This window comes from Kitasatospora sp. NPDC053057 (assembly GCF_044546945.1).
Taxonomy (GTDB): Bacteria; Actinomycetota; Actinomycetes; order Streptomycetales; family Streptomycetaceae; genus Kitasatospora.
Genome location: NZ_JBITZP010000001.1, coordinates 1 through 57,671 on the forward strand (window position 1 = coordinate 1; position 57,671 = coordinate 57,671).

The following is a 57,671-nucleotide window of genomic DNA, read 5'->3' on the forward strand; positions in this document are numbered from 1 at the left end:
CAGACGCCATCAAGCCAGTGCTCGCCGCAGCCACTACCAACGACGGCTCGCCGACCCCTCAACCGGATAGATCACGAAGTCGCACTGGAGTACTAGGACCTCGGCGTGCCGCCCCCAACGTTGCCGCCTCGGTCAGCACGAAGGCCAGCGGGCGGTACCCCCCGCGCTCGCCGGCGATGTGGACCTTACTGGTCTGCCCGCCTCTGGAACGCCCGAGCGGGGCGGTCTTCAGGCGGAGTGAGGCGGATGAAGACGAGACGTCGCCGCCGAAGAGGAGGTGGCCGAACGCGCTCGTCTCGCCGATATTCCGTTGGTGACGCTCCGTCGGATCGGTACGGTCGCGGGCATGGCAGTCCCGATCGTGTTCGACATGGAGACCGGCGACCCCGACGACGTCTTCACCCTGTGTGCCCTCGCGACCCATCCGTGGGCACGCCTGGTGGCCGTGACGGTCATGCCCGGATCGGATGAGCAGGTCGGCATCGTCCAGCACCTCCTCGGTCGCCTCGGGGTGAGCGCGCCGGTCGGCGCGTACCGGCCCGGTGCCGACGTGAAGCCGGTGTCGGGCTTCCACCGCCGATGGCTTGGGAACGTTCCGGCTCGCGAACCCGACGCCGAGGCCTGGCAGCTGCTGCGGGACGCCCTCGCCAGCGGGGACGCGACGCTGCTCACGGGGGGCCGCTGAAGAATCCCGGCATGCTCCTGGAACGGGAACCGGACGTGCGCATCGCCCGCTGGGTCGCACAGGGCGGTTTCGCCGGCGACTCCGTCGTCCCGCCCGAACACCGTCTCCCCAAGTTCGAGGGACGCGAGACCTGCCCGACGTTCAACTTCAACGGCGCTCCGGACGCCGCGTTGAAGCTGCTGGAATCGCCCCACGTCGGTGAGCGGGTGCTCGTCTCGAAGAACGTCTGCCACGGCGTCGTCTACGACGGCGCGATGCACGCGGCCCTGTCGGCGCGGCGGCTCACACCCGGGATGGCGCTCGTGCGGGAGGGCATGGGGGTCTACCTGGCCAAGCGCCGCGCCGGCAAGGCCTTCCACGACCCGCTCGCGGCGGCCGTGGCGCTCGACGAATCCGTCTGCGCGTTCCGCGAGGTCGAGGTGTACCGCGAGCGCGGCGCCTGGGGTGCGCGTCCGGCGGCCGGCACCCGGACGCGGATCTCGGTCTCGGTCGACCACGCGCGATTCCTGGACGTCCTCACGGCTACCGGGTGACATGGGGGTCAGGCTCGCACAGCCGGGCCGCCCGTTCCGTGCCGATGGCCCCGCGCATCATTGGGCTGGATGCGCGGGGCCGAACGGTGAATCAGAAGCCGGCCCAGAGGCCGTTGCCGGGGAGCATCTGGGTGCCGCCGCTGACGTGGCCGGTGCCGTCGCCGGGGTAGAACTTGAGGTTGTTGTTGGCGTCGATCCCGGCGATGCCGAGGTGGCCGGTGCCGGTGAAGTCGCCTGCCATGACGGCGTGGAAGCCCGCCCACAGGCCGGTGGTGCCGAGCATCGCCGTGCCGCCGCTGACGTGGCCGGCGCCGTCGCCGGGGTAGAACTTGAGGTTGTTGTTGGCGTCGATGCCGGCGATGCCGAGGTGGCCGGTGCCGGTGAAGTCGCCTGCGGTGATGGCCTTGAAGTTGGCCCACAGGCCGGTGGTGCCGAGCATCGGGATGCCGGTGCCGAGGTGGCCGGCGCCGTCGCCGGGGTAGAACATCATGTTGTTGTTGGCGTCGATGCCGGCGATGCCGATGTGGCCGTTGCCGGTGAAGTCGCCGGCGGTGATGGCCTTGAAGTTGGTCCACAGGCCGTTGGTGCCGGGCATCATGTTGGTGCCGCCGCTGAGGTGGCCGGCGCCGTCGCCGGTGTAGAGCATCATGTTGTTGTTGGCGTCGATGCCGGCGACGCCGGTGTGGCCGGTGCCGGTGAAGTCGCCGGCGGCGATGGCTTTGAAGTTGGCCCACAGGCCGGTGGTGCCGAGCATCGGGGTGCCGGGTCCGCTGACCGAGCCGGCGCCGTTGCCGGGGTAGAACTGCATGTTGCTGTTCGCGTCGACGCCGACCACGTCGAGCTTGCCGTCACCGTTGAAGTCACCGGCCGCCACCCGCGCCGGCCGCGGCGTCTCGTACGGGACGGGCGCGCCGCCGACCACCCAGCCGTTGGTGAAGGCCTGGTCGAGCGGGGTGTAGAAGGTCTGGGCCAGCTGGCTGTAGCCCGCGTCGTTGGGGTGCAGGCCGTCGGCGAACTGCGCGGAGGTCAGGGCGGGGGCGTCGACGAAGGTGAAGTGCTTGCCCGCCTGCACCTCGCTGGGGGCCCAGGCGCGCAGCTGGTCGTTGTAGCCGGTGATCAGGCTCTGCAGGGCCGGGTTCGCCGGGACGCCAGCGGTGGTCGGGATCAGGCCCTGCATGATGACCGTGACGCCGGGCTGGTCGGTGAAGATCCGGTCGATCAGGGCTTCGGCTCGCGTGGCCGCGGCCGCGTGGTCGTTGTCGTTGTTGTTGAGGTCGTTGATGCCGATGTGCAGGAGCACCGCGTCGGGATGGTTGGCCGTCAGGTAGCCGTCGATGTTGTTGAGGATGCCCTGGATCTCGTAGCCGCTGTGGCCCTCGTTCGCGTTGTCGGCCATGGTGCCGTTGAACTGGGTGCCGACGAAGTTCACGGAGTACCGGGTCTGCTGGTTGACCTGCTGCATCAGCGGGCCGCGGTAGCCGTTCCAGGTCGAGCTCTGGTAGCCGGCGGTGATCGAGTCGCCGAGGGGCAGGATCTTCAGCTGCGGCGGGGTACTGGTCGTCGAGACGGTTGCAGGGGTGGCGACCGCGGCGGACGCGACGGTGGGAGCGAGCGGCAGGGCCAGCAGGCCGGCGATGGCGAGAGTGGTCAGAGTGGTGCGGCGCTTCATGATGTGGTCCAAGGAGAGGAGGAGAATGAGATGGGGATCAGAAGCCGGCCCAGAGGCCGTTGCCGGGGAGCATCTGGGTGCCGCCGCTGACGTGGCCGGTGCCGTCGCCGGGGTAGAACTTGAGGTTGTTGTTGGCGTCGATCCCGGCGATGCCGAGGTGGCCGGTGCCGGTGAAGTCGCCTGCCATGACGGCGTGGAAGCCCGCCCACAGGCCGGTGGTGCCGAGCATCGCCGTGCCGCCGCTGACGTGGCCGGCGCCGTCGCCGGGGTAGAACTTGAGGTTGTTGTTGGCGTCGATCCCGGCGATGCCGAGGTGGCCGGTGCCGGTGAAGTCGCCTGCGGTGATGGCCTTGAAGTTGGCCCACAGGCCGGTGGTGCCGAGCATCGGGATGCCGGTGCCGAGGTGGCCGGCGCCGTCGCCGGGGTAGAACATCATGTTGTTGTTGGCGTCGATGCCGGCGATGCCGAGGTGGCCGGTGCCGGTGAAGTCGCCCGCGGTGATGGCCTTGAAGTTGGCCCACAGGCCGTTGGTGCCGGGCATCATGTTGATGCCGCCGCTGAGGTGGCCGGCGCCGTCGCCGGTGTAGAACATCATGTTGTTGTTGGCGTCGATGCCGGCGACGCCGGTGTGGCCGGTGCCGGTGAAGTCGCCGGCGGCGATGGCCTTGAAGTTGGCCCACAGGCCGGTGGTGCCGAGCATCGGGGTGCCGGGACCGCTGACCGAGCCAGCGCCGTTGCCCGGGTAGAACTGCATGTTGCTGTTGGCGTCGACGCCGACCACGTCCAGCTTGCCGTCGCCGTTGAAGTCACCCGCCGCCACCCGCGCCGGACGCGTCGTCGCCGGCGGGGTCGACGGGTAAGGGTTGGCGGTGTCAGCCGCGAGGTTGGCCTGGGGGCCGCAGATTGGCCAGGCGTTCTGGCCCTGGGACGCCAGGACCTTCTCGGCTATCAGGATCTGCTGCTGCTCGGTCGCCTGGTTCGCCTCGGGGGCGTAGGCCGTGCCGCCGTACGCGGCCCAGGTCGAGCTGGAGAACTGCAGGCCACCGTAGTAGCCGTTGCCGGTGTTGATGCTCCAGTTGCCGCTGCTCTCGCACTGGGCGACCTTCTCCCAGGTGGCGACCGAGGCGGCGTGGGCCGAGGGGGCGACGGCGCAGAGCAGCGTTCCGGAGAGCAGCGCGGCGAGTGCTGCGGTCTTACGAGCAGGCTTGAGGGTGGCGGGCCGGCGCACGGAGATCCTCCGAAGTTCAGTGCTGGTGACGGGAGTTACGCAAAGAAGAGCGGCCGCCAGGGTCAACCCGACTCTGGCGGCCGCAGGTTGACTAGAAGCCGGCCCAGAGGCCGTTGCCGGGGAGCATCTGGGTGCCGCCGCTGACGTGGCCGGCGCCGTCGCCGGGGTAGAACTTGAGGTTGTTGTTGGCGTCGATGCCGGCGATGCCGAGCTTGCCGGTGCCGGTGAAGTCGCCTGCCATGACGGCGTGGAAGTTCGCCCAGAGGCCGTTGGTGCCGAGCATCGCGATGGCCGCGCTGCTGACGTGGCCGGTGCCGTCGCCGGGGTAGAACTTGAGGTTGTTGTTGGCGTCGATGCCGGCGATGCCGAGGTGGCCGGTGCCGGTGAAGTCGCCTGCGGTGATGGCCTTGAAGTTGGCCCACAGGCCGGTGGTGCCGAGCATCGGGATGCCGGTGCCGAGGTGGCCGGCGCCGTCGCCGGGGTAGAACATCATGTTGTTGTTGGCGTCGATGCCGGCGATGCCGATGTGGCCGTTGCCGGTGAAGTCGCCGGCGGTGATGGCCTTGAAGTTGGCCCACAGGCCGTTGGTGCCGGGCATCATGTTGGTGCCGCCGCTGAGGTGGCCGGCGCCGTCGCCGGTGTAGAGCATCATGTTGTTGTTGGCGTCGATTCCCGCGACGGCGGTCTTGCCGGTGCCGAGGAAGTCGCCGGCGGCGATCGCCTTGAAGTTGGCCCACAGGCCGGTGGTTCCCAGCATCGGGGTGCCGGGACCGCTGACCGAGCCAGCGCCGTTGCCCGGGTAGAACTGCATGTTGCTGTTGGCGTCGACGCCGACCACGTCCAGCTTGCCGTCGCCGTTGAAGTCACCCGCCGCCACCCGCGCCGGACGCGTCGTCGCCGACGCGTCGTCGACGATGTTGTTGTAGCGGTAGGCACCGTAGTAGCTGGTCGGCCAACCCTCCAGGCTGGAGCTGTTGATGTTGGCCGAGGTCGGGCCGTGCGTCGGGTCGTTGGGGTTGCTCTCGGCGTAGTAGGTGAAGTCACCGTTGGACTGGTTGGTCCAGTTGGCGAACAGGAAGGTGTGCTCGGCGGTGTAGTCGAGGATGTCGCCGGACTTGAGGTTGGAGAAGTTCTCCTGCGTGGAGACGCTCGGCAGGGTCGAGGTGACCAGGCTTGAGTTCAGGTGCCAGGCCATCGACACGTACCCGGAACAGTCCTCGCGGTAGGTGGCGCCCTGCGGGTCCGGGGCGTAGCCGCCCTGGTTGTACGGGACGTGGTTGTCGACCCAGTACTGGGCGCGGGCCAGTACCTCGCTGCGGGTGATCTGGCCGCCCATGCTGGAGGTGGCCTGTGCCTGTGGGGCCGCGGTGAACAGGGAGGCGGCGGCAGCTGCGGCGACCACGGTGGCGGCGGTGCGGAGGGAGCGGCGGGAGGAGCGGGACATGGGGAAGCACTTCCTCGGGTGTGAGTTGGCGTACTGCCTGTACGGAGGGGGGTGGGGTGAGCGCTGGATCAGTTGCCGGCAGCGGTCGTCAACTGTGCGTCGATGAGCGCCAGTTGCTTCTGGTCGTCATCGGGCGTCTGGGGGGTGGCACCGGTGGTGGTGGCCGGCACCGCGTACTGGAGGACCGTCAGCACGCTGCCGCGCTGGACGACGTAGATGTGGTTGGTCTGGCGGCCGGCGGCGGAGATCGGAGCCACTCCGGTCCACTGGCGGGCGTAGGCGCTGCCGTCCGCGGTGGTCGCGGTCCGGGTCACCTGCGCGTCCGGGGTGATCTTCGAAGCGGTCTGCCGGGCCGCGGACGTGGCCTGGCAGCCGTCCATCGCGGTGAGCACCGCGTGGTAGGAGTCCTGGGCGGCGGCAGCGTCGGCGAAGGTGAAGGTGTCCTGGATGGCAGGGGTGTGGAAGGAGCTGACGTAGCCCTGTTGCTGCCAGGTCGCGGCACCGTTCACGTCGGCGCACTCGTTGAGCTGGATCTGGTGGCGGACGGGCTGGGTGTGCGGCGGGGCGATCGGCTTCCACTGCGCCGCCGCGCTGTCGGGCAGTTGGGCGGCGGGCAGCGGGGCCGGCGGTGCGGCCTTGGTGTTCGACGCGGTACCGGAACCCGCCGGGCTGCCGCTGGGAGCGGTCGCCGCGGGCTTGGGCGACGCGCTGTCGGGCAGTTGGGTCGGCGGTGCGGCCACGGCGTTCGATGCGGCGCCGGAACCCGCCGGGCTGCCGCTGGGTGCGGGTGCCGCGTCGGCCGATGCCGAGGCCGGCGGCGAACCGGCGGCGGTCGGCGATGCGGTGACGGTGGGTGAGCCGGCCGCCGGCGCGCCGACCGGGTCGAGCGGGGCGGAGTGTGCGCCGGTGGTCAGGACCACCGTCACCAGTGCACCGGCGGTGAGGGTGGACAGGGCGGCGGCGGTGCGGAGAACCGTCGGATTCTTGAGCTTCACGGTGAACTTCCCCTTGTTTCGGGCATGGTCGACCCGTCGTCCGGGTGATCGATGAGGGAGCTCGGCGCTCGGCGCCGACCGCGCGGCCGGGGGACGGCTGCCCTGCAGGAGCAGCGGTCGGGTAGGGCCGCGGACGGGAGTGGGAGGCGTCCGCCTCGGGGTCAGTGGCCCCAGATCATGTCGCCCGGGGTCATCGCGCCGGCGGTGACGGTGCCCTGCGGGGTGGTGGCGTTGGCAGCCACGGGGAGCAGGAGGGCGGCGAGGGCGAGCGCGGCGACCGCGGCGGCCTTGGCGATGCGAATCATGGTCATGACCCCGTTCTGGTTGGGTGGGAGGTGACGAGCGATCCGGTATCGCGTCCCGCGGTGACGCTTCGTCCGGTTGTGCCCGCCGGGCGGTGTTCCCTGCTGGCGAGTACTAGCTTCGTCGCGATCCGGGGCCGGTGGAAGGGAGATCAGCTGGACCGAACCGGCCCCGGCCCGTTCAGTCCACCGAGGCCGGAAGCGGACAGCAGCCGCTCGTAGAAGGGGGCGATGAACGGGACCTCGGCACTGACCGGTTGCCAGCCGGCCAGCGCGGGCACCTCGGCCACCCAACGACGGGCGAGCCGGGCCGCGCGCTCCTCGGCCGCGCACAGGGAGTCGGCCATCAGATAGAGGCCGAGCGTCGGATGGGGTTGCGCCTCGGCATGCACGGAGATGTGCTCGATGCCGTCAGCGGGCAGGGCGTAGGCACGCAGCAGCGTGCCGATGCTGTCGGGGAGCCGTCCGCCGGGGGCCGGCGGCCGGAGCCGGACGTGGATGAGATACATGCGTCCGACCGTCTCAAACCCAGGCATCCACGGCATAGATGGTCAAGCCGGCCTGTTCCGGCCTGGGCCCAAACAGGCCACGGATCGCCCCTGGCACACGAAAAGATGCCTGTGGGATGATCACGTACAGGTGTTCGGGGTGATCTACCTGATGCTCACGGGGAGTCGGGGATGCTGTCGATGCTGGGTCTGGACGCCACGTCGGAGGCGGTATATCGCGCGATGCTGGCCCATCCTCAGGACGGGACCGCGGCATTGACGCAGCGGCTGAGTCTCAGCGACGAGTCGGTCCGGCAGGCGCTGGACACGCTCAGTGAGCTGGCGCTGCTGCGACCGGCGCACGGGCGGCAGGGTGAGTTGCGTGCCGTCTCTCCTGACGTAGGCATGGAGATCCTGATAGCCCGCCAGCAGGCCGAGCTCGCCGCCCAGCAGCTGCGGGTGGAGGCCTCTCGTGCCGCCGCCGCCGAACTCATCGCCGAGTTCGCCGAGTCGCGGCCCATGGACGGCGTCGAGACCGGCGTCGAGCGACTGGTCGGTATGGACCAGATCCGCGACCGGCTGGCCTCGCTGACCCGGCAGGTGCGGCACGAGGTGATGACCTTCGCCCCGGGGGGCGCACACAGCCCCGAGGACATCGCGGCGGCCAAACCGCTCAACCTCCAACTCCGTGAGCGTGGCGTCCAGTTGCGAACGGTTTACCTGGACAGCATCCGCAACTCCCCTGCCACCGTGGAGTACGTCAACTGGCTCACCCGGCAGGGCGGTCAGGTCCGCACCACGCCGACGCTGCCCACCCGCATGATCATCGCCGACCGGACCAGCGCCGTGATCCCGGTCCGCACCGACGACACCGGCGTCGGCGCCGTGGTGCTCACCGGCGAGGGCACCCTGACCGCCCTGTGCGCCCTGTTCGAAAGCGTGTGGGGCAGCGCCAGCCCGCTGGGCGAGGAGGCCCCGAAGAGCGCCGGTGGGCTCAGCGCCCACGAGGCGACGGCCATCCGGCTGCTCGCGGACGGACTGACGGACGAGGCCGTGGCCAAGCGGCTCGGGGTCTCGCACCGCACCGCGCGGCGGCTCGCCACCGAGCTGATGGAACGCCTCGGCGCCCGCAGCCGGTTCGAGGCGGGCGTGCGAGCCGTCCAGCAGGGGTGGCTGCCCCATAGCGGGTGAGTGGTCCCGCCGGCCCTGGCGGCTCGGGTTGTGATGTCCTCTCAGACAGCTCACTGCCCCGTCGATGAGGGTGGATCAGTGCTCCTGGTGTGGTGTCAGGTGCCTGTGGTGGCGCGATCCAGCGGCGTCCGCTCTTCACGCTGCCCCGAGGGCGGCCTCACCGGCCGAGGGTGCTGGTGGCGTAGGTGCGGAAGGCCTCCAGCAGGCGGTTGCGGTCGCCGGGCCAGAGGTCCCCGCCTTCGTCTGCTGACCCGTGCCTGACCCTGTCAGGGGCAGGCACGACCAACTCGGTCCGCTCGATACTGAACGGCATGACCGCTCAATCCCACGGCGCTTCGGCGCTCGGCGAGTTCCTGTCGAGCCGGCGCGCCCAACTCACCCCCGCCGCTGTCGGACTGCGCGACTACGGCGACCCGCGCCGGGTACCGGGGCTGCGCCGGGAGGAGGTCGCCCAGCTGGCCGGTGTCAGCGTCGCCTACTACACCAGGCTGGAACGGGGAGCCTCGTTGAACGCGTCGGCACAGGTGCTCGACGCGCTGGCCACCGCCCTGGCCCTGGACGATGCCGAGCGACGCCATCTGCACAGCCTGTCCGGTGCCGGGCGGCAGCGGACACCTCGGCGCCGACGGCCCGCCGAGCGGGTCACGGAGCCGATGCGCCAGCTGATGGACGTCTTCGGGGACGCCCCGGCAATCATGCTCGGCCGGCGGTCGGACGTCCTGGCCTGGAACCGCAGTGGGCATGCGCTCTTCGCGGGGCACCTCGACCCTGACAGTCCGAACCGGCCGGCATCGCGCCCCAACACGGCCAAGCTCGTCTTCCTCGACGCGCACACCCGCGAGCTCTACGGGGCGGACTGGCCCAGGAAGGCCAGAGACGTCGTCGGGAAGTTGCGGACGGCCATCGGCGAGGATCCGGACGATCCCGGTCTGGCCTCACTGATCGGCGAACTGTCCATGAACAGCCAGCAGTTCGCCGCCCTTTGGGGCGAACACCGGGTCCGGTCCTGGGATCTGGCCGAGTACCGGATGCACCATCCCCTGGTCGGGGCCATGGAGGTCCTCCAGCACTCGCTGCCGGTGCCGCGCTCGGCCGGCATCCGGCTCGTCGTGGTCACGGCCACGCCGGGATCGGATGCGGGGGCCGCCCTGCAGTTGCTGGCCCGAACTTCCTGCGCGGAACCATTTGTCGCTCCTGACCCCCTTGCGCCCCTCCTGAACTCCGCCGACTTCGTCGCGCGAAGCAGCACCGCGGTGCCGACCGGCGCTGCGATCCCCACCGAATGAAAGAGACGAACGTGTCCACGAACACGCTCTACACCACCCAGGCGATCTCGACGGGCGACGGCCGCAACGGCCACGTCCGCACGCCCGACGGCGTACTGGAAGCCGACCTGACGGTTCCCAAGGAGATGGGCGGCCCCGGCGGCGAGAAGACCAACCCGGAGCAGCTGTTCGCCGCCGGGTACGCGGCCTGTTTCCACAACGGGCTCCGGCTGATCGCGGCCGGTCGGAAGACCCCCGTGCCGGGGGCGACGGTCACCGCCGAGGTCAGCCTGCTGGCCATCGACGACGGGCGCTTCACCCTGGCGGTCGGTCTCACCGCGCACCTGCCCGGTCTCGACCAGGCCACGGCCGACCAGCTCATACAGGACACGCACCAGGTCTGCCCCTACTCGAACTCCACCCGCGGCAACATCGAGGTCACCCTGAGGGCCACCGTCTGACCCGATCACACAACCCAGCGGGGCCCGGCGACCAGCGGTCGCCGGGCCCCGCTGGGTTGATACGTGCTGGGCGGAAGGAATCACCTCAGTGGTGGCCTCGCACCGCTGCGAGGCACTGGTCGCCCTGGACCGCAGGAACCCGCCTCCCAGCGTCATCGCAGGACGCATGAACCGGGTGATGGCTTTCCTCAGCCGCCGCCTGGCCACCCGACGGCAGGTCATCCGGGTCATCGGCCGACTCACCGCCGAAGGGGCATGACGACGGGCGGGAAAGCGTCGTCCCGGGCACAGGAGGCATCGAGGACGCGGCGGATGGTCTTGGCGACGCGCGCGGCGGCCGTGACCGTGCGCGAGCAGGGTCACGTCGTCCTCATGGCTGACAGTCTCAGGGCGCTACCCGCTCCAGCCGGTAGGCGTGGTCGATGTTCTCCTCGACCCACGAGCGGAGCTGGTTGAGCGGGATCGCGGCGCTCTGGCCGAGCGGGGTGAGGGAGTACTCGACGTGGAGGGGGACGGCGGGGTAGACGGTGCGGTCGAGGATGCCGAAGTCCTCCAGGCGGCGCAGGGTCTGGGTCAGCACCTTGGGGCTGACGCCCTGGAGCTTGCGCTGGAGTTCGCCGAAGCGCTGGGGGCCGTCTTCGAGGGCGCCGATGGCGAGCGCGGACCACTTGTTGGCGAGCAGGTCGAGCAGGGTGCGGCAGGGGCACTGGGCGGCGTAGACGTCGTGGTGCGAGTGCTGGCCGCTGGGGCAGGTGGTCGTCATGCGTGGGCTCCTCACCAGGTCACTTCCCGATGGGAAGTACTAGACCTTGAAGGTAACCATACCCACGGGGATAGCGTCGCCGACGTCGAGGGAGGGCCGGCAACCGGCCTTCCGCAGGAAGCTGTTTCAGGAGATGACGCATGTCCGCAGACATGATGCGCGCGGTGGTCCAGGACGCGTTCGGCGGCCCGGAGGTGCTGCGGGTCGAGCAGGTGGCGCGGCCGGTGCCGCTGCCGACCGAGGTGCTGGTGCGGGTGCACGCGGCCGGGATCAACCCGGTGGACTGGAAGACCCGCGGCGGCACCGGCATGGCCGGTCTGCTGGGTGAGCCGCCGTTCACCCTCGGCTGGGACGTGTCCGGTGTGGTGGAGGAGGTCGGCTTCGGCGTGACCACGCTGAAGGCCGGCGACGAGGTCTACGGCATGCCGTGGTTCCCCCGCGTCGCCAACGCGTATGCCGAGTTCGTGACCGCGCCGGCCCGCCAGTGGGCCCGCAAGCCCGCCACCCTCGACCACGTACACGCCGCCGCCGTGCCGCTGGCGGCGCTGACCGCCTGGCAGGCCGTCGTCGACACCGCCCAGGTCCAGCCGGGGCAGCGCGTCCTGATCACCGCCGCCGCCGGCGGGGTGGGCCACTTCGCGGTCCAGTTCGCCCGCCACCTGGGCGCCCACGTGATCGCCACCGCCAGCGCCGCCCGCCACCCCTGGCTGCGGGAACTCGGCGCCGACGAAAGCATCGACTACACCACCACCCGCTTCGAAGACACCGTCAAGGACGTCGACGTCGTCATCGACCTGGTCGGCGACGCCCACGACAGCACCAGCACCCGCTCACTGAAGGTGCTGCGCCCGGGCGGCCTGCTGGTCGCGATCCCGGCCGGCGTGTCCCCGGAGCTGGCGCAGGCGGCGGAGGCGGCCGGGGTGCGGGTCACTCCGTTCCTGGTCGAGCCGGACGGCGCGGCGCTGACGGCGATCGCCGGGCTGATCGACGCGGGCGAGGTCGCCGTCGAGGTGGAGGAGACCTTCCCGCTGGAGCGGGCCGGCGCGGCCCACGCCCGCGGCGAGGCCGGCCGCACCCGCGGCAAGCTCGTCCTGACCGTCGTCAACTGAGCATCTCTGCAACCGAGTTGGAGTAGCAGCATGTACTACGAGATCCGCCGCTACCAGGCGCAGCCCGGGCGTCGCGAGGAGTGGGTGCGGTACATGGAGGACGTGGTCATCCCGTTCCAGGCCTCGCTGGGCATGGACGTGACCGCCTCCTTCGTCGACGCCGAGGACGAGGACGGCTATGTGTGGATCCGCCGGTTCGAGGACGAGGTCCAGAGCGAGGCCCTGTACGCGGCGGTCTACCAGCACGACCGCTGGAAGAGCGAAATCGGGCCGGTGGTGTACGGCCTGCTGATCCCCGAGAAGTCCGTCGTCACCCGTGTCACCCCCACCCCCGCCTCACCGCTGCGGTGACCGGGCGATCGCAGCGCTACAGCACAGCGACACAGGAGAGTGTTCATGACCACTGACGTGCTTCAGAAGTCGGGCCCGACCGGCTCGATCACCCAGGCAGCCGCCGGCGCGCTCATCGCGGCAGTGCACGCGGCCGCCGCCCGGATCGGCTTCGCGGCGGCCGTCGCCGTCACCGACCAGGGCGGGCACCTGCTGGCCTTCGACCGCGCCGACGGCGCGCCCTTCCTCACCGCCGAGGTCGCGCTCGACAAGGCCTGGACCGCGGCCTCCTTCCACACCCCGACCCACGTGTGGAACGACTACCTGGCCAATCCGCGCGTCGCGCCGCTGGCCGGCCACCCGCGCCTGATGGCGGTCGGCGGCGGCTACCCGATCACCGACGACGGCAGGTGCGTCGGTGGACTCGGGATCTCCGGCGGCAGCTACGAGCAGGACCAGCAGGCCGCCGAGGAAGCCCTGACCGCCCTCGGGTTCGAGCTGCCCGAGGGCTGACTGCCCATCGGGCACCCTCGTCGGGGAGATGGCCGCCTCCCGCTGACCGTGACGGTCAGCCGGAGGTGGCCGCCTGGGCGGTGAGGACCCGCAGGATCCGCATCGCCTCGCGGTGATCCTCGGGCGACAGGTTCATGGCGTCACCGATGGCACCGGGAGATCACCGTGCGCCCAGGACGGTCCGGTCGGTGACCTCACAGGCCGTCAGGCACAGGGCAGTTGGGCAGTGGCGCTTCGTCTTCCGGGTGGAGGACGGCACCGTGATCACCAAGTCGCGCACCTGGGGCGAGTTCGATCTCACCCCGGTCTCCCGTGGCTCAAGTTGTGTGATCGGATGATGGGTATGCCTTGGCGGCTGGTGGACGTGTCGTCCGCGAAGTGGGCCCGGTACCCGGTACCCGCTCGCCTGCGGCGGAGCGGTTCTTCGGCAGCCGGCGTGTCAGGTGACGTGGAGTGTGAGTGCCGCGGTGTGGAGTTGGCCGGCGGTCTGGAACTGCAGGTAGGCCCGCCAGTTGCCGGGTTCGCCGAGCAGGGCGTAGAAGGTCAGCGTCGGCCCGCCGTGGTCGGCGTTGGCCGGGGTGACGGGGTGGAGGTGGGCCAGTGCCTGGTCGCCTTCGTGGACGATGCTGAGGTGGGCGTAGCTGTCGAGGTACGGCTGGAGGTCGGTGACCGGCTGGCCGTCCTTGCTGATGGTGACGGTGAGTGGGGCGGGTGTCCCGGCGGTCAGCCGGCCTTGGACGGCGACGGTGTAGCCGTCGGTCGTGGTGCTGTCGGTCGCGGCGGGCAGCGGCACGGCGGTGGCCTGGCCGGGCACTGTCACGGTGCGGCTGAGGACGAATTCATTGCCCTTGCGGGGGCCGGTGTTCGGTGTGAACGAGGCGTACAGGCGCCAGTTGCCCGGTTCGAGGGCGGCGAGGTCGGCGGTCCAGGTGCCGTCGGGGGCCATGGTGGGGTGGAGGTGCTGATAGCCGGTGAGGTCGGAGCGGATCGCGTAGAAGTGCAGTTGCTTGGTCTGGACTTCGGTGAAGTCGGTGACCGGGCGTCCGTCCGGGCCGGTGACGGTGAACGGATAGGCCACCGCTTGGCCGACGGGGAGGCTGGTGGCTCCGGAGTCGAGACGGTAGCCGTCGCGTTCGGTGGCGAGCCCATCTCCGGCCGCCATCCCCGCCATCCCCGGCATCCCCGCCATCCCCGGCATGCCGGGCATGGTCGACGGTGCCGTGCTGGGCATGGCCATCGTGCCGTGGTCCATGCCGGGCATGCCGGAGTGTTCCGCGTGCGTGGACGGCCCCCGCGCGGCCAGCGTGAGCAGGGCGATCGAGCTGGCCGCCAGGGCGAGGGAGCAGACGTGGAGGATGCGGTGTGCCGGCCAGCGGCTGGTCGGTGAGGGGTTCGCCTGTTCCGTGGACGCCGATTTCCCGTGCTCGGTGCCAGTGTTCATCCTTGCCCGCTCCCCTCTCGTCCGGCCGGTCGGGCCGCGCTACTGAGGAGATCCGAGTGGCCGGTGGCGATAACGGAAAGTCGCGGGCAGGGCGGTGTTTCTCCGCGCGGGCGCCGCATCCCCTCGGCGTTCTTCGCGGAAGTCGACGTGCTGCCGGGCGACGGGGTCGTACTTGCGCAGGACCAGCCGGTCGACCATAGCAAATGAAATCCATTTTCATCTAGGTTAGGATGGGGGGTGTCCCTCCGGGCCGCCGTGCCCGGGGCGGGCTCTCGCCATGTCCTCGCACCTGCCCAATGGAGCAGCCCATGTCCGCTCACTGCCAACTGACCGGCCGCAAGCCGTCCTTCGGCAACGCGATCTCGCACTCGCACCGCCGTACCAGCCGCCGGTTCGACCCCAACATCCAGCGCAAGCGCTACTGGCTGCCCAGTGAAGGCCGGTATGTGCGCCTCACGTTGAGCGCCAAGGGCTTGAAGACTGTCGACGTGATCGGCATCGAGGCCGCCGTCGCCCGCATCCGCGCCCGGGGGGAGAAGGTCTGATGGCCAAGCAGAGCAAGATCGCCAAGAACGAGCAGCGGCGCGCGACCGTCGTCCGGTACGCCGAGCGGCGGGCCGAACTCAAGCGGATCATCGCCCACCCGGGCACCGCCCCCGCCGAGCGCGCCGCCGCCCAGGCCGAACTCGCCCGCCAGCCGCGCGACGCCAGCGCCACCCGCATCCGCAACCGTGACAGCGTGGACGGGCGTCCCCGTGGCTACCTGCGCGCCTTCGGCCTGTCCCGGATCAACCTGCGCACCCTTGCCCACGCCGGACAGCTGCCCGGCGTGCGGAAGTCGAGCTGGTGAGCACGGTGCCCGAACACGTCAGGCTCCCCGTCGTGGTGGTGGCCGGCCTGCACCGTGCCGAACGCCGCCGCGCCGTCCAGGAACTGCTGGACGGCTGCGTCAACGGCGTCGTCCTCCACCACGACCTGCGCGACGCCTCACGCGGCACTGTTCACCGCGAACTCCGCGACGCCACCGGGACCATCGCCACGGCGGACGTCCCGCTGACCAACGACTGCGCCTGCTGCGCGCTGCGCGAGGATCTGCTGCCCGAGCTGCTGCGCCTGGCCGAGGAAGGGCAGCACGGGCTGGCCGTCGTCGAGCTGTGGGGCGGCAGTGACCCGCACCCGGTGGTCGAGGTGATCGCGGGCGGTGAGGTGGACGGACAGCCGATGGAGGATTTCGTCGAACTCGCGGGTGCGGTGGTCGCGGTGGACCCGGACCGGCTGCTGGGCGAGCTCTCCGTCCCGGATGACCTGGCCGAGCACGGCGAGCACACCTCTCCCGACGACACCCGCACCCGCGCCGAGGCCCTCGCCCACCAGATCGAGTACGCCGCCACGGTCGCCGTGGCCCGTGGGGGCGCGGCGGGACTGGCGATGCTGCGTCAGCTGCACCCGACCGCCCGGCGGGTCCTGCTCGGCACCGGCGAGGTGCTGCGTGCCGCACTCGGCGGTTTCGACGTGGCCGCCGCCCGGGACCGGGTCAACCCCGCCCTCGCGCTGCTGCCGCAGGAGGACGACGAGGCGGGCGTGGCCACCCTGGTGTGGGAGCGCCGTCGCCCGTTGCACCCGGTCCGGCTGCATGAGGCGCTGGAGCAGCTCGTCCCGGCGGCGCAGCGCAGCCGCGGCCGGTTCTGGCTGGCCAACCGGCCGGAGCTGATGCTGGCCTGGGATGCCGCCGGAGCCAGCCTCGCGGTGGAGGAGTGTGGGCCCTGGCTGGCCGCGCTGCCAGACGCCTCGTGGGAGCTGTATCCGCCCGCCCGCCGGGCCGCCGCGGCCCTGGACTGGCACCCGGTCCACGGCGACCGCGTCCAGCAACTCGCCTTCATCGCGGAGGGCTTGGACGTCGACGGGATCACCGAACTGCTCGATTCCTGCCTGCTCACCGACGCCGAACTGATGGCGGGGGAGGCCGGCTGGAAGGCCCTGCCCGACGCCTTCGAGGACCTGCTCGAACCCGTCTCCTGACCAGAGAGAGGAACCGATGGCCAAGCGCCCCACCGGCGGACGTCCGGCGCGTCCGCGCCCCAACCCGCTGATCGAGGCGGGCATCACGTACGTCGACTACAAGGACACCGACCTGCTGCGCAAGTTCATCTCCGACCGCGGCAAGATCCGCAGCCGCCGCGTCACCCGCCTCACCGTGCAGCAGCAGCGGGCGATGGCCCGGGCGATCAAGAACGCCCGCGAGATGGCCCTGCTGCCCTACGCCTCCACCACCCGATAGGAGAGACCGACATGGCCGTACCCAAGCGGAAGACGTCCCGCAGCAACACCCGGCACCGCCGTTCGCAGTGGAAGGCCGCGGCGCCGCAGCTCGTCCCGATCGCCATCGAGGGGCGTGAGCACTTGGTGCCGCGCAATCTGGTCAAGGCCTATGAGCGAGGGCTGCTGAAGCCGTGAGCGCAGGGAGGAGCCGCGGCGCGGGGTGCCGCGGCTCCTTGTACTCGAAGCGCTACGGTCCCACGACGGCGGACCAGTTGGGCGCGTTGGTCGGGGTGAGGGAGCGGAGGCGGTTCAGGACGGTTGGGTCCTGGGCGTCGAGCCAGTCGGCGAGTTGGCGGAAGGAGACGCAGCGGACGCCGTCGCGGTGGCAGAGGGCGTTCATCGTCGTCTCGGCGGTCTGGAGCTCGGGTGCGTGCCGGGGGTCGAGGTCGGTGTCGATGACGAGCGGCGCGCGGCTGCCGTGGTAGACGCGGTCGAAGGCGTTCAGGTAGGTCTGCGGAGTCTGGTCGGTGGAGAGCACCTCGTGCGCGCCGGAGGCGTCGGGGATCCGCTGGAGCGGGAAGTCCCAGATGCCGTCGGTCTGCGTCGGCCATCGCTGGGTGTCGCCCGGCGAGCTGGCGTCGTAGCGCCAGCCGGCGTCCTTCTCCGCGGGGAGCAGGTTCTGCCGGCCTTCCAAGCACGGGGCGCGGCCACCGGCCAGCTCGGTCTGGTAGTCGAAGGGCAGCGGGGGGAGATCGGTGAAGCCGGTCCCGGTCTTCCAGAAGTTGACCATCGAGTAGCCCTGGCCGATCTCGCTCTGCCAGTCGGCGGTCGACCAGTCCCGGCCGCCCTTCGGTCCGCAGAACTGGCCGATGAAGCCGTCGGCGATCTCGTCGCCGTCCAGCCATGCCCGGCCGAGCTGTTGGAGGGTCGCGCGGACCTGGGCGTCGGTGGGGAAGGGGACGGCGGCGGTGCCGGCCTCGTGCTGCGGGGGCTGGTACTGCCAGCGCTTCGTGGCGGGGAGCAGGTCGATGCCGCGCAGGAAGAAGGTCGCCTCGGCGCCGTTCGCCTTGGCCGCGGTGCGGGCGCGGGAGAACAGGTGGTTGTCGTCCTCGGTGGGGGCGTCGAAGGAGAAGACCACGAACTGCGGCGGCACCTCACCGGGCTTGAGCCGGGCCACCGGGGGCTGGGCCGGCTGCGGGCCGGCGTCGGAGGTCGAACCGTCACCGAGCACGGTCACGGAGGAGCCGTCCGCGTCGGGGGGAGGAGTGGACGCGGCGTCGGGGACTGCGGGCGTGCTCCGGTGGTCCGGGACGGCCGGCATGAAGGCGAGCGCGGCGACCACGCCCAGCGCGAACACGGCGACCGCACGGCGGCGGCTTCCCCTACGTTCTCCGGTTGCGACTGACGGGTGCTCACTCATACGGGTCGCCCGGTTCGGTGATCCGGCGGACCTGGTCCGCCGCGAGGGCAGGCACCGCGCTGTCCTGGCCGGGCCGACCGTCCGGCTGCCATCGGCCGGTGACCTCGACCCAGGCGCCCTTGGGCGGTGCGGCGGCGCCGCGGATCTCGACCTTGCTGGTCTGTGCGTCGGCGGCGCAGCAGGTGATGGTCAGCCGGCTGAGGTACCAGCCTCCCGCGTCGGGTCCGGGGGTGGCGAAGCCGGTGAGCCGGACCTGCCGGTCCTTGAGCGAGCCGCTGGTGTCCCAGACGGCGCGGGTGTCGAAGTCGGCGAGCCGCATGGTGATCGGGTCGCCGGCGCCGGTCGCGGGCAGCGGCGCGAAGCCGCCCGCGGTCCCGGCGGGCCTGACGGCGGTGCTGTTCGAGTGCTGCGCGGTGTAGGCGCCGAGCGCTTGGGGCTGGAGGAGATAGATCGCGAGGACGGGCAGGAGCAGGAGCCAGGCGGTGCGAGGCGTGCCGTGACCGTGCCCGTGGTGGGCGTCGGGTGCGTCGGCGTCGTGCTCGGGGCGCAGCAACTCCCGGGCGGCGACGGCCGCACCGATCAGGCCCACTGCGACGAGCAGCACACCGCCGGCGATCAGGTACGGCCGCAGGCCCTTGCGGACGTAGCGCAGGTACAGCTCGCTGAAGAGCGAGATGTGCAGCACCGCCGCGCCGACCAGGATGTGCAGCAGCGCCCGGACTTCGCGCCTCACAGCAGCCACCAGCCGGTCAGGGCCGAGGCTGTCACGGCGACGGTGAACGTGGCGGCGCAGAAGCGCCAGGCGAAGGCCCGTCCGAAGGTGCCGGCCTGGAGGGCGATCAGCTTGGCGTCCACCATCGGGCCGACGACCATGAACGCCAGTCGGGCGGTGGGGGAGAAGCCGCTCAGCCCCGCCGCGACGAAGGCGTCCGCCTCCGAGCAGACCGCGAGCAGGACGGCCAGCAGGGCCAGCACCAGGACCTCGACGCCCGGCAGCCCGGCCAGGCCCTTGAGCAGGTCGCGCGGCACGGCGACGTTGAGGGTGGCCGCCGTCATCCCGCCGATCACCAGGAAGCCGCCGGCGTGCAGGAAGTCGTGTTCCAGTGAGGTCCGGAAGGCCGCCCAGCCGGTCGGGCCGTTCGACGGGACCTTGGGCCGCAGCCACTCCGGTCGGCCGAAGCGCGACCAGAGCAGCCCCATGACGACGGCGGTGGCGAGGGAGGCGATGAAGCGCGCGACCACCAGCTCGGGCTGACCCCGGAAGGCGACGGCGGTGGCCACCAGGACCACCGGGTTGACGGCCGGTGAGGAGAGCAGGAACGTCAGCGCGGCGGCCGGAGCCACTCCGCGTGCGATCAGTCGCCCGGCCACCGGTACGGAGGCGCACTCGCAGCCGGGCAGCACCACCCCGGCCGCGCCGGCGATCGGGACGGCGAGCAACGGGTTCCGCGGCAGCGCCCGCTCCAGCAGCCGGGCCGGGACGAACGCGGCGATCGCGGCCGACAGCACCACGCCGAGCAGCAGGAACGGGAGCGCCTGCACGCAGACGGCGACGAAGACCGCTCCCCAGGCCTCCAGCCACGCCGGTCCCGCCCAACTGCCCAGGAACTGGCGACCGGCCAGCACGGCCAGCATCCCGGCGACCAGTACTTCGAGGGAACCGAACCGGCGGCGGGCGCGGCCGGTGGGTTCCGCGACCGGGTGCGGCCGGGCCTCGACGGCGGTCTCGTCAGCCATGGGCGGCCGGACGCTCCTTCACTCGGGACGGTGGGGCGCGGCCGTTTCCCAGCGCGCGGCCGGGGCGAGTCTAGGCGGTCGTCGGCAGCGGAGCGCCACGACCCCGGGCCAGGTCCCGACCATGGCAGAGCAGAGGGGGGAACCCCGGCCGGTGGGCGGCCGGGGTTCCTCGTTTCTCGTCGCAATGAGCGGGTCAGTGCTGCAGGGTGAGGAGGCCCGGGCGCCAGGGGAGTTGGTCGTAGGGGCCGGTGGCGTTGGGGGACTTGCCCTGGTAGAGGAGCTGGAGGTTGCAGGGGTCGATGGTCATGGTCTGGTCGGGGTTGTTGCGGACCAGGTCGCCGTGGCTGATGTCGTTGGTCCAGTTGGCGCCGCTGTTGGCCTTGCCGGCGAAGGGGTGGTCCTCGGTGGCGGCCTGCGGGGTCCAGGTGCCGTTGAGGCTGGTGGCGGTGAAGGAGCGGAAGTAGCGCTGCTCGTTCGCGCCGCGGGCCTCGACGATCATGAGGTACTGGTTCTGGCCCTTGACCTTGTAGACCTGCGGGGCCTCGAACAGGTTCTTCACCGTGTCGCTCATGACCGTGGTGTACGAGGAGCCGAAGTTGCCCGGGAAGTTCCCGATCGGCATGCTCGCCCGGTAGATGCTGCCGTTGTCACCGGCGAAGAACAGGTACATGTTCTGGTCGTCGGCGATCAGGGTCTGGTCGATCGGGGCGGCGCCCGGGATGCCGCCGGTGAACAGCGGCTGCGGCGCGGACCAGCCGTTGGGGTTGGTCGGGTCGCTCGACGTGCGGTAGATGAACGGCCACTGACCCCACTGGTACGCCAGCACCCAGATGTTCTTGGGCGCGAAGTAGAACAGCGTGGGCGCCACCGCCTTCTCGTTCATCCCGATCTGGCCGGCCGACGCCATGTCCGACCAGTCCGAGAAGGGACTGAACATCATCGAGCCGTACGACGACCCCGACACGTTCGACGCGTAGACCAGGTGCTTGCCGTTGTACACCACGTCGGTGAAGTCCTTCACCGCGCCCCACCCGTTCGCCGGCTGCGCCAACGCGCCCGTGGAGGACCACCGGTACGTCGACGGAAGGGCGCACGTGCCGCTCGGGGCGGGCGCTGCCGGAGTCGGCGCCGGGTTGGACGACCCGGACGGCCTGAGGTTCCAGTGCTGGTTGGGGGCGCCCCAGGAGTCCCAGATCTGGACGGGGGTGCCGTTGTCGGTCCGGTTGCCCGGAGTCTCCAGGGCCCGGCCGCTGGCGACGTTGATGAGGGTGTAGGACCCGTCGCTGTTCCGGGTGGCCTTCCAGTGCTGGTTGGCGCCGCCGTTGGAGTCCCAGACCCACGGCTTCGTGCCGTTGGCCGTCTGGCCGGCCGGCTCGTCCAGGACCCGGCCGCTGGCGATGTTGGTGAAGGTGTAGGAGCCGTCGTTGTTCTTGGCCGCCCGCCACTGCTGGTTGGTGGCGCCGCTGGCGTCCCACACCTGGAGCGGGGTGCCGTTGCCGTTCTGTCCCGCGTACTCGTCGAGGACGCGTCCGGCGGCCACGCCGGAGAGCGTGTAGACGGTGCCGGGGGTGATGCCCCCGCCCGGCGCGCCGCCACCGCTGCCGACCAGAGCGGTGAGCACCGCGTTGTAGGCGGGCTTCTTGTTGCCGCTGCTGTCGAACAGCAGCGGGTTCTCACCGGTGCGCCACGAGTCGCTGTCGCGGATGCCCCACACCGTGATGCCGGTGCAGCGGGCGACGTTGAGGCAGTCCTGGACGGCGTTGGTGTACGCGGTGGGGGAGGCCTGGGCGATGTCGAGTTCGGTGATCTGGACGTCCACGCCGAGCGCGGCGAAGTTGGACAGGGTCGTCTGGAAGCTGGCCGGCGGGCCGCCGTTGCCGAAGTGGCTCTGGAAGCCGACGCAGTCGATGGGCACGCCGCGGGACTTGAAGTCCTTGACCATGCTGTAGACGCCCTGGGTCTTGGCGTCGGACCAGTTCTCGATGTTGTAGTCGTTGTAGCAGAGCTTGGCCGAGGGGTCGGCGGTGCGGGCGGTGCGGAAGGCCTCCTCGATGAAGCCGTTGCCCAGTACGTCCTGGAACACGGAGCTGCGGTGCTGGCCGCTGCCGCCGTCGGCGAACGCCTCGTTGACCACGTCCCAGGCGTAGATCTTGCCCTTGTAGTGGGTCATCTCCTGGGTGATGTGGTTGTCCATCACGCTGCGCAGGGTGCCGGCGTCGGTGGTGGACTTGACCCAGGCGGGCAGTTGGGAGTGCCAGACGAGGGTGTGGCCGCGCATGCGCTGCCCGTGGGCGGAGGCGTGGCCGACGATCGAGTCGGCGGGGCCGAAGTTGAACGACCCGCGGGAGGGTTCGGTGGTGTCCCACTTCATCTCGTTCTCCGGGGTGATCATGTTGAATTCCCGGTCGAGAATGGTGGAGTACGTCGAGTCGCCGAGCCTGCCCGAGGACACCGCGGTACCGAAGTAGCGGCCGCTGCCGACCGCCGCGTCGCCGACCGTGGTCGGTGTGTTGCCGGTCGGCGTGTGTGCGGCCATGGCGACCAGCGGGATGGCGGCACCCACCGCGGCGATGGCCCCGGCGATGGCGATCACGCGGCGGGTTGCGGGACGGCGGCGATGAGAGCGGTTCTGATCTGGCAACGGCATGTCCTTCTGACGCGGTGGGCCTTGGTCTCGGCCCGGCTACCCGTCAGTTGCCGCCATGCACGGAAAGGTTGCCGACACCGGTGGGAAATTCTCCCGGGTTCCCGTCGCTACCCGAGTGGCCGTCCGCCGGCTGCACGGCACCGTGGTCGTGCAGTGCATGGCGGACGCGCCCGGCCCCCGCGCCACCTGGTGCAGGGCGAACCCGCGCAGTTCGCGCTGACCCGTGCGGTCGGCTCGGCGATGGTGGCCTGCGGCCGGGGGGTCATCCGGTGGTCAGAGCGGTCCACTGCTGGTTGGCGCCCCCGGTGTAATCCCCCAGCTGGACCTGTGTGCCGTCGGTGGCGGAGAAGCCCGGGTCGTCGAGGAAACGTCCGGAGGCGGGATTGCGGTAGCCGCCGCCGGAGGGCTGCCAGACCTGGTTGGCGTTGCCGGTGCAGCTCCAGACCTGGACGGACGTTCCGTCAGCGTCACGCCCGCGCTCGCGCTGAACATCCCATGGAAACGAAAAACGTGAGAGTCGGTGCGACGGGTCGAAACCCGCGACGCTCACCCAATTCTGGTGTTCTGAAGCCATCTTGGCTGATTGCGTCGTCTCCGCGTCCGCCCTCATCCATCCCATGTCTTGCCGAGAGCAGCTCTCCGCGTCGGACACCTTGACAGCCGTCATGGCGCTGTCAGAATCGACTGCACCTCATTGTGATCGCTCACATTTAACGCGCCATCCGGGCTTCCGGTGTCGCGGACCGGAACATCCACCACGCTCAACGACGAAGGGCCCGACCAATGGCGATCAGTAGGCGCGTGTTCCTGTCGAGTGCCGCCGGTGTCGTCGTAGCCGCGACTGCGGAGCTCACGCTCAGTACGGTGACGGCGCTCGCAGCTCCGTCTTCGTACTCGCCCACGTGGGCGTCCGTGGACCAGCACCCGCCGGCGCCGGAGTGGTTCCAGGACGCCAAGTTCGGGATCTACTTCCACTGGGGTGCGTTCAGCGTGCCGGCGTTCGGCAGCGAGTGGTACCCGCGGAACATGTACGTCGCCGGGAGCGCCGAGAACAGCCATCACACCGCCACCTACGGGGACCCGTCGGTGTGGCCGTACAACAACTTCCTCGACGGGGCGCGCGACAAGGCCGGCAACTGGGTGCAGTTCGCTCCCCGACTCGCCTCCCAGGGCGGGAACTTCGACCCGGACGCCTGGGCCCAGCTGTTCGTGGACGCGGGCGCCAGGTTCGCGGGGCCGGTGGCGGAGCACCACGACGGCTTCTCGATGTGGAACAGCTCGGTCAACGAGTGGAACTCGGTGCGGCGAGGGCCGAAGCTGAACCTCCTGCAGATCTTCCGCGACGCGATCCGGGGCAAGGGCCTGAAGCTGCTGGTGGCGATGCACCACGCCTACAACTTCAACGGCTACTACGACCACGTGCCCGCGCAGCCGACCACCGGCCTGAAGAAGCTCTTCGGCCAGCTCGACACCGCCACGGAGAACCAACTCTGGTACGACAAGCTCAAGGAGGTCCTGGACCTGGCCCAGCCCGACATCCTCTGGGAGGACTTCGACCTCTCCAAGGTGGACGAGGCCCAGCGGCTGAACTTCCTGTCGTACTACTACAACCAGGCCCTGAGCTGGGGCCGGGAGGTCGTGGCCACGTACAAGGACGGCTACGACAACAAGGGCGAGGTCTTCGACTACGAACGCGGCGGCCCGGCCGACATCTCCGACCCGTACTGGCTGACCGATGACAGCATCAGCAGCTCCAGTTGGTGCTACACGGTCGGCATCGGCTACTACTCCACCACGCAGATGCTCCACGCGCTGATCGACCGGGTCAGCAAGAACGGCAACATGCTGCTCAACATCGCCCCCATGGCGGACGGGACGATCCCGCAGGCCCAGAAGGACGTCCTGCTGGGCATCGGCGACCACCTCAAGCGGTTCGGCGAGTCGCTGTACGACACCCGCGCCTGGACCGTCTACGGGGAGGGGCCGACCAAGATGGGCGGCGGCTCCTTCACCACCCCCGTGGCCGGTACGAACAAGGACTTCCGGTTCACCCGCGACAAGGCCGGCACCGTCCTATACGCCACGGTCCTGGGCTGGCCCGGGAGTTCCACGACCATCGCCACCCTGGCGAGCGACCGCATCGACCTCAGTTCGCTGACGTCGGTCCAGCTGCTGGATTCGACCGCGGGCACGTACATCGGCTTACCCGCGCCGACCCAGGGCGTCGACGGCCTGCACCTCGCCCTGCCGTCGTCCTCGGCGCCGTTCGGTGCCCTCGCCTACGTGCTGAAGTTCACCTTCGCCGGGCCGATTCCCGCCCTCCGGCCCGGTGGCAGCGGCGTGGTCACCGCGTACAGCGACATCTCGTACGCGGGCACCGCGGCCGGGCTCGTGCTGGGCGGTTACACGGCCGCGCAACTGCAGAGCGCCGGCCTGGCGCCGCGGACCATCTCCTCGTTGCGAGTACCGGCCGGCTACCAGGTGATCGGCTACTCCGGCGACAACTACTCCGGGACCGCGTGGACCTTCAGCGCGGACAACGCCGACCTGCGCGACACCGGCAACAACGACGCCATCACCTCGCTGAGGGTGATCTTCAATCCGGCCGCGTACTTCCGGATCGGCAACGTCACCGACGGTCTGGCCCTCGACAGCGGCGGCAACGTCGCCTACGGCAGCAACCTCAAGCAGTGGACCTGGGACGGCAGCCCCAATCTCCAGTGGCAGGCCGTCGACCTCGGCGACGGCTACTACCGGCTGGTCAACCGCGCCAACGGCATGGTCGCCGACGGCTGGGGCGCCACCGCCAGCGGGGCACCCGCCCAACAGGCCACCTGGAACGGCGGCACCAACCAGCAGTGGCAGATCACCGACCGTGGCAACGGTCGGTACAGCATCGCCAACCGCACGACGGGACTGGTCCTGGACGGCGGCGGCCAGGTCGGCTCCGGTTCGGTCACCAAGCAGTGGACCTGGGACGGCAGCCCCAACCTGCAGTGGACCTTCACCGCCCAGTAGCCCGCCGAGCCGGGCGGTTCATGACGCGCCGCAGACCGAAGCCGCCCCTTCCCGAAGGGGCGGCTTCGGTCTGCGGCTCACCCGGTCACTGGATCGTCCAGGCAGCCCACTGTTGATGTTCCTGATCCGGCGGGGCGGGGTCGTGGTCGGGAAGCCAGTGGACGGTGCCGGTGCCGAGGGTGAGGGTGGCGCGGACGCACATCGGGCCGCCGGCCCGGCGGGAGAGCAGAACGAGTCCGTCGACGCGGGCGGTGGTGCTGCCGAGGCGGGCGGCGAGGTCGGGGGCGAGGTGCCGGGGGTCGCGGGTGCGGCCGAGGGAGAGGTGCGGGGTGAAGCGGTCGCCGCGGGTCCGGCAGTGCGGGAAGCGGGCGGAGAGGGCGCGGTGCAGGCGTACCCAGGGGCCGGTACCGGTGGCAGCGGGGTCGAGCCAGACGGTGGAGTCGTGCCGGTGGCGGAAGCTGTGGACGCCCGACAGTCGCGCCGCGAACGGCCGGATCTCGGCGGCCGCCTCGGCGAGCAGGGGTGCGGCGGCCGGGAACGCGTCCTCCGGGACGAAGCCGAAGAGCACGTTGACGTGCGGCGGCCAGCGGCGGATCTGCCGGTCGTGGACCTCGCGGACCGCCTGGATCGCGGGCCACAGTTCGGCGGGCGGGAGCCAGGCCACGGCGGTACGGGCCGTCGGCGGGAGATCGAGCACGTCGGCGCCGGTGGCGGTGGGACGGACGTCGGACGACGGGTAGCTGTCCACCTCTCCATCGTGCCCGCCCGGACGCGGCGGGCGCGATCGAGCTCGGCCAGCCGCAGGACCTGCTGGCGAGCGACCGCATCCGCAGGCCGCCCGTGGTCAGTTCACCGCCTGCGCGAGCCACGTCCGGATCGCTTCCGCCGTCGTCGCCACGTGCTCGTCGAGCATCGAGTAGTGGTCTCCCGGGACGTCGCCGGGGCGCAGGTGCAGGGTGGGGCCGGCCGTCTCCTGCGGCCGGTCCAGGAAGATGCGCACGTACGCGCCCATCGCCGCGAGCGCGGGCTCGTCCAGCCTGACCGCGGTACGGGCCGCCAGCCCGGTGAGCCGTTCCTCGTCCCTGACGGGGTGGGTGTCCAGCAGCACCACGGCCTCGGCGCCGACCCGCTCCGCGACGGCCTGTGCGACCAGGCCGCCGGTGGAGCGGCCCAGCAGCACCACCGGCCGACCGAGCCGCCTGATCGAGGCGGCGTGCGTCCGGACGAGTGCCTCCACGTCCTCCGGCACCGCGTCGCCCTCGTACCCCGGGTGCGGGAGCAGCCACAGGCCCGGCAGGTGCCGGGCCAGCAGGCGGTACTCCCCGGGAGGTGAGGTGAAGGCGGGGAAGCAGACGATCGCCGGGCCCTCGCCGTCGCTGAGCCTCTTCGGGGCCACCGACGGGAGCGTCGCCGCCGACGGCAGCGCCCACGAGGCGGAGACGAGCAGGTGCATGGCCTCCTGGTGGCGGCCCAGCCCGCACAGCTTCTGGTACAGGAAGGCGAGCGTTCCCGGGGCCGGCGGCGGGCGCAGCTGCTCGGCGATCGCCCTCGGCGTGGGGGAGTCGAACACCACGGTGGCGGGGAGGCGCAGGCCGGTGCGTGCCTCCAGCCTGTTGCGCAGCTCGATCGAGGTCAGCGAGTCGAAGCCGAGGTCGAGGACCGGGGTGTCCGGTTCCACCTCCGGGTAGCTCAGTACGGCGGCGATCTCGGTGCACACCAGTTCCAGCAGGTTCGTCGGCCGGGTCGGGTCCGGTGCGCGCCGTGGTTCCGGCCGGGGAGCGCGGTCGAAGGCGATCGGCACCAGGACCGGCTCGTCGGTGCCCAGCGCCGACTCCAGGAGCGCCACGCCCTCCGCCGGGGTGAGCGGCACCAGGCCGGGACCGGCACTCCGGTCGGCCATCATCCCGACCGTCCACGGGCCCCAGGCCAGGGAGAGCGCGGGGAGCCCCGCCCGCCGCCGGTGGCGGGCGAGTTCGTCCAGGTAGCTGTTGGCCGCCGCGTAGTTGGCCTGCCCGGCGTGGCCGAGCACGCCGGCCGCCGAGGAGAACAGCACGAAGGCGTCGAGGTCCCGGTGCGCGGTCAGCTCGTGGAGGTGCCAGGCGGCTTCGGCCTTGGGGCGCCACACGGTCGCCAGGCGTTCCGGCGTCATCGAGGCGAGTATTCCGTCGTCGAGGACCCCGGCGGTGTGCACGACGGCCCGCAGGTCCTCGATCGAGTCGACCAGTGCGGCCAGCGCCGCCCGGTCGGTGACGTCCAGACGGGTCTCACCGCTGCGGCTGGCGACGACGACGCGCACACCCTTGTCCCGCAGATGGTCGGCGACCGCCCGGCCCAGCGCGCCGCCGCCGGTGACCAGGACGGTCCCGCGCCAGGCGAAGGCGCCGCCGCCGGCCACGGGGACCAGCTCCGCGCGCTCGGCGACGGTCCGCGGCCCCTCGTCGCCGAGTTCGGCCAGGGTGAACCTGCCGGGGTGCTCCGTCTGCGCGACCCGGACCAGGCCGGCCACCGCCGCTCCGGCGAGGTCGCCCGGCCGCACCAGGACGGTCAGGTGCTCGTGATCGGCCTGCAACTCCCGCAGCGCGAGTGCCAGGGCGGCGGGCGCGTCCCCGGCCGGCACCTCCAGCAGCTTCCCCCGCGGGGGTCCCGGAACCCGCTGCCACCGCGGGCGGAACAGGGTGCCCCGGCCGGTTCCGGTCGTACGCGCGGTGAGCGACTCGACGTACGCCACCGGTCGGCCCGTCCGGTCGGTCACGTCGATCCGCCCCGCCCGGATGCGCACGCGCAGGGCCGTGGCGCCCCGGGCCAGCAGGTGCACGCCGCGCAGGACGAACGGCACCCCGCCGGTGAGCAGCCGGGCCGGGTGCAGGGCCGCGTCGAACAGGGCGGGGTGCAGGGCGAACCGTCCGGCGTCGGGGAACTCCCCGCGCACCTCGCCGAAGAGTTCGTCGCCGCGCCGCCACATCCGGCTCAGCCCGCGGAACGCCGGACCGTAGTCGGCGTGCTCGACGTCGAGTTCCTCGGCGCCCGGCGGGGGCCACTCGCCGATCTCCACCTGCGGGGCCGGCCCGGAGCCGAGTCGGCCGCTCGCGCAGCGGACCCCGTTCGCGTAGACCTCGAACGGCCGTGCGCCGTCGGGCTCCCCGGGGCGGACGACGACCTCCGCCCGCCGGGTCCGGGGCAGGGGCATCGCGGTGTGCAGGACCAGTTCCTCGACGCTGCTGCACCCGGCCCGCTCCCCGGCGTACAGCACCAGTTCCAGGATCGCCGTGGCGGGCACCAGCGCGGTTGCGTCGACGACGTGGTCGAGCAGCCAGGCGGGGCTGAGGTCGGCGACGCACACCACCTCGCCCGAGCCGGGCACGACGACGGTCGACTCGATCAGCGGATGCTCGGCGCCCCGGTCGAGCCAGTAGCGCCGACGCCGGAAGCCGCGGGTGCCCCGCAGCCGGGCCGCCGCCCGCTCGGGGTCGGTGGTGGGGACGACACCTTCGACGAGGGCGCCCAGGGTGTTGCCCGGGCCGAGTTCGACCAGGGTGGCGCCGTCGACCGCGGCCACGTGGTCGGCGAAGCGGACCGTCTCGCGCAGGTGTCGCACCCAGTGGTCCGGATCGTCCGGGCGGGCGCCGATGACCGGGATCGCCGGCGGACGGTACGTCAGGCTCTGCGCCACCTGGGTGAACTCCTCCAGCACGGGGTCCATCAGCGGGGAGTGGAAGGCGTGGCTGACGGTGAGCCGGGTGGCGTGCTCGAAACCGGCGGCGATGGCGAGGACTTCCTCCTCCGGCCCGGAGACGACGACCGAGTCCGGGCCGTTGACGGCCGCGATCGCGGTGCGGGGGGTGAGCCGGACCTCGCTCTCGGCGGCCCGGAGGGCGACCATGGCCCCGCCCGGCGGCAGCCGCCGCATGAGCCGGCCGCGGGCGGTGACGAGCCGCGCGGCGTCGGGCAGCGACAGGACGCCCGCGACGTGGGCAGCCGCGATCTGCCCGACGGAGTGCCCGATCAGCGCGTCCGGGCGGTACCCCCAGGACTCCAACAGGCGGAACATGGCGACCTCGTAGGCGAACAGGGCCGCCTGGGCGAAGTCGGTGCGGTGCACCAGCTCGGTGTCGACCGCCTCCCGCACCGCCGGGTCCAGGTGGGCGCAGGCCTCCTCGAAGGCCGCGGCGAACACCGGGTGCCGGGCGGCCAACTCCCGCCCCATCCCGGGCCGTTGCGCCCCCTGCCCCGGGAAGAGGTACGCCGTCCGCAGCTGCTCGTACTCCTCGACGATCACGTGCGCGTTGGTCCCGGAGATCCCGAACGCGGACACCGCGCCACGGCGCGGACGCTCCCGCGCCGGCCAGGGCGTCGGCTCGGTGACCAGGCGGACCCGGCCGGCCGTCCAGTCGACCTCGCGGGAGGGCTCCTCGATGTGCAGGGTGGCGGGCACCGTGCGGTGTCGCATCGCCATCACGGTCTTGATCACCCCGGCGACCCCGGCGGCCGCCTGGGTGTGCCCGAGGTTGGACTTGACGGTGCCGACCAGGACCGGAGCCGGCCGGTCCTGGCCGTAGGTGGCGAGCAACGCGGCCGCCTCGACCGGGTCGCCCAGGGCGGTGCCGGTGCCGTGGGCCTCGACCACGTCCACGTCGGCGCCGGTCAGTCCGGCGTCGGCCAGCGCCTGCTGGATCACCGCGGCCTGGGCGGGGCCGCTGGGCGCCGTGAGGCCGTTGGAGGCCCCGTCCTGGTTGACCGCCGAGCCGCGCAGCAGGGCCAGGATCGGGTGGCCGTTGCGCACCGCGTCCTCGACCCGCTCCAGGAGCAGCAGTCCCACCCCCTCCGACCAGACGGTGCCGTCGGCGGCCGCGGAGAACGGCTTCACCCGTCCGTCGGGGGCGAGGCCGCGCTGTCGGCTGAACGCGACGAAGCTGTCCGGGCTCGCCATGACCGTGGCACCTCCGGCCAGGGCCAGGTCGCACTGCCCGCTGCGCAACGAGTCCGCCGCGAGGTGCATGGTCACCAGCGAGGAGGAACAGGCGGTGTCCAGGGTGAGGGCCGGCCCGTGCAGGCCCAGGCCGTAGGCGATCCGCCCGGAGGCCACGCTGCCCGCCGAACCCAGGGCGATCTGGGGCAGGAGCTCGTGGTCGGTGCCCCGGAACCGGCCGGCGTAGTCGTTGTACATCAGGCCCACGAACACACCGGTGTTGCTGCCGCGCAGCGACTCGGGGGCGATGCCCGCCCGTTCGACCGCCTCCCAGGCCGTCTCCAGCAGCAGCCGGTGCTGGGGGTCGGTGGCCAGCGCCTCCCGCGGTGACATGCGGAAGAACGCCGCGTCGAAGTCGGCCGCGTCGGCGAGGAAGCCCCCGCGCGTCACGTAGCTGGTGCCGACGTGGTCGGGGTCGGGGTGGAACAGCTCGTCGAGGGGCCAGCCCCGGTCCGTGGGGAAGTCCGTGATGGTGTCCTGGCCGGCGGCGACCACCCGCCACAGGTCCTCGGGGCCGGCGATCCCACCGGGGTAGCGACAGGCCATGCCGACGATCGCGACCGGCTCGGTGGCCCTGCGGGCGGGCGTCGGCCCGCCGTCGGCCCCGCCGGTCAGATGGTCCGCCATCGCGCGGGGCGTGGGGTGGTCGAACACCAGGGACGGGCGCAGCGCGACCCCGAGTTCTGTGCCCAGCCGGTCCCGCAGCCGTACGGTGCCCAGCGAGTCCAGACCGGCCTCGGCGAACGGCTGGTCCGGCTCCGGTGCCCGGCCGGTGATCCCCTCGGTCTCCCGGCGGACCAGGTCCAGCACGTACTGGAACCGCAGCCGCCGCCGGGCCGGCTTGCCCGAGGAAGTCTGCGGGATCCGGCTGACCGGGCGGATCGCCTCCGGTACCCGGTGCGGTGGCAGCTGCCGACGGCAGAAGGCCAGGACCGCCGCCGGATCCGCCTCGCCGACGACGTAGCCGACCGGCACCTCACCGAGCACCGCGTCGGCTTCCCCCGCCACGGCCGCGTCCCGGACGTCCGGGCAGCGGGCCAGCACCCGCTCGATCTCGGCGGGGTGGATGTTCTCCCCTCCCCGGATGATGATCTCGCTCACCCGCCCCGTCACCATCAGCCGGCCGTTCTCCTCCCGGCCGAGGTCCCCGGTGGCCTGCCAGCCGACGGCGCCGGGCAGCCGCAGCTGGATCTCACCGTCGACGAACCGGGTTTCGATCCCGGGCAGCACGACGCCGTCGACGGCGACCTTCCCGGAGGCCTCCGTGCTGCCGTAGCCGTCGTGCAGCTCGCGGCCGGACACCCGGCGGAACCGGTCCCGCAACTGCTCCGGCAGCGGGGCGCCGGCCGACAGGCAACTGGGCGGCAGCGGGGCCCCGGCGTCCAGGAGCTGGGTGAAGACCGTCGGCACGCCGCCCAGTGCCGTGAACGGCGTCCGGCGGAGCAGCTCGGCTGCCGCCTCCGGCGTGAAGCGGTCCATCACGTAGGCGCTCGCGCCCAGGGCCACCACGCCCACCACGCACATCGAGTGCCCGAAGGCATGGAACAGCGGCAGCGGCCACAGCAGGTGGTCCTCGGCGGACATGCCCAGCAGTCCCCGGTAGGCGTGGTCGGCCGACCGGAGCCAGGCCGCCTGCGTCGACAGCACGCCCTTCGGGTCCCCGCTGGTCCCCGAGGTGTAGTGCAGCCAGGCGGGCTCGTCCGGTTCGAGGTCGTCCCGGGGCGGCGTACGGGTGGGGGTGAGCAGGTCGTCCACGGTCACCACCCGGACACCGGACACCTGTCGGGCCCGCGCCAGGTCGGCGCGGTCGGTGATCACCAGGTCGGCGCCGGCGTCGGCCAGGCGGAACCGGAGGTCGTCGTCGCCGATCCGCGGGTCGAGCGGAACGCCGACCGCGGCGGCACGGGCGACGCCGAGGGTCGCGGTGATCGCGGGCACCCCGCCGGCCAGGTACAGCGCAACCCGGCTGCCGCGCTCGACCCGGAGGTTGCCGGCCACCAGGGCCGTGCGGCGGGCGAGGTCGCCGTAGCTCAGCGCACCGCGGGCGTCGACGAAGGCGGTCTTGTCCGGGTGCTCCGATGCGTGACGGAGGATCAGCTCGTGCATCTGGCACCCCTGCATTCCGCGGCGTGGTGAACGGGTTGTCGCAACGGTCACTCGCGGCGTGATCATTCGTCAAATCCGGTGGGGGCAGGTGGAAAATCCCGACCAGGGAGCCGAGGTGTGACGGAGCGTGAAGCGCTCGGACCACAGCGGCTCTATGGGCGCCGGAGAGCCGGGGCCGAGTTCTGGTCCCCCGAAGCCGCCCGCGCGGGGTTCACGGACATGCGCGCATGCGGAAACCGCATCCTGTCAACAGTGAATCGCGAAACGATGCCGGCTTCAGCCCGCGGTGTACGTCGCGACGTCACTTCCACACCGATTGTTCGCGGGCCGGACTTTCATGCGCTATCGGCGTCAGCCGATTCCCGCGTACGAGTGCTTCCCGGTGACGAAGATGTTGATGCCGTAGTAGTTGAAGAGCATGCAGGCGAATGCGACCAGGGCCACGTAGGCGGCCTTGCGGCCACGCCAGCCGGCGGTCGCCCGGGCGTGCAGGTAGGCCGCGTACGCGACCCAGGTCACGAAGGACCAGGTCTCCTTCGGGTCCCACTCCCAGTACTTGCCCCAGGCCGCCTCGGCCCAGATGGCACCCGCGATGACGGTGAACGTGTACAGCGGGAACACGATGGCGTTCACCCGGTACGAGAAGCGGTCGAGCGTCGTCGCCGCGGGAAGCCGCTCCCAGACCGAGGCGGGGATGCGCAGCGGGCCCGTCGTGAGGCCGAGGGCACGCTGCCTCTCGTACACGTCCTTGCCGAGGTACATCAGGGTCGCGGCGAACGCCGTGTAGAAGGCGCCCACGCAGGCCGTCGCGGCGGTGACGTGAATGCCCAGCCAGTACGAGTGCAGAGCGGGCACCAACTGGTCGGCCCCGGTGTAGAGCACCGTCACCGCGAGGCCGAGCGTGAGCACGGCACCGACGGTGACGGGCACGCCCAGCCAGCGCACCTGGACCTTGGCCGCCAGCAGGCCCAGGTAGACCAGGACCATGGCGAGCGCGAAGGCGCAGGAGAACTCGTACATGTTGCCCCAGGGCCAGCGCATCGCCGAGAGCCCCCGGGTGGTGACCCCTCCGACGTGGAGCAGCGCCCCGAGCGTGGTGAGCGAAATCGCGATCCGCCCCGCCAGGTCCGCCTTCGGGCTGCTCCCCGCGGCGCCGGGCCCGTCGGGCTGGGGCTCCGCGCCTCGGGCCGAGGTCACCACGGTGGCCCCCTCGCCCGCCACCACGGTGCGGGTGAGCGTGGTGGTCCGGCCGTCCCCCGACGCGACGGTGACCGTGGCCTGCCGGATGCTCTTCCCGGCATGGGCGGCCACCGTCTCGGCCAGGCTCGTCTGCTCGATGGAGCGCCGGGCCACCGTGCCACGGCTTCCGAACGTCCATTCGAAGAGATGGGCGAACATCGCCAGGACGTACACCGACATGGCCGAGTAGATGAGCTTGTTGGACATGCCAGCCAGTTGGAGGTCGACGACCGAGGCGAGCTTCACCACGAACTCCTTCGAAGTCAGGCTTCGAGCGGACACTGACCAGCCACACTCTACGGCGAGTGATCCGCAGCCGACTCCGCGGGCCCTGCCGCCGACTGGCCGTCACATGGACTGACGACGCCGACCCCCACCTCCGCGCCGGAGGGTCCGGGCGTACTTCTACGATGGAAAGGCCTGGGTGCATACCCAGGCCGACGAGTGATCGGCGCGGTAGCCGGGCAGCGCTGAGCCCCCGCGCGGCCTGATGAGGTCCCAGGCGGGGCCCGGTGGCGTCAGGCGGCCGCCGTGAGGAGGGCGTCCGTGTGGGTGACGGTGACGCCGAGGCGGTGGAAGGCGTCGAGAGCGGCGGTGTGGCCGGAGGTGGAGAGGGCGGTGACGGCGTCCTCGACGACGGTGGTGGGGTAGCCGAGGGTCACGGCGGTGCGGACGGTTTCGCCGACTCCGTACTCGGTGGCGATGCCGGCGATGACGAGGCCCGTGGCGCCGAGGCGGTCGAGGCGGTCGGCGAGGTCGGTGCCGGCGAAGGCGTCGATGCCGTACTTCGTGACGACCTCGTTGCCGGGGCGGGCAGCGACCTCGGGGGCGAAGCGGTTGAAGGGGGAGTCGGGGCCGCCGTCGCTGCCGTCCACGCGGGCGTAGCGGACCAGGACCACGGGCAGGCCGGCGGTCTCGAAGGCGGTTTTCAGCCGGGCGGCGGAGCGGACCACGGCGGGGCCGGTCAGCGGGGCGGCCGGGCGGCTGACGATCCACTGCTGGAGGTCCACCAGCACCAGGACGGTGCCGGGGGTGAGGGCGGCGGGAGTGTGGGACATCGGGTTCCTCGTGGTCAACGGTGGCTGGTCGCTCGGTCACTGGGCGGCGACGAGCGGGGCGCTCCAGGTGAAGCCGGCTCCGGCGCTCAGCAGGGTGGCGGTGCGGCCGAGCCGGGGGAGCAGCAGGTGGCTGAGGGGTTCTTGGATGTGTCCGGAACCTGAGACGGCTGACGTGCGGTCGACGTACGGCCGGAGACGGACGTGGGGGCGGGCGGGCACGGGGGTGGAAATGAGAAAGGCAGCCCCCTCGGCGCCCCGGGTGGTGATCAGGCGTCCAGGGGGCGGCCTTCCGCCCGCTCTCGTGCTGGTGTCGCGCTGGTCAGTCGGTCTTGCGCAGCGCCGCCGCCGAGCGCTCCAGCAGCTCGCGCAGCTGGGCCTGCTCGGTGTCGTCGAAGGCGTCGGCGAGCCGCTGCTCGACGCCGCGGGCCAGTGTGTCGGCCTTCTTCGCCAGTGCGCGGCCGGTCCGGGTGAGCTTGGCCACGAGGACCTTCTGATGCACGCTCGAGGTCTCACGGGTGATGAGGCCCTTGTTCTCGAGGTTGGTCAGGATCGTCGTCATGGTCTGCGGCGTGACCATGCACTCCCGGGCCAGCTGGGCCCCGGACATCCCGGACGACTGCTGGAGCACGAGGAGGGTCACGTACTGCGGCACCGTCAGGTCGACGGTGCGCAACACCCGGCTCTTCTCGCCGATCAGCGCCTGCTCCGCCCGCTTGATGGCATGGCCCAAACGGTCGTGGAAGTCGAGCGGCGCTGAGGTCTGTCGGTTGGAACTGTTTTCGGTCACGGTGATCGCATCCCTGACTGCCCCCCTGCGGATTATTCGGACTTTAAGGTACATCAGTGGGCTGATCAGTCGCTAGGTACGAACTGTTTCGAGCCAACCGGCTCCCTCGCCCTGTGCGGCGAGTGTCCGCCCCTGCTCGGCCACTGGCGCGGGAAGACGTGCGAATGGGCCGAGGAGACCTGCCGCCGGACCAGCCCGCGCCGTTCTGCTCGATGTGGATCCGGCGGGTGCTGCCGGGGATCGGCACTACGTGCTCGCCCTGGGCCGGCGTCCAGGTCAGGGGTATCCGATGTCGATGGTGTCGATGAGATTGATGAGAAGCAAGAGCTCTGTTTGATATAAGTGTTCTTACTCATGGCAGGGGACGCTATGGGTTCGGCGCGGCGGGCGTCAAGGCGGTCCGGTGACCGCACGCGCCGAGCGCGAGGGCTGGAGCCGGCTGCTCGGCCTCGGCGCGTCGCGGCTCCGACGACCGACCATCCCGCCCTCGCTCCCGCCCGGGTACCCCGGCCCGTTCGGGGCGCGCCCGCCGGCCCTGGACCTGCTGGCCCCGCTCGGCCGCCACGTGGTCTACGGCAACGCCTCACAGCAGGACCACACCTACGAGGCCAACCAGATGTGGTACGCGGCCAAGACGGTGGCCGGCTACAACATCGGCGGCCTGGCCGACCAGCAGCCGGACCTGGTCCACGGCCACCTGGTGGAGGCCGCCCGTCAGCTCGCCACCGGCGCCGTCCGGATCGATACCACCGAACTCGCCCTGGAGGACGCCGTGAAGGCCCACGAGATCCTGGAGCGCCGTGACTCCACCGGCAAGTTCGTCCTGCGCGTCAAGGCCTGACGCCTCCCAGCGCAACGTTTGACGCTCCGTCACCTTCGGGCGTGACGAGTGCCGTTGCCGCACCGGTGTCGATATGACCGGGATCACAGCCGATCGCTGTGCCATCCGACTGGGTTGCTTCGTACTTACTCATGAGTTGGTTGACGTGATCGGGATGAACATGATGACCTTGGTCTGCACCACGAACCGAGCAAGTCCCGGGTAGTACGACCAGGGACGATCAGCGAACCAGCACCGCAGCAAGCGCGATTCGACTTGAGCCAAACGGGGGGCACCAGTGACGCATGACCGCCAGGAGACTTCGACCGGCGTGGTGGTGCCGGATCATGTCTACGGATTCCCCGGCGTGGGATTCGGCGGCTATGCGGCGGGCATTCTCTCCCGGCAGTTCCCGGGCGCGTCGGTCAAGGTGAGTTTCCGGCGGCCGGTGCCGCTCGGTTCCCCGGTGGAGCTGCGTGCGACCGAGGCTGGCGGCTACGAACTCGCCGACAGTGGCGGCACGTTGCTCTTTGTCGAGGTGTGCGAGCCGGTCGCGCCGCCGCCCTCCGTGCCGTCCTGGGACGACGTGGTGGCGGCCGAGAAGGAGCACCCCCTCACCGACTCCCCGTTCTATCGCGGGGACTGCTACGGCTGCGGCGGCGACCGGGCACCCGGGCTTGGGCTGCGGCAGACCTTCGCGCTGCTGCCCGAGCAGTCGCTGGTGGCCGCCACCTGGACGCCGGACCGGGAACTCACCCAGGGCGGCGGCGAGTTGGCCGCCGAGGACATCTGGGGCGCACTCGACTGCCCGGGCGGCTGGGCCTGCCGGCTGTTCAACGACGCCCCGCACGAGACCGTGACCGCCTACCTGGCGACCACCGTCGCCAAGGCGGTCGTGCCGGGGGAGGACCACATCACCTTCGGCTGGGCCACCTCCGTATCGGGCCGCAAGCACCTGGTGGGCAGCGCGATCGCCACCCGGGACGGCGAACTGTGCGCGTACTCCACGGCGTTGTGGCTCACCCTGCCGCAGGCGGCCTGACCGCGTAGGGCCGGCACCGGAACGGAGCCGTGCGGCCGCACCGGGCCGTACGGCGAACTCCGGTGCCCGGCGGGGGTGGTGGGGTGATCAACCGCGCCCGCCCCGCGATCCCCGACATTCCCGACGACGCTCCCCGAGGGGTGCGAACGCCTGCGCCGGCCCGTCGCCGGCGCCGTTCGGCGCGCGACGACGCGCCACCCAACCCGGACGACCGGCCCACCGAGGGCCCGGCCGCGCCGCGTGCTGTCCGGGCGCCCGACGGCCGTACCCGCGACCGCACCCACCGACGACCAGCTGATCCGTGCCCCCGGGCACGAGACCGAGGGGAAGACCTTTTCCGTGCCCAGTGATGTGGTGTCCGAGTTCTTCCGGGCCGCCCGTGCCAGAGCGGACGCGAGCGCCGTCATCGACAACGGCCGGCCCGTCTCCTACGCCGAACTGGCCGCCGAAGTCACCGCCTGGGCGCGGGCGTTGGCCGATGACCCGGGAACCGGCGCGGTCGCCGTACCCGCCGTCCACTCCGTGCGCACCATCGCGGCGGCGCTGGGAGTGATGGCCGCGGGCCGCGCCTACCTCCCGGTCGACCCGGCGTTCCCCGACCAGCGGCAGGCCATGATGCTGGCGGGCGCGGGCTGCGACACCGTCCTGCGGACCGCCGCCGGCACGCTCGGCGCGACGGACGGCCGGACCGTCCTGGAACCACCGGTAGCCGGCGGCGACCCGGACTGGACCACGGCGCCGGACCAGGAGGCCGTCGCCTACATCCTGTTCACCTCGGGCTCGACCGGTGCGCCCAAGCCCGTCGAGGTGCCGCACCGGGCGATCGGCGCCGTCACCGCCTCGCTTCGGGAGCTGTTCGACGTCACCCCGGAGAGCCGGGTGCTCCAGTTCGCCTCGCTGAACTGGGACACCTGCTTCGAGGAGATCCTGCCCACCCTCACCGGGGCCGCCACCCTGGTCATCGACGGGGACGCCCACGGCGGCTCCTTCCCGCGGATGCTGCGGATGCTGGAGCGCGAGGCCGTGACGACGGTCGACCTGCCGACCGCCTACTGGCACGAGCTGGTCCGGCACCTGGAGGAGGACGGCGGCACCCTGCCGCCCTCGCTGCACACCGTGATCATCGGCGGCGAGCCGGTCGACCCCGGGCGACTGGCCGCCTGGCGCGCCGCGGACACCGCGGGCGTCCGGCTGGTCAACACCTACGGCTGCACCGAGACGGCGCTGATCACCCACGCAGTGGACCTGTACGGCCCCCGGACCTCCGCGGACATCGCCGCCCGCACCGGCGCTCCCATCGGCCGCCCGCTGCCGCACGTGCGCCAGCTGTTCGAACCCTGGCAGGACGGTGCCGAGGACGGCCCCGAGGACAGCGGCATCGCGGAACTCCTCGTCGCCGGCCCCTCCATCGCCGCCGGCTACCGCGGCAGCCCCGAGCTCACCGCGGCCCGCTTCGTGGAGCGCCGGATCGGCGAGGAGACCGTCCGCTGCTTCCGCACCGGCGACCTGGTGCGCGAGCTGCCGGAGGGCAACCTCGGCATCCAGGGCCGGGCCGACCGCCAGCTGAAGGTGCGGGGCGTCCGGCTGGACCCCTCCGAGATCGAGCACGAGCTGACCGCGCACCCCGAGGTCGCCGCCTCCGCGGTGTGCGGCACCGAGGCCGCCGGGCGCACCATCCTCGCCGCGCACATCGTGCCCGGCACCGGGGCCGACCCGGCGAGCCTGCCCGACCGGGTGCTGGCCGACCTGCGGAGGCGGCTGCCCGCGCACCTCATCCCCACCCGGCTCGTCGTGGTCGACGAGCTGCCGTACACCACCAGCGGGAAGGTCGACTACCCCGCCCTGCTGCGCAACCACCCCTCCTGAGCACCTGAGCACCTGAGCACCTCTGCAACTGAGCACCTCAGCACCCACGGATCAGTACCTACGGAGCGAATCGATGAGCACAGTCCCGATCCACAAGGTCATCGACCTGTTCGAAACCGTCCTGGAGGGCGGCAGCCTGGACGCCGACTCGAACTTCTTCACGGCCGGCGGGGACTCGCTGCTCGCCACCCGGGTGATCGGCAAGGTGGCCCGCGAGTTCGACGTGGAGCTCACCTTCGCGGAGTTCTCGCAGGCCCCCACGCCGAGCGAGCTGCAGGCCCTGATCAACGAGCAGCTGGCATCGGACGCCCGTTGAGCAGCAGCAACCTCAGCAGCGACGCCAACAGCGACGTCATCGTGGTCGGCGCCGGGCTGGCCGGACTGACGGCCGCCGCCGATCTGGAGGCGCACGGGCTGACCGTCACCGTGCTGGAGGCCCGCGACCGGGTCGGCGGGCGGACCACCGGCGTCGAGGTCGCCCCCGGCATCCGGGCCGACGGCGGCGCCGCCTACCTGGGCGACCGCCACACCGACCTGCTGGCCCTGATGGCCGCGCTGGGCCTGTCCACCACGGCCACCGGCATGACGGGTGCGAGCGTCTTCCGGATCGGCGGCGCCGTCCACCGGCTGGACACCCGCGTCCCCCCGCTCAGCGCCGTCGGCCTCGGTGAACTCTTCGACGAGCTCGCCGACTTGAGCGCGGCGGTGGACGTCCAGCGGCCCTGGGAGACCCCCGACGCGGACCGGCTGGACCACCTCACCGCCGAGCAGTGGGCGCAGCAGCGGCTGCGCCACCCCGATGCCCGCACCTTCTTCCGGCTGTTCGTCGGCGAGACCCTGGCGGCCGACCCGGCCGACCTGTCCGCCCTGCACCTCGGCTTCTACCTGAAGGCGGGCGGCGGGCTGCGCTACCTGAACGCCTTCGAGGGCGGAGCCCAGCAGTGGCGGGTCGAGGGCGGTTCGCACCGGATCAGCGAGGCGCTCGCCGCCCGGCTGGCCGCCCCGGTGCGGACCGGCGAGCCGGTGCGCCGGGTCGTCCAGGGCGACAGCAGGGTCGAAGTCACCACCGACCGGGGCGAGTTCACGGCGCGCGCCGCCGTGGTCGCGATCCCCCCGCTGCTCGCCCAGGAGCTCGGGTACCGACCGGCCCTGCCCCGGCCGCGCGCCCTGGACCGGATGGCCCCGGCCCGTACGGTCAAGGTGCACCTGGTCTACCCGGAGCCGATCTGGCGGCGCCACGGGCTGTCCGGCTGGTCGATGTGCGAGGAGGGGCCGATCACCTCCACCGTGGACGACAGTCCGGCCGACGACTCGGTCGGGGTGCTCACCGGCTTCGTCACCGGCCGGGAGGCGAGCGTGCTCTCCGCCCTGCCCCCGGCCGAGCGGGAGGCCGCGTTGCTGGCGCAACTGCGGGTGCTGTTCCCGGAGTTACCCGAGGCGTCGGCCGTCCACCTGACCGACTGGGTGGCCGAGGAGTACAGCCGGGGCTGCTTCGCCGCGCTGATGGGCCCCGGGGACTGGGTGGAGCGCGGCCGGGAGCTGCGCACCGCGCACGACCGGGTGTTCTGGGCGGGCACCGAGACCGCCACGGACTTCTTCGGGCTGATGGAGGGCGCCGTCCGCTCCGGTCACCGGGTGGGAGCCGAGGTGCTGGAGGCGCTGAAGTGAGCGGCACCCTCTGGGCGTTCAGCGATCTGCACGTCAACCACCCGCTGAACCGGCAGCTGGTGGAGGGGCTCCGCCCGGAGTCCGACCAGGACTGGCTGATCGTGGCGGGCGACGTCAGCGAGACGGTGGCCGAGGTCGAACGGACCCTGGAGCTGCTGAGCCGGCGCTTCGCCAAGGTGCTCTGGGCGCCGGGCAACCACGAGCTGTGGACGCCCGCGGGGGACCCGTGCACGCTGCGCGGCGAGGAGCGCTACCGGCACCTGGTGGAGCTGTGCCGAGGCCTGGGCGTCGTCACGCCGGAGGACCCGTACCCGGTGTGGCAGGGGGCGGACGGCCCGGCCGTGCTGGCGCCGCTGTTCCTGCTCTACGACTACACCTTCCGGCCCAAGGGCGCCGCCACCAAGGAGGAGGCGCTGGCGGTGGCGCACGAGGCCGGGGTGGTGTGCAGCGACGAGTTCATGCTGCACCCCGACCCGTACCCGAGCCGGGACGCCTGGTGCCGGGCCCGGGTGGCCGCGACCGAACACCGGCTGAGCACCGAACTCGGCGACCTGCCCTCGGTGTTGATCAACCACTTCCCGCTGCTCCGGCAGCCGACCAACCTGCTGACCCACCCCGAGTTCGCCCAGTGGTGCGGGACCGAGCTCACCGCCGACTGGCACCTGCGCTTCCGGGCCCGGGCGGTGGTCTACGGGCACCTGCACATCCCGCGCACCACCCACCATGACGGCGTCAGGTTCGAAGAGGTGTCCATCGGATACCCGCGGGAGCAGCGCCGCCGCGGCGGGCTGATCCGGGGCGTGCTGCGGCAGGTGCTGCCGACGCCGCCGGACCCCGACCGCTGGTGACCCGCGCCGCCACGAATTCCTGATCGCCTCCGAACAAGCTGAACACCCGAGAACAGAGGTGGCTTTCGCATGCCCGAAAACCGTGCCCCCGAAGACCGTGAGCGGCCGCCCGCCGAGCCGCAGGAGCCCATCGCCATCATCGGCATGGGCCTGCGATTCCCCGGAGAGAACAACACCCCGGAGGAGTTCGCGCGATTCCTGGCGGCCGGCGGATCCGGAATCACGCCCATTCCGGACGACCGGTGGAACACCGCCGAGTACTTCGACCCGGACGGCGCCCCCGGCAAGATCCGCACCTCGGCGGGCGGATTCCTGCAGCAGATCGACCAGTTCGACCCGGTCTTCTTCAACATCTCGCCGAAGGAGGCCCGCTACCTGGACCCGCAGCAGCGTCTGGTGCTCGAAGTGGCCTGGGAGGCACTGGAGTCGGCGAACATCGACCCGGCGGCCGTCCCCGAGGGCAACGGCGGCGTGTACATCGGCGCGAGCACCGTGGACTACGTGATCGCGGTCGACGGCATCCCCGAGCCGGAGCTGGAGGCGCCGATCGGGCCCGGCACCGCGCAGAGCGCGATCTCCGGCCGGCTCTCCTACTTCCTGGGCTGGTACGGCCCCTGCATGACGGTGGACACCGCCTGCTCCTCCTCGCTGACCGCGCTGCACCTCGCTGCGCAGGGCCTGCGCCGTGGCGAGTGCGACCTCGCGCTGGCCGGCGGGGTCAACGCGATCCACGACCCGCGCAACCACATCGTCTTCAGCCAGTCGAACATGCTGGCCCCCGACGGCCGTTGCAAGACCTTCGACGACAGCGCGGACGGCTACGGCCGCAGCGAGGGCTGCGGCGTGGTGGTGCTGAAGCGGCTCTCGGACGCCCGGCGGGACGGCGACACCGTGCTCGGCCTGATCCGGGGCACCGCGGTGCGCCAGGACGGCCCGAGCGGCGGGCTGACCGTCCCCAACGGCCCGGCGCAGAGCAAGGTGATCCGCGCCGCGCTCGGCGACGCCGGCCTGACCCCGGGCGACGTGCAGTACGTCGAGGCGCACGGCACCGGCACCCCGCTCGGCGACCCGATCGAAGTGGGCGCCATCAACGCGGTGTTCGGCCCGTCCCGCACCGCCGAGGACCCGATCGTGATCGGCTCCGCCAAGACCAACATCGGCCACATGGAGGCCGCGGCCGGAATGGGCGGCGTCATCAAGACGGTGCTCCAGATGCGCGAGCGGGCGTTCTTCCCGCACATCAACCTGGACACGCCCAACAAGCACATCCCGTGGGGCCGTTACAAGGTGACCGTCCCGACCGAGGGCCGGTCCTGGCCCGCCGAGGTGCGCCGGGCCGTGGTCAACTCCTTCGGCTTCGCCGGCACGATCGCCTCCGTGGTGCTGGAGCAGGCCCCGGCGGCCCCCGCCCCGGAGGGGCCTGAACTCTCCGACGAGGGTGGCCTGTTCACCCTCTCCGCGAAGAGCGACGGCGCGCTGCGGCGCCAGCTGGAGCGCTACCGCGAGCACCTGGAGCAGCACCCGGACGTCTCGCTCGCCGACCTCTGCTACACCAGCAACGTCGGCCGCGGCCACCTCGGGCTGCGCTTCGCCCGCTCGGTCGCCTCGACCGCCGAGCTAAGGGCCGCGCTGGACGCCCGGCTGGAGGCCGCCGCCCAGACCGAGCCGCGCCCGGCCAAGGTCGCCTTCCTGTTCACCGGCCAGGGCTCCCAGTACCCCGGGATGGGCCGCGCGCTGTACCAGCGCTTCCCGGTCTTCCGGGCCCAACTCGACGCCTGCGACGCGCTGTTCGCCGAACCGCTGGGCCGCTCCGTCCGTGAGCTGGTGCTCGGCGGGGCGCCGGACGCCGAGGTCGTCAACGAGACCCGCTACACCCAGCCCGCGCTGTTCGCCTTCGAGTACGCGCTGGCCCAGCAGTGGATCGCCCTCGGCGTGAAGCCGGGCGTGCTGCTCGGCCACAGCATCGGCGAGATCGTCGCCGCCACCCTGGCCGGGCTGTTCACCCTGGAGGACGCCGTCACCGTGGTGGCCGCCCGGGGCCGGCTGATGCAGGCGGTCTCGGCGCCCGGCGGCATGGTCTCGGTGCGCGCTTCGGAGGCCGAGGTCGCCCCGCTGATCGACGGCTACGACGACGTGAGCTTCGGCGCGATCAACGCCCCCACCATGTGCGTGGTCTCGGGCGGCTCCGCCTCCCTGACGAAGATCACCGCCGAGCTGGCCGAGCGCGGCATCGAGGCCAAGCCGCTGCAGGTCTCGCACGCGTTCCACTCCCCGCTGATGACCGAGGTGTTCGAGGAGTTCCGCGAGGTCCTGGAGGGCATCGAGTTCCACCAGCCGCGGCTGAGCTTCGTCTCCAACCTCACCGGCCGGATCGCCGAGTTCGAGGAGGTCGCCACCCCCGAGTACTGGATCCGGCACATCGGCGAGCCGGTGAACTTCGTCGCGGGCGTGCGCTGCGTCCAGGACCGCGGCCGGCACCTGTTCCTGGAGGTCGGCCCGTCCGGCGCGCTCACCGCCCTGGCCAAGCAGTGCGGCGACGCCTCCGCGCACCTGTGGGCCTCCAGCGCCCACCCCAAGGCCACCGACACCGGCCCGTTCCGCACCGCGGTGCTCCAGGCCTACGAGTCGGGCCTGCCGCTCGACTGGGAGGAGTACCACCGCGGCCGGCCCGGCCGCAAGATCGCCCTGCCCACCTACGCCTTCGACCGCAAGCGCTACTGGCTGCCGGTGCGCCCCGGCGGCCGCGCCGCCACCGCCGCGGCCGCGCACCACCCGCTGCTCGGCCGCGAGGTCAGCACTCCGGAGCAACGGGCCGACGGTGTACGGGAGTTCCGCACCGACCTGGGCGCGCTGGCCCCCGGCTACCTGGTCGACCACCAGGTCATGGGGCAGGTCATCTTCCCCGGCGCGGGCTATGTCGAGATGCTGTTCGCCGCCCAGGAGGCGGTCTGCGGCGAGACCGGGCGCCCGCTGCGGGACCTGCGGATCCTGGAGCCGCTCTTCCTCACCGAGGAGACCACCACCGACGTCCGGATCCGGGTCCGCCCGGCCGGGTCCGGTGCGTACGCCGTGGAGATCGTCAGCCTGGTGACCGGCAAGGGCGAGACCATCGAACGCCGGCACGCCACCGGCGTGCTGGACGCCCGTTCCGAGCGGGACGCGGCGCTGCTCGCGGTCGCCGAGGAGCTGGCGGCCGTCGCGGGGAAGCCCGCGGCGCCCGGCCCGGTGCGCCACGGCGACGACCTCTACGCCGAGTTCGCCGACCTCGGCCTCGCCTACGGCCCCGAGTTCCAGCGGATCCGGCGGGCCGCCGTGCAGGACGGCTGCGCGGTCGGCGAGCTGCGCGGCATCGACACCCCGCCGCTGGAGCACCTGCCGGCGTTCGTCCTCGACAACGCCATGCAGACCCTGCTCACCCTCACCGGCTCCGGCGACACCTACCTGCCGGTCGGCTTCGACGGGGTGCAGCTCTACCGCAAGCCCAAGGGCGAGCGGCTGCGTAGCGTGGTCCGGATGCTCCCGGGCGAGGGCGGCGACGGGGACACCGCCGACCTGCTGGTCCTGGACGGCGAACTGCCCGTCTTCGCGGTCTCCGGACTGCGCCTGGTCCGGGTGGCCAACACCGCCGAGGCCCGTCAGTTCTTCCACGAGCCGCGCTGGATCAAGCGCTCGCTGCCCGCGAAGGCGCTCGGCGACAGCGCCCACCGGGTACTGCTGGTGAACGGCGGCGGCGCCGCCCCCGAGACGCCCGGCCTGACCGTGCACACCGCGGCGGACGCGGCGGCGGCCGAGCGCCTGCTCGCCGAGCGCACCGACCTCACCGACCTGGTGTGGGTCTGGCAGCCGCGCTCCGGCCTGGACGAGCTGGCCCGGCTGCGCGCCGAGTGCGAGCACAACTACCGCGAACTGCTCGCCCTGGTCGGTGGGCTGGAGCGGATCGGGTTCCGCAAGGAGCTGCGGATCTGGCTGGTCACCGAGGGCGGCCAGTGGCTGCGCGGCGACCGGCCGGACGAGCGGTCGGCGGACGCCCTGGCCGCCGGAACGCTCTGGGGCTTCGGCCGGGTGCTGCTGAACGAGTACCCGCTGTACCGGGTCACCCTGGTGGACCTCGAACCGGGCGGCGCGGGCCTGGACCCGCTCTGGGACGAGATCGCCGCCGCGGACTCCGGCTCCGGCGAGTTCCAGATCGCCTACCGCGCCGACGGCCGCCACGTGCACCGGCTGCAGCCGGTCGCGGGCAAGGCCGAGCGGGAGCGCAACTTCGAGCTGACCATCACCGACTACGGGCAGTTCGGCAACGTCAAGCCCGTCCCGGTCGAGGACGCCGAGCCGGTCGGCGACGAGGTGCAGGTCCGGGTGCACGCGGCCGGCCTCAACTTCAAGGACGTGCTCAACGCGCTCGGCATGCTGCGCGAGTACGCCCTCGACCAAGGCCTGGAGCACACCGCCCTGCCGCTCGGCTTCGAGGCCGCGGGTACCGTCGTCGCGGCCGGCCCGGACGCCGAGTTCGGGATCGGCGACGAGGTGGTGCTCAGCCACCTCGGCTGCATGCGGCGCCGGGTCAACGTCTCCTCCAAGGCCGTGGTGCGCAAGCCCGCCGGCCTGGACTTCACGGCCGCGGCGGGCCTGCCGGCCGCGTTCGTCACCGCCTGGTACTCGCTGCACGACCTGGCCGGGATCAAGCCCGGCGACCGGGTGCTGATCCACGCCGCGGCCGGCGGCGTCGGCCAGGCCGCCGTGCAGATCGCCCGCCAGGCGGGCGCCGAGGTGTTCGCCACCGCCAGCCCGCGCAAGTGGGAGCTGCTGCGGGCCCAGGGCGTGGAGCACGTGATGAACTCCCGCACCCTGGACTTCGCCGACGAGATCCTCCGGCTGACCGACGGCCAGGGCGTCGACATCGTCCTGAACAGCCTGAACAAGGACTTCGTGGACGCCGGGGTGCGCGCCCTCGGGCAGGACGGCCGGTTCGTCGAGATGGGCAAGATCGGCATCTGGTCCCCGGAGCGGATGCGGGCCGAGCGCCCGGACGTCTCGTACTTCAACTTCGACCTCAGCGAACTGCCCGAGGCCGAGTTCACCCGCCTCAACAAGCAGATCCTGACCACCGTCATGGACGGCATCACCGCCGGCGAGCTGGCCCCGCTGCCGACCACCGGGTACACCCTCGACGAGGTCGAGGAGGCCTTCGGCGTCCTCAGCCGCGGTGCCAACGTCGGAAAGCTGGTGCTCGACTTCGTCGACGAGCGGGACCGCCCCGAGGAGCCGGTGCGGATCGTCCCGGAGGAGACCTACCTGATCACCGGCGGACTGGGCGCGCTCGGCGTGCTGACCGCCCGCAGGCTCGCCGACTCCGGCGCCCGCCACCTGGCCCTGGTCAGCCGGCGTGCCGTCCCCGATGAGCAGATCGCCGAACTGGCCGCCGAACTCGGCGAGCGGGCCGGCGAGCCGGTCCACGTGCGGGTGCTGCGCGGCGACGTGGCGGTGGCCGAGGACGTCGAGCGGATCATGTCCGCGCTGCGGGAGGGCGGCGTCCCGCTCGGAGGCGTGCTGCACACCGCCGGCGTGCTCTCCGACGCCCCCGTGTCGGGGCAGAGCTGGGAGAGCTTCGAGACCGTCCTCGCCGCCAAGGTGTACGGGACGTGGCTGCTGCACCGGGCGGTCGCCGAGCTGCCGGGCGTGCGGTTCTTCGTCGGCTACTCCTCCGTCACCTCGGTGCTCGGCACTGCCGGGCAGAGCAACTACGCGGCCGGCAACGCCTTCATCGACCTGCTGATGCGCTGGCGCACCGAGCACGGCCTGCCCGGCCTGAGCGTCAACTGGGGCCCGTGGGGCGAGGTCGGCATGGCCGCGCGCCTTGGCGAGCAGCAGATCCGCGGCCTGGAGGAGCGCGGCTTCTCGTTCATCCGCAACGCCGAGGGCATGCGCGCCCTGCTGCAGTCGATGGCCCGCCCGCAGCCGCAGGTGATCGCCTGCCAGTTCGACTGGGGCAAGTACGTGGCCGGGCTGGCACAGCCCAACTCCCTGTTCGCCCAGGTCGCCCAGGGCGACGGCGCCGTCCGGCGGACCCTGGACCTGGACGCGCTGCTCGGCATGGCCAAGGCGGACCGGGAGGCGGAGATCAACGAGTTCGTCCGGGCCAAGGTGGCCGAGGTGCTGTACTTCGACTCCCCGGACGACCTGCCCGCGAACCCCCGGTTCGTCGAGCTGGGGCTCGACTCGCTGGTCGCCGTGGAGCTGAAGAACGGCCTGGAGGCCGCACTCCAGGTGCCGCTGTCCGCCTCGATGCTGTTCGACTACCCGTCGATCGGGGCGATGGTCGAGTACCTCTCCGCCCAGCTGGTGCCGGACGGCGCGCCCGAGGCGGCCGACACGGCCGACACGGCCGCCACCGGCCCGGCGGACGTGGCCGAGCTCAGCGACGCCGAGGCCGACGCCGAACTCGCCGCACTGCGCGAGTTCACCCTCTGAGTCCCGCCTCCCCCCGGGCCCGCCGAGCGCGGCGGGCCCGGGGCCCGTACGGACCACGCACACGACCAAGGGCGGTACCGCGGTGACCGGCTACATCGACCATCTGCAAACACTCTCCAAGCAGCAGCTGCTCGTGCTGCTGGCCCGCAAGCGCCTGGAGGAGACCGAGGGCATCGCCGTGGTCGGCATGGGCTGCCGGTTCCCCGGCGGCATCGACGACCCGGCCGCCCTCTGGCAGCTGCTCCGCACCGGCGGCACGGTGCCCACCGCCGGGGTCGGCATCCCGAACGACAGCCTGGGGCGGCCCCGCTGGAACACCACGGCGCCCGACCTCGCCCCGCTCGCCGAGCTGCTGCGCAGCGGCGGCTACCTCGACGCGGTGGACCTCTTCGACGCCGAGCGCTTCGGCATCCCGGCCGCCGAGGCCCTGCACCTGGACCCGCAGCAGCGGCTGCTGCTGGAGGTCACCGCGCGGGCGCTCGCCGACGCGGGCCTCACCCTCCAGGAGGTCCGCGGCCGCCGGATCGGGGTCTTCGTCGGCGTCGGCGCGATGGAGTACCACCTGGCCCGGCTGCGCAACGGGCTCCCGGCCGACGGCATCTCCCCGTACGAGGCCACCGGCGCCACCCCGAGCGCCGCCGCGGGCCGGCTGTCGGTGGCGCTGGGCGTCAACGGCCCGGCCCTGAGCCTCGACACCGCCTGCTCCACCGGACTGACCGCCACCCACCTCGCCGCCCAGGCGCTGCGCTCCGGCGAGTGCGACCTCGCCCTGGTCGGCGCGGCCAACCTGCTGCTGTCCCCGCTGACCTCGGGCGTGCTGGAGCGGGCGGGCATGCTCTCGCCCACCGGCCGCAGCCGCCCGTTCGCCGCGGACGCGGACGGCTACGTACGGTCCGAGGGCGCCGGCGTCCTGGTGCTCAAGCGGCACCGCGACGCGGCGGCGGACCGGGACCGGGTGTACGCGCTGGTCCGGGGCACCGCGATCCACCAGCACGGCGACCGCCCCTCGCTCACCCTGCCCTCCGGCCTCGGCCAGCGGGCGGTGATCAAGCGGGCCCTGGAGCAGTCCCACCTGGAGGCCCACCAGGTGCAGTTCGTGGAGGCCCACGCCAACGGAATCCCGCTCGGCGCGGCCGTGGAGGCCGAGTCCACCGCCCAGGCGTACGGCCGGGCCTCGGCGGACACCCCGCCGCTGTACCTCGGCTCCTGCAAGGCCAACCTCGGCTACCTGGAGTTCGCCTCCGGGATCGCCGCCCTGATGAAGACCGCGCTCGCGCTCTCGCACGGCGAGATCCCGCCACACCCCGGAGCGGACCGGCTCGACCCGGCGATCCCCTGGCAGCAGCTCGGGCTCCGGTTCTGCGACCGGCCCACCCCGTGGCCGCAGGCCTCCCGGCGGATCGCCGGGGTGAGCGCCTTCGGTTTCACCGGGACCAACGCCCACCTCCTGATGGAGCACGACCCCAAGAGCGCGTCCTCCGGCCCCGGCAACGCTGCCGCACCCGGCGCCCCCGGGAGCAGGCACTGGTCCGACGACCACAGCTGGCGATGACGCCGGCCACCCACGCCCCCAGTGAACGGAACGACTGATCCGTATGACTGTTCAGCAGCCTTCCGCCGCCACCGACACGGCCGAGCCGGCCGACGACCGGCTCCCGCAGCCGTACGAGTACCGCAGGACCCCGCTGACCGAGCCGGACTGGCGCCGCTTCCCCGGCTGGCGGGACGTCACCGAGGCGCAGTGGCGCGACGCCCAGTGGCAGCGCGCCCACTGCGTCAAGAACGCCGCCCAGCTCCGGGCCGTCACCGGGGACCTCCTCCAGGACCGCTTCCACCTCGAACTGGACGCGGACCAACGGCAGTTCGCGACGATGTCGATGCTGCTGCCGCCGCACATGCTCAACACCATGGCCCCCGACGCCCGGCTGACCCCGGAGGCCTTCACCGACGCCTTCCTGGCCGACCCCGTCCGCAACTACATGCTGCCCGTCCGCTCCGACCGCGACCCCGAGTGGCCCAGCCACCCGCGCGCCGAACGGGACTCGCTGCACGAGTCGGAGATGTGGGCGGTCGAGGGGCTCACCCACCGCTACCCGACCAAGGTGCTGGCCGAACTCGTCGCCACCTGCCCGCAGTACTGCGGCCACTGCACCCGGATGGACCTGGTCGGCAACTCCACCCCGCAGTTCACCAAGACCCGGCTCACGCTGCGCCCGGTCGACCGGCAGCAGCAGATGATCGACTACCTCAGCCGCACCCCCGAGGTCCGCGACGTGGTGGTCTCGGGCGGCGACGTCGCCAACGTCCCCTGGCCGCAGCTGGAGTCCTTCCTGATGCGGCTGCTGGACCTCGACAGCGTCCGGGACATCCGGCTGGCCTCCAAGGCACTGATCGGCCTGCCCCAGCACTGGCTGCAGCCGCGGGTGGTCGAGGGCCTGGAGCGGGTCGCCCGCACCGCCGAACGGCGCGGGGTCAACCTGGCCCTCCACACCCACGCCAACCACGCCCAGTCGATCACCCCGCTCGCCGCCGAGGCGGCCCGCACCGCCCTGGCCGTCGGGGTGCGCGACGTCCGCAACCAGGGCGTGCTGATGGCGGGCGTCAACGACTCGACAACCGCCCTGCTCGACCTGTGCTTCGCCCTCCAGGGCGAGGCCGGCATCCTGCCGTACTACTTCTACCTCTGCGACATGATCCCCAACTCCGAGCACTGGCGCGTCTCGCTGGCCCACGCCAAGCGGCTGCAGAGCTCGATCCTCGGCTACCTGCCCGGCTACGCGACCCCGCGGGTGGTCTGCGACGTCCCGTACGTCGGCAAGCGCTGGGTGCACCAGGCCGACGAGTACGACGAGGAGCGCGGTATCTCCTACTGGTCGAAGAACTACCGGGTCGGCGGCGAGGACGAGCCCCACGGGGACGCGGCCAGGCGGGAGTTCGTCTACTACGACCCGATCGCCACGCTCCCGCGCAGCGGCCGGGAGTGGTGGCGCAAGCAGCAGGAGGCGGAGCGCCCGGCCGGCTCCTGACCCCGGTACGACACCCGGTGCCCGGTGCCCGGTCCTTCTCGACACCCGAGGGGGACCGGGCACCGCCGCGTTTCCGGCCCGGACCCGCCCGGCGCAACCCCCCTTGTCGACTCCTTCTGATCGCCTTTCGACGCTCGGGGGCCGATCGAGGTCGCGTGGAAGGTGGTTGGAAAGCGCACCGGACGTCCTGGCGGGCGCCCTGCTGGGCAGCTCCTGCGCGGGGGTCGTGCTCGCCGCGGGCCGGCGGCGGGTGGCGGGTCAGGGCCGGTCCGTCACCATCAGGGGAGGGCGTCGACGTCGATCGCGGCCAGCCGCTCCGGGTCCAGCAGCAGGTGGACCCGGCTGATCCGGCCCGCCCGGACGGCGAGGCCCAGCACCGCGGTCGGCACGCCGTCCCGGGTGACCAGGGCGCCGGGGGAGCCGTTGACCAGTACCGCGGTGAACGCCGGTCCGCCCTGGCAGAGCGTCACGGTGCGCTCCGCCACCTCGTGGGCGCCGCGGATCGGGTGCCAGCCGTCCGCGTGCAGTTCGGCCTCCGGTTCCAGGAGGGCCGCCGGCGCCGCCGGGTCGCCGTCCAGCACCGCCGCGCAGAAGGCGTCGACCAGTCTGCGGCGGGCGGCCGGGCTGCCCTCGCCGTCCGCCTCGCGCGCCTCCTGCACCCGGTGGCGGGCCTGCTCGGTGAGCTTGCGGGTGACCGCCGTGGTCCGCTCCAGAGCGGTCGCGATCTGGTCGACGTGCAGCCGCAACAGGTCGTGCAGCACGAAGGCGACCCGCTCGGCGGGAGCCAGCGCGTCCAGCGCGACCAGCAGGGCGAGGCCGACCGGGGCACTCGCCGACTCCCCGCCGGACGGCTCCGGTTCGACGACCACATCCGGCAGCCGCGGCCCCGGTTGCCCCGTCCGCGCGACCAGCCGGTTCAGGCAGACCCGGCTGGTCACCACGGCCAGCCAGCCGGCCAGGTCCGCCACCTCCTCCGGATTGATCCGCCCGAGCCTGGCCCAGGCCTCCCGCACGGCCTCCTCGGCCTCGGCGTGCGAGCCCAGCAGCGGGTAGGCGAGGGCGCGCATCCGCGGCCGGAGGTACTCGAACTGGCCTGCCTGCCGCTCGTGGTCGGGCACGGTCACACTCCTCGGTCCCGGGGGCGCGCGTCGTCGTGGGTGGACCTTACTCGGAGATCCCGGTTGATCACACCGGGTGGCACCACCGAAATCCGCGGCGATCCGGCGGGGTGTCCGGCCGCGGAAGCGGGCGTGGCGCCGGGTGCTCCTCGTGGTGGTCGCCGTGCTGGCCGTCGCGGGCGCGGCGGGTGCGGTGGCGATCCACCGGATGACCACCGGGAAGGGCTTCCCGTCGTCGAGCTCGATATGGACGAGGTCGGCCCGCCCGTTCAGTGCTGAGCAGCTGAGCGGCCGGCCGTGGCCGGGGGTGGGCCCAGCCCCACCCCCGGTGGGGGTGCAGCTGGATTCTGCCGCCGTTCCGCCGTCCCTAGATTCGATCACGAGCCGCCCGGAGCGGGGCGGGCGTGAGGATCGGGATCGGGGAGGACGTCGTGCGGGGAAGGGCGCAGTCGGGGCAGGGGGCCCGGCCGGAGGTGGACGCGAGCGCGCCCGCGCTGCGGCTGGCGGGGCTGCGGAAGCGGTTCGGGGCGCACACCGCCGTGGACGGGGTGGACCTGGTGGTGCCGAGCGGTTCGTTCTACGGGCTGGTCGGCCCCAACGGCGCGGGCAAGACCACCTCGCTGTCGATGGCTGTCGGCCTGCTGCGGCCGGACGCCGGGACTTCGGCGGTCTTCGGGGTCGACGTGTGGAGCGACCCGGTACGGGCCAAAGCCCTGGCCGGGGTGCTGCCGGACGGCATGATGCTGCCCGAGCGGCTCACCGGCCCCGAACTGCTGCACTACCTGGGCCGGTTGCGCGGCCTGCCGGCCGCCACGGTGGACGCCCGGGCCGAGGAGCTGCTGGCCGTACTGGAGCTGGACGAGGCCGGGCACACCCCGGTGATCGACTACTCCACCGGGATGCGCAAGAAGATCGGCCTGGCCACCGCCCTGCTGCACGCCCCCCGGCTGCTGGTGCTGGACGAGCCGTTCGAGGCCGTCGACCCGGTGTCCGCGGCGACCATCCGGGTCATCCTGAAGCGCTTCGTCGCCTCCGGCGGCTCGGTGGTGTTCTCAAGCCACGTGATGGCCCTGGTCGAGCAGCTCTGCGACCACGTCGGCGTGATCGCCGCGGGCCGGGCGCTGGCGGCCGGCCCGGTGGACGAGGTGCGCGCCGGGCGCGGGCTGGAGGAGGTCTTCGTCGAGCTGGTCGGTGCCCGTACCGGTGGGGAGGAGGGGTTGTCGTGGTTGGCGTCCTGAACCGCACTGCCGCCCAGAAACCGGCCGGCGTCCTGAACCCGGCCGGCGCCCTGAACCTCGTCGCCGTCCTGACCGGGATGAAGCTGGCCGTCCTGCGCCGGTCGATGTCCGGCCCCCGGGCCGCGAGCCTGATCACCGGGGGAGTGTGCGGCGCTCTGGCGGCGGTCGGCACCGCCCTGCTGGGTCTGGTGGACTTCCCCGCCCCCGAGGTCGGGGTCGGCACGATCGCCCTGGTGCTGCTGGCCTGGAGCGTCGGCTGGGCGGTCGGCCCGACCCTCACCGGCGGCGACCCGACCCTGCGACTGTCCTACTTCACGCTGGTGCCGCAGCCCCCGCGCCGGCTCGCCCTCGGCCTGCTGGCCGCCTCGTTCGTCGGCATCACCCCGCTGGTCGGCCTGATCGCCTTCTCGGTGCTGATCGTCTTCGGCGCCGGGCTGGGCCTGCTGCCCGCGCTGGTCGCCGTCCCCGCCACACTGCTCCAACTGCTGCTCGTCGTGGTACTCGCCAAGCTGAGCCTGCAGTGCCTCGGCAGCGTCGCCCGCTCACGGCTCGGCTGGGAACTGTCCGCGCTGCTGGCCGGGCTGGTCTGCGGGTTCCTCAACACCGGCTGGTTCGGTCTCGCCTTCTTCTTCGAACTGTTGAGCGGCCACTGGGCGCCCGTGATCGGCACGGTCGTACGCGCTCTGCCCTCCGGCTGGTCGGTGGTCGCCGTGGACGCCGCCCGGCGCTCCGACTGGGCCCTGGCCGGCGCCTGCCTCGGCGGGCTGCTCGCCCTCTGCGCGGTGCTCTTCGCCGCCTGGACCGCCCTGCTCTCCCGCCGGCTGGTGCGCGGAACGGCCGGCGGGGGCCGGGCCACCGCCCGCCGGGGCGCCCGACTGCGGGCCGTCCCGGACGGTCCCGGGGGCGCCGTCCTCGGCAAGGAGCTGCGCCTGTGGGTGCGGGACCCGCGCCGCGCCCGCTTCCTGCGGATCGCGCTGTGGACCGGCCTGTTCACCGGCCTGCTGCCGATGCTCGGCGGCTTCTCCACCGTGCTGCCGTGGACCGGCGTCGTCCTCGCGCTGTACGCCGGCGCGCTCGGCTCCAGCCTGTACGGCCTGGACGCCGGCGCCCTGTGGCTGACCCTGGTCGCCCCTGGCGCCGAGCGGATCGACGTCCGGGCCCGGCAGTGGGCCTGGTTGCTGGTCGTCGGCCCGGCCGCCCTGCTGCTCACCGTGGCCGCGACCCTCGCCGTCCCGAACGGCTGGGCCTGGCCGTGGCTGCTCGCCACCCTGCCCGCCGTGCTCGGCGCCGGGGCGGGCCTGACCCCGCTGATGTCCCTGCTCGGCCCCACCCCGTTCCCGGACCTGCCCGGCGGCAACCCGCTGGACGGTTTCAGCGACGAGAGCGGCGACCAGGTCCGGATGCAGAGCCTGGCCGTGCTGCTGCTCCAGCTCGCCGCCGCCCTGCCCGCCGGCGGCGTCGTGCTGGCCGGCACCCTGCTGCACAGTGCGCCGCTGCGGTGGACGGGGACGGCGGCCGGCCTGGGCACCGGGCTGCTGTACGCCTGGTGGCTGGGCCGGGCGGCCCGGCGCCGGCTGGAGACCCGGGGCCCGGAGCTGCTCGACGTGATGCGCAAGGGCGTGCGGCGGGTGACGGCGCCGGCCCGCTCACCGGAGGAGCAGGAGGAGCAGGACCTGCTGGACGGCCTCTCCCGCCGCCGCACCGCGCTGGCCGGACTGCTGGTGACGGTCGGGGTGCTGAGCGCCGCCCCGCAGGGCGGGGTGGCGCTGGGGATGTCGCTCCTCGCGCCGGCGAACCGGAGCTGGTTCCTGGCCCTGTACCTGCCGCCGGGCTGGCAGGTGCCGGTGGCGGCGGGGTTCATCCTGCTGGGCGCGGTCTGCTTCTTCGGGGTGTACCGGCTGATCCGCGCCAAGCACGCCGCCGCCCAGGAGTAGGCCGAGCGGGCCCGAGCAGGCCGAGCGGGCCCGAGCAGGCCGAGCGGGCCCGCTGCCATCATGATCGTCCAGCATCCGGCACCAGCCAGCATCCGACCCGACCCCGGAGGTCCCGTGAGCACCCCGCAGTCCCGAGGCGCCGAGGCGCTGCGCACCGCCGTACGGGCGCTCGGGCGCCTCGCCGTCCTCACGCTCCTCATCCCGGTCGGGGCGGCGCTGGCCGTCCTCTACCTGACCTCGTTCCTGCTCTGGGCCTGCCTCGGGATGTTCCCGCTGTTCCCGGCGGTGACCCGGGTGGTCCGCTCCGCCGCCGGTGCCGCCCGGTGGGCCGCCGGCCACTGGTCGCAGGTGCCCGTACCGGTGCCGTACGTGCCGCGCCCGGCGCTGGAGCGCACCCTGCACGGCTGGTTCTGGACCGGCCACGACTACCACAAGAGCCGCTGGTTCGCGGCCTTCGCCCGCACCCTGCGCTGGCTCTGGAACGACCCGGCGACCTGGCGCGACGCCGGCTGGCTCCTCGCCGACCCGCTGGTCGGGGGCGCCATCGCGGCCGCGCCCCCGCTGCTGGTCGGCTACGGCCTGTACGGGCTCGCGCAGCCCGTCCTGCCCCAACCCGGCTTCGGCTACGGCCTGTTGCCGCTGCCAGGCCTCCTCGGCCCGCTCCTCGGACTCGTCCTCGTCCCCGCCGGGCTCGCCCTCGCCCAGCCGGCCCTGCACCTGCACGGCCGGTGGACCCGCACCCTGCTCGGCCCCACCGAACGCTCCCGGCTCGCCCAGCGGGTCGAGCAGCTCACCGAGATCCGGCTGGACGCCACCGAGGCCCAGGCCGCCGAACTGCGCCGGATCGAACGGGATCTGCACGACGGCGCCCAGGCCCGGCTGGTCGCGGTCAGCCTGCGGCTCGGCGCGGTCGTCCCGTTGATCGACCGCGATCCGGAGAAGGCGAAGCAGGTGGTGACGGACGCCCAGGAGAACGTCACCCAGGCCCTGCAGGAACTGCGCGACCTGGTGCGCGGCATCCACCCGCCGGTGCTCGCCGAACGCGGCCTCGCCGAGGGGGTACGGGCGCTCGCGCTGGACGTGCCGCTGAAGGTCGAGGTACGGACCGAACTGCCCGGCCGGGCCGAGGCCCCGGTGGAGTCGGCGCTGTACTTCGCCGTCAGCGAGGCGCTCACCAACGCGGTCAAGCACGGCGACGCCCGGCACGCCACGGTGGAACTCACCCACGCCGCCGGACTGCTGCGCGCCGAGGTGGCCGACGACGGCCGGGGCGGCGCCGACCTCGCCGGCGGCAGCGGCCTGCGGGGCATCCGGCGCAGGCTGGCGGTGTTCGACGGTACGCTCACGCTGACCAGCCCCCCGGGGGGCCCGACCAGGCTGATCATGGAGTTGCCGTGCGCGTTGTCCTCGCCGAGGACCTCGTCCTGCTGAGGGACGGACTGGAACTACTGCTGAGCGCCCACGGCCACGACATCGTCGCCGCCGTGGAGAGCGGGCCCGAACTGGCCGCCGCCCTCGCCGAACACCGCCCGGACATCGCCGTGGTCGACGTCCGCCTGCCCCCCACCTACTCCGACGAGGGCCTCCAGGTCGCACTCGCCGCCCGCCGAGCACAGCCCGGCCTGCCCGTCCTGGTCCTCTCCCAGCACGTCGAACAGCTCTACGCGCGCGAACTGATCGCCGGCGGCGCCGGCGGCGTCGGCTACCTGCTCAAGGACCGGGTCTCCAAGGCCGACCAGTTCGTGGACGCCGTCCACACCGTCGCCGCCGGCGGCACCGTCATGGACCCCCAGGTCATCACCCGCCTCCTCGCCCGCAACGCCTACGACGAGCCGCTCGCGATGCTGACCCCACGCGAACGCGACGTCCTCGCGATGATGGCCGAGGGCCGCTCCAACGCCGCCATCGCCCAACGCCTCCACTTCAGCGAGGGCGCGGTCAGCAAGCACACCTCCAACATCTTCGCCAAACTCGCCCTCGGCGCCTCCG

At 72.3% G+C, this 57,671-nt stretch carries 48 protein-coding genes and 1 pseudogene (1 of these 49 running past the window's edge); 27 read left to right on the forward strand and 22 right to left on the reverse strand.

Annotation, left to right across the window (positions count from 1 at the left end; all coding sequences use genetic code 11):
• Positions 1-346: 346 nt before the first annotated feature.
• Both ACIG5E_RS00005 and ACIG5E_RS00010 read left to right on the forward strand, forming a co-directional pair.
• Positions 347-685: a hypothetical protein gene (locus ACIG5E_RS00005; protein ID WP_396530441.1), complete on the forward strand. Its 339-nt coding sequence runs from the start codon at positions 347-349 to the stop codon at positions 683-685.
• An 11-nt stretch (positions 686-696) separates the two neighbouring features.
• The gene (locus ACIG5E_RS00010) at positions 697-1,218 is read left to right on the forward strand and encodes a hypothetical protein (RefSeq protein ID WP_396530443.1); all 522 of its coding nucleotides are present in this window, start codon (positions 697-699) and stop codon (positions 1,216-1,218) included.
• Positions 1,219-1,309: 91 nt separating this feature from the next.
• Here ACIG5E_RS00010 and ACIG5E_RS00015 read toward each other — a convergent pair whose 3' ends face one another.
• From ACIG5E_RS00015 to ACIG5E_RS00040, 6 genes are all read right to left on the reverse strand, one after another.
• Positions 1,310-2,899, reverse strand: coding sequence for a GDSL-type esterase/lipase family protein (locus ACIG5E_RS00015; RefSeq protein WP_396530445.1), 1,590 nt, complete (start codon positions 2,897-2,899; stop codon positions 1,310-1,312).
• 25 nt (positions 2,900-2,924) lie between these two features.
• Positions 2,925-4,115 (reverse strand): transglycosylase family protein, encoded by a 1,191-nt coding sequence (locus tag ACIG5E_RS00020; RefSeq protein WP_396530446.1) that lies wholly within the window; start codon positions 4,113-4,115, stop codon positions 2,925-2,927.
• Between the two features lie 91 nt (positions 4,116-4,206).
• Positions 4,207-5,559, reverse strand: a complete 1,353-nt coding sequence (locus ACIG5E_RS00025; protein ID WP_396530447.1) for an FG-GAP repeat domain-containing protein — start codon at positions 5,557-5,559, stop codon at positions 4,207-4,209.
• 68 nt (positions 5,560-5,627) lie between these two features.
• Positions 5,628-6,554, reverse strand: a complete 927-nt coding sequence (locus ACIG5E_RS00030; protein ID WP_396530448.1) for a hypothetical protein — start codon at positions 6,552-6,554, stop codon at positions 5,628-5,630.
• Positions 6,555-6,715: 161 nt separating this feature from the next.
• Positions 6,716-6,865 carry a hypothetical protein gene (locus tag ACIG5E_RS00035; protein WP_396530449.1) on the reverse strand — a complete coding sequence of 50 codons (150 nt, stop codon included), beginning with the start codon at positions 6,863-6,865 and terminating at the stop codon, positions 6,716-6,718.
• A 143-nt stretch (positions 6,866-7,008) separates the two neighbouring features.
• Complete coding sequence (locus ACIG5E_RS00040) at positions 7,009-7,365, reverse strand: hypothetical protein (RefSeq protein ID WP_396530450.1); 357 nt, start codon at positions 7,363-7,365, stop codon at positions 7,009-7,011.
• Positions 7,366-7,536: 171 nt separating this feature from the next.
• Between ACIG5E_RS00040 and ACIG5E_RS00045 the strand changes: the two genes are divergently transcribed.
• Complete coding sequence (locus ACIG5E_RS00045) at positions 7,537-8,535, forward strand: helix-turn-helix domain-containing protein (RefSeq protein WP_396530452.1); 999 nt, start codon at positions 7,537-7,539, stop codon at positions 8,533-8,535.
• Positions 8,536-8,692: 157 nt separating this feature from the next.
• On the opposite strand, the gene ACIG5E_RS00050 is transcribed toward ACIG5E_RS00045, so the two are convergent.
• Positions 8,693-8,848 carry a hypothetical protein gene (locus ACIG5E_RS00050; protein WP_396530453.1) on the reverse strand — a complete coding sequence of 52 codons (156 nt, stop codon included), beginning with the start codon at positions 8,846-8,848 and terminating at the stop codon, positions 8,693-8,695.
• On the opposite strand from ACIG5E_RS00050, the gene ACIG5E_RS00055 reads away from it, so the two are divergent.
• Positions 8,847-9,821 (forward strand): helix-turn-helix domain-containing protein, encoded by a 975-nt coding sequence (locus ACIG5E_RS00055; protein WP_396530454.1) that lies wholly within the window; start codon positions 8,847-8,849, stop codon positions 9,819-9,821. The two genes, ACIG5E_RS00050 and ACIG5E_RS00055, sit on opposite strands and share 2 nt — an antisense overlap.
• Before the next feature lie 11 nt (positions 9,822-9,832).
• Complete coding sequence (locus ACIG5E_RS00060) at positions 9,833-10,261, forward strand: organic hydroperoxide resistance protein (RefSeq protein WP_396530455.1); 429 nt, start codon at positions 9,833-9,835, stop codon at positions 10,259-10,261.
• Between the two features lie 385 nt (positions 10,262-10,646).
• On the opposite strand, the gene ACIG5E_RS00065 is transcribed toward ACIG5E_RS00060, so the two are convergent.
• Positions 10,647-11,024 carry a winged helix-turn-helix transcriptional regulator gene (locus tag ACIG5E_RS00065; RefSeq protein WP_396530457.1) on the reverse strand — a complete coding sequence of 126 codons (378 nt, stop codon included), beginning with the start codon at positions 11,022-11,024 and terminating at the stop codon, positions 10,647-10,649.
• Between the two features lie 140 nt (positions 11,025-11,164).
• Here ACIG5E_RS00065 and ACIG5E_RS00070 point away from each other — a divergent pair, with 140 nt between their 5' ends.
• From ACIG5E_RS00070 to ACIG5E_RS00080, 3 genes are read left to right on the forward strand one after another with little or no spacing between them, the layout of a single operon-like run.
• Complete coding sequence (locus tag ACIG5E_RS00070) at positions 11,165-12,133, forward strand: NADP-dependent oxidoreductase (protein ID WP_396530458.1); 969 nt, start codon at positions 11,165-11,167, stop codon at positions 12,131-12,133.
• A gap of 30 nt (positions 12,134-12,163) precedes the next feature.
• A complete protein-coding gene (locus ACIG5E_RS00075; protein ID WP_396530459.1) occupies positions 12,164-12,484 on the forward strand; it encodes an NIPSNAP family protein in 321 nt (106 codons plus the stop codon).
• Between the two features lie 45 nt (positions 12,485-12,529).
• A complete protein-coding gene (locus ACIG5E_RS00080; protein WP_396530460.1) occupies positions 12,530-12,976 on the forward strand; it encodes a heme-binding protein in 447 nt (148 codons plus the stop codon).
• 439 nt (positions 12,977-13,415) lie between these two features.
• On the opposite strand, the gene ACIG5E_RS00085 is transcribed toward ACIG5E_RS00080, so the two are convergent.
• Together ACIG5E_RS00085 and rpmG are read right to left on the reverse strand one after the other, a co-directional pair.
• The gene (locus tag ACIG5E_RS00085; RefSeq protein WP_396530461.1) at positions 13,416-14,417 is read right to left on the reverse strand and encodes a hypothetical protein; all 1,002 of its coding nucleotides are present in this window, start codon (positions 14,415-14,417) and stop codon (positions 13,416-13,418) included.
• Between the two features lie 126 nt (positions 14,418-14,543).
• Positions 14,544-14,609 (reverse strand): annotated as a pseudogene (rpmG, locus tag ACIG5E_RS00090) (50S ribosomal protein L33); the annotation flags it as partial.
• A gap of 116 nt (positions 14,610-14,725) precedes the next feature.
• Between rpmG and rpmB the strand changes: the two are divergent.
• From rpmB to rpmF, 5 genes are read left to right on the forward strand one after another with little or no spacing between them, the layout of a single operon-like run.
• Positions 14,726-14,962: a 50S ribosomal protein L28 gene (gene rpmB, locus ACIG5E_RS00095; protein WP_396530462.1), complete on the forward strand. Its 237-nt coding sequence runs from the start codon at positions 14,726-14,728 to the stop codon at positions 14,960-14,962.
• Positions 14,962-15,267: a 30S ribosomal protein S14 gene (rpsN, locus tag ACIG5E_RS00100; protein ID WP_396530463.1), complete on the forward strand. Its 306-nt coding sequence runs from the start codon at positions 14,962-14,964 to the stop codon at positions 15,265-15,267. The genes rpmB and rpsN overlap by 1 nt, the downstream gene beginning before the upstream one ends.
• Positions 15,264-16,436 (forward strand): CobW family GTP-binding protein, encoded by a 1,173-nt coding sequence (locus ACIG5E_RS00105; RefSeq protein WP_396530465.1) that lies wholly within the window; start codon positions 15,264-15,266, stop codon positions 16,434-16,436. Before rpsN ends, ACIG5E_RS00105 begins: the two co-directional genes overlap by 4 nt.
• A 16-nt stretch (positions 16,437-16,452) precedes the next feature.
• Complete coding sequence (gene rpsR / locus ACIG5E_RS00110; RefSeq protein WP_396530466.1) at positions 16,453-16,695, forward strand: 30S ribosomal protein S18; 243 nt, start codon at positions 16,453-16,455, stop codon at positions 16,693-16,695.
• Between the two features lie 11 nt (positions 16,696-16,706).
• Positions 16,707-16,871, forward strand: coding sequence for a 50S ribosomal protein L32 (gene rpmF / locus ACIG5E_RS00115; RefSeq protein ID WP_396530468.1), 165 nt, complete (start codon positions 16,707-16,709; stop codon positions 16,869-16,871).
• Between the two features lie 52 nt (positions 16,872-16,923).
• Here the strand turns inward: rpmF and ACIG5E_RS00120 are convergent, their stop codons facing one another.
• From ACIG5E_RS00120 to ACIG5E_RS00140, 5 genes are all read right to left on the reverse strand, one after another.
• Positions 16,924-18,033 carry a hypothetical protein gene (locus ACIG5E_RS00120; protein WP_396530469.1) on the reverse strand — a complete coding sequence of 370 codons (1,110 nt, stop codon included), beginning with the start codon at positions 18,031-18,033 and terminating at the stop codon, positions 16,924-16,926.
• 55 nt (positions 18,034-18,088) lie between these two features.
• Positions 18,089-18,829 carry a TIGR03943 family putative permease subunit gene (locus tag ACIG5E_RS00125; RefSeq protein ID WP_396530470.1) on the reverse strand — a complete coding sequence of 247 codons (741 nt, stop codon included), beginning with the start codon at positions 18,827-18,829 and terminating at the stop codon, positions 18,089-18,091.
• Positions 18,826-19,833, reverse strand: a complete 1,008-nt coding sequence (locus tag ACIG5E_RS00130; protein ID WP_396530472.1) for a permease — start codon at positions 19,831-19,833, stop codon at positions 18,826-18,828. The genes ACIG5E_RS00125 and ACIG5E_RS00130 overlap by 4 nt, the downstream gene beginning before the upstream one ends.
• A gap of 193 nt (positions 19,834-20,026) precedes the next feature.
• Positions 20,027-22,480 (reverse strand): non-reducing end alpha-L-arabinofuranosidase family hydrolase, encoded by a 2,454-nt coding sequence (locus ACIG5E_RS00135; protein WP_396530473.1) that lies wholly within the window; start codon positions 22,478-22,480, stop codon positions 20,027-20,029.
• A gap of 262 nt (positions 22,481-22,742) precedes the next feature.
• Positions 22,743-23,147: an RICIN domain-containing protein gene (locus ACIG5E_RS00140; protein ID WP_396530474.1), complete on the reverse strand. Its 405-nt coding sequence runs from the start codon at positions 23,145-23,147 to the stop codon at positions 22,743-22,745.
• 116 nt (positions 23,148-23,263) lie between these two features.
• On the opposite strand from ACIG5E_RS00140, the gene ACIG5E_RS00145 reads away from it, so the two are divergent.
• Positions 23,264-25,498, forward strand: a complete 2,235-nt coding sequence (locus tag ACIG5E_RS00145; protein WP_396530475.1) for an alpha-L-fucosidase — start codon at positions 23,264-23,266, stop codon at positions 25,496-25,498.
• Positions 25,499-25,583: 85 nt separating this feature from the next.
• Here the strand turns inward: ACIG5E_RS00145 and ACIG5E_RS00150 are convergent, their stop codons facing one another.
• The 6 genes from ACIG5E_RS00150 to ACIG5E_RS00175 all read right to left on the reverse strand — a co-directional run bounded on the left by ACIG5E_RS00150 (position 25,584) and on the right by ACIG5E_RS00175 (position 35,654).
• Positions 25,584-26,246, reverse strand: a complete 663-nt coding sequence (locus ACIG5E_RS00150; RefSeq protein WP_396530476.1) for a 2'-5' RNA ligase family protein — start codon at positions 26,244-26,246, stop codon at positions 25,584-25,586.
• Between the two features lie 96 nt (positions 26,247-26,342).
• Positions 26,343-32,570, reverse strand: coding sequence for a beta-ketoacyl synthase N-terminal-like domain-containing protein (locus ACIG5E_RS00155; protein WP_396530478.1), 6,228 nt, complete (start codon positions 32,568-32,570; stop codon positions 26,343-26,345).
• A gap of 351 nt (positions 32,571-32,921) precedes the next feature.
• Positions 32,922-34,055, reverse strand: a complete 1,134-nt coding sequence (ccsB, locus tag ACIG5E_RS00160) for a c-type cytochrome biogenesis protein CcsB (protein ID WP_396530479.1) — start codon at positions 34,053-34,055, stop codon at positions 32,922-32,924.
• Positions 34,056-34,327: 272 nt separating this feature from the next.
• Positions 34,328-34,867 carry a cysteine hydrolase family protein gene (locus ACIG5E_RS00165; protein WP_396530480.1) on the reverse strand — a complete coding sequence of 180 codons (540 nt, stop codon included), beginning with the start codon at positions 34,865-34,867 and terminating at the stop codon, positions 34,328-34,330.
• Positions 34,868-34,903: 36 nt separating this feature from the next.
• The gene (locus ACIG5E_RS00170) at positions 34,904-35,086 is read right to left on the reverse strand and encodes a hypothetical protein (RefSeq protein WP_396530481.1); all 183 of its coding nucleotides are present in this window, start codon (positions 35,084-35,086) and stop codon (positions 34,904-34,906) included.
• 100 nt (positions 35,087-35,186) lie between these two features.
• Positions 35,187-35,654 (reverse strand): MarR family winged helix-turn-helix transcriptional regulator, encoded by a 468-nt coding sequence (locus ACIG5E_RS00175; RefSeq protein ID WP_396530482.1) that lies wholly within the window; start codon positions 35,652-35,654, stop codon positions 35,187-35,189.
• Positions 35,655-36,057: 403 nt separating this feature from the next.
• Here ACIG5E_RS00175 and ACIG5E_RS00180 point away from each other — a divergent pair, with 403 nt between their 5' ends.
• The 9 genes from ACIG5E_RS00180 to ACIG5E_RS00220 all read left to right on the forward strand — a co-directional run bounded on the left by ACIG5E_RS00180 (position 36,058) and on the right by ACIG5E_RS00220 (position 51,392).
• Complete coding sequence (locus tag ACIG5E_RS00180) at positions 36,058-36,495, forward strand: zinc-binding dehydrogenase (protein ID WP_396530483.1); 438 nt, start codon at positions 36,058-36,060, stop codon at positions 36,493-36,495.
• Positions 36,496-36,772: 277 nt separating this feature from the next.
• Positions 36,773-37,516, forward strand: a complete 744-nt coding sequence (locus tag ACIG5E_RS00185) for a hypothetical protein (RefSeq protein WP_396530484.1) — start codon at positions 36,773-36,775, stop codon at positions 37,514-37,516.
• Between the two features lie 339 nt (positions 37,517-37,855).
• On the forward strand, positions 37,856-39,382 hold the full coding sequence (locus ACIG5E_RS00190; RefSeq protein WP_396530485.1) for an amino acid adenylation domain-containing protein: 1,527 nt from the start codon (positions 37,856-37,858) through the stop codon (positions 39,380-39,382).
• 73 nt (positions 39,383-39,455) lie between these two features.
• Positions 39,456-39,698, forward strand: a complete 243-nt coding sequence (locus ACIG5E_RS00195) for a phosphopantetheine-binding protein (RefSeq protein ID WP_396530486.1) — start codon at positions 39,456-39,458, stop codon at positions 39,696-39,698.
• On the forward strand, positions 39,695-41,050 hold the full coding sequence (locus tag ACIG5E_RS00200; protein ID WP_396530487.1) for a flavin monoamine oxidase family protein: 1,356 nt from the start codon (positions 39,695-39,697) through the stop codon (positions 41,048-41,050). The genes ACIG5E_RS00195 and ACIG5E_RS00200 overlap by 4 nt, the downstream gene beginning before the upstream one ends.
• On the forward strand, positions 41,047-41,898 hold the full coding sequence (locus ACIG5E_RS00205; RefSeq protein WP_396530488.1) for a metallophosphoesterase family protein: 852 nt from the start codon (positions 41,047-41,049) through the stop codon (positions 41,896-41,898). Before ACIG5E_RS00200 ends, ACIG5E_RS00205 begins: the two co-directional genes overlap by 4 nt.
• Positions 41,899-41,967: 69 nt before the next feature.
• Positions 41,968-48,366, forward strand: coding sequence for an SDR family NAD(P)-dependent oxidoreductase (locus ACIG5E_RS00210; protein ID WP_396530489.1), 6,399 nt, complete (start codon positions 41,968-41,970; stop codon positions 48,364-48,366).
• A gap of 82 nt (positions 48,367-48,448) precedes the next feature.
• Positions 48,449-49,918, forward strand: a complete 1,470-nt coding sequence (locus ACIG5E_RS00215; protein ID WP_396530491.1) for a polyketide synthase — start codon at positions 48,449-48,451, stop codon at positions 49,916-49,918.
• A gap of 43 nt (positions 49,919-49,961) precedes the next feature.
• Positions 49,962-51,392: a KamA family radical SAM protein gene (locus ACIG5E_RS00220; RefSeq protein ID WP_396530492.1), complete on the forward strand. Its 1,431-nt coding sequence runs from the start codon at positions 49,962-49,964 to the stop codon at positions 51,390-51,392.
• Between the two features lie 278 nt (positions 51,393-51,670).
• On the opposite strand, the gene ACIG5E_RS00225 is transcribed toward ACIG5E_RS00220, so the two are convergent.
• Entirely contained in the window at positions 51,671-52,510 is an 840-nt protein-coding gene (locus tag ACIG5E_RS00225; protein ID WP_396530493.1) for a sigma factor, read from the reverse strand.
• A 473-nt stretch (positions 52,511-52,983) separates the two neighbouring features.
• Here ACIG5E_RS00225 and ACIG5E_RS00230 point away from each other — a divergent pair, with 473 nt between their 5' ends.
• From ACIG5E_RS00230 to ACIG5E_RS00245, 4 genes are all read left to right on the forward strand, one after another.
• Positions 52,984-53,748, forward strand: a complete 765-nt coding sequence (locus tag ACIG5E_RS00230) for an ABC transporter ATP-binding protein (RefSeq protein ID WP_396530990.1) — start codon at positions 52,984-52,986, stop codon at positions 53,746-53,748.
• On the forward strand, positions 53,733-55,682 hold the full coding sequence (locus ACIG5E_RS00235; RefSeq protein ID WP_396530494.1) for a hypothetical protein: 1,950 nt from the start codon (positions 53,733-53,735) through the stop codon (positions 55,680-55,682). Before ACIG5E_RS00230 ends, ACIG5E_RS00235 begins: the two co-directional genes overlap by 16 nt.
• Positions 55,683-55,796: 114 nt before the next feature.
• Positions 55,797-57,113: a sensor histidine kinase gene (locus tag ACIG5E_RS00240; protein ID WP_396530495.1), complete on the forward strand. Its 1,317-nt coding sequence runs from the start codon at positions 55,797-55,799 to the stop codon at positions 57,111-57,113.
• A protein-coding gene (locus tag ACIG5E_RS00245; RefSeq protein WP_396530496.1) for a LuxR C-terminal-related transcriptional regulator crosses the window boundary here: on the forward strand, positions 57,077-57,671 show its 5' portion. The gene runs 62 nt beyond the window's last position; the window shows 595 of its 657 coding nt (coding positions 1-595); it begins with the start codon at positions 57,077-57,079; its stop codon lies off the right edge, out of view. The genes ACIG5E_RS00240 and ACIG5E_RS00245 overlap by 37 nt, the downstream gene beginning before the upstream one ends.

Excerpts from the sequence above, each read along its gene's own strand:
- ACIG5E_RS00085 (WP_396530461.1), bottom strand. The coding sequence starts at position 14,417 with ATGAACACTGGCACCGAGCACGGGAAATCGGCGTCCACGGAACAGGCG.
- ACIG5E_RS00195 (WP_396530486.1), top strand. The coding sequence starts at position 39,456 with ATGAGCACAGTCCCGATCCACAAGGTCATCGACCTGTTCGAAACCGTC.
- ACIG5E_RS00075 (WP_396530459.1), top strand. The coding sequence starts at position 12,164 with ATGTACTACGAGATCCGCCGCTACCAGGCGCAGCCCGGGCGTCGCGAG.
- rpmB (WP_396530462.1), top strand. The coding sequence starts at position 14,726 with ATGTCCGCTCACTGCCAACTGACCGGCCGCAAGCCGTCCTTCGGCAAC.
- ACIG5E_RS00220 (WP_396530492.1), top strand. The coding sequence starts at position 49,962 with ATGACTGTTCAGCAGCCTTCCGCCGCCACCGACACGGCCGAGCCGGCC.
- ACIG5E_RS00210 (WP_396530489.1), top strand. The coding sequence starts at position 41,968 with ATGCCCGAAAACCGTGCCCCCGAAGACCGTGAGCGGCCGCCCGCCGAG.
- ACIG5E_RS00080 (WP_396530460.1), top strand. The coding sequence starts at position 12,530 with ATGACCACTGACGTGCTTCAGAAGTCGGGCCCGACCGGCTCGATCACC.
- ACIG5E_RS00140 (WP_396530474.1), bottom strand. The coding sequence starts at position 23,147 with ATGACGGCTGTCAAGGTGTCCGACGCGGAGAGCTGCTCTCGGCAAGAC.
- ACIG5E_RS00010 (WP_396530443.1), top strand. The coding sequence starts at position 697 with ATGCTCCTGGAACGGGAACCGGACGTGCGCATCGCCCGCTGGGTCGCA.
- ACIG5E_RS00055 (WP_396530454.1), top strand. The coding sequence starts at position 8,847 with ATGACCGCTCAATCCCACGGCGCTTCGGCGCTCGGCGAGTTCCTGTCG.
- ACIG5E_RS00035 (WP_396530449.1), bottom strand. The coding sequence starts at position 6,865 with ATGACCATGATTCGCATCGCCAAGGCCGCCGCGGTCGCCGCGCTCGCC.
- ACIG5E_RS00145 (WP_396530475.1), top strand. The coding sequence starts at position 23,264 with ATGGCGATCAGTAGGCGCGTGTTCCTGTCGAGTGCCGCCGGTGTCGTC.
- ACIG5E_RS00155 (WP_396530478.1), bottom strand. The coding sequence starts at position 32,570 with ATGCACGAGCTGATCCTCCGTCACGCATCGGAGCACCCGGACAAGACC.
- ACIG5E_RS00130 (WP_396530472.1), bottom strand. The coding sequence starts at position 19,833 with ATGGCTGACGAGACCGCCGTCGAGGCCCGGCCGCACCCGGTCGCGGAA.
- ACIG5E_RS00065 (WP_396530457.1), bottom strand. The coding sequence starts at position 11,024 with ATGACGACCACCTGCCCCAGCGGCCAGCACTCGCACCACGACGTCTAC.
- ACIG5E_RS00040 (WP_396530450.1), bottom strand. The coding sequence starts at position 7,365 with ATGTATCTCATCCACGTCCGGCTCCGGCCGCCGGCCCCCGGCGGACGG.
- rpmF (WP_396530468.1), top strand. The coding sequence starts at position 16,707 with ATGGCCGTACCCAAGCGGAAGACGTCCCGCAGCAACACCCGGCACCGC.
- ACIG5E_RS00045 (WP_396530452.1), top strand. The coding sequence starts at position 7,537 with ATGCTGTCGATGCTGGGTCTGGACGCCACGTCGGAGGCGGTATATCGC.
- ACIG5E_RS00070 (WP_396530458.1), top strand. The coding sequence starts at position 11,165 with ATGTCCGCAGACATGATGCGCGCGGTGGTCCAGGACGCGTTCGGCGGC.
- ACIG5E_RS00165 (WP_396530480.1), bottom strand. The coding sequence starts at position 34,867 with ATGTCCCACACTCCCGCCGCCCTCACCCCCGGCACCGTCCTGGTGCTG.
- ACIG5E_RS00050 (WP_396530453.1), bottom strand. The coding sequence starts at position 8,848 with ATGCCGTTCAGTATCGAGCGGACCGAGTTGGTCGTGCCTGCCCCTGAC.
- rpsR (WP_396530466.1), top strand. The coding sequence starts at position 16,453 with ATGGCCAAGCGCCCCACCGGCGGACGTCCGGCGCGTCCGCGCCCCAAC.
- ACIG5E_RS00005 (WP_396530441.1), top strand. The coding sequence starts at position 347 with ATGGCAGTCCCGATCGTGTTCGACATGGAGACCGGCGACCCCGACGAC.
- ACIG5E_RS00135 (WP_396530473.1), bottom strand. The coding sequence starts at position 22,480 with ATGCCGTTGCCAGATCAGAACCGCTCTCATCGCCGCCGTCCCGCAACC.
- ACIG5E_RS00025 (WP_396530447.1), bottom strand. The coding sequence starts at position 5,559 with ATGTCCCGCTCCTCCCGCCGCTCCCTCCGCACCGCCGCCACCGTGGTC.
- rpsN (WP_396530463.1), top strand. The coding sequence starts at position 14,962 with ATGGCCAAGCAGAGCAAGATCGCCAAGAACGAGCAGCGGCGCGCGACC.